Below are 50,892 nucleotides of genomic sequence, written 5' to 3' on the forward strand. Positions count from 1 at the left end.
CGGGGGTGGTGAACCCGGTGACCGCGCCGCAGCGGGTGATCGCGGCGCGTGAGCGCCGGACCGGCGTCCCCTACGCCTGGAGCGAGCCGGCGCGCGACGCGGCGCTGCGGCTGGACGTGGCCGGGCGCGCCGCCGACATGGCGGNCGGTGCTGGTGGTCAGCGGCGGCCAGGACGAGGTGGTGCCGCCGGACCACGGGCGCGGGCTCTGCTCGGCCCTGGCCCCCTACACCGGCCCCGACCGGGTGCGCCATGCGGTCGTGCCGGACCTGGCGCACACCCTGGGCCCCGAGCCCGGCCTCCAGCCCGGACCTCCCACCCCGGGCGGGGTGCTGGCCGACCGGGCCCTGACCGAGTGGTTCCACCGCCACCTGTCCGAGGGGTAGGCGCCGTCCGGGCAGCCGCGCACGGGGGAACCGTCACGGCCGGGGAGCGGCCGCGCCCTGCCAGACGAAGCCGTCCGGGTCGGTGAAGGCCCCGGCCCCGCTGTGGACCGTGATCCGGTGCGACCCGCCGCCGTCGGCGTCCACGCCGAGGTCCTTGGCGAGGGCCCGGCGCCGGTACAGCGCCAGGGTGAACACGCCGCCCTCCGCGTCGAACTCGGCGTAGGTCCGCCCGAAGCTCCTGGCCACCGGGAAGCCCTGCCCGGCGTAGAACCGCTTGCTCGCGGCCACGTCGGCGACGCCCAGCAGCAGCACGATGTCGTCGACCCGCCGGCTGACAGGGCCGGTGTCCTTCTTCGATGAGCTCGCGACCTTCCAGACCGCACCGTCCGGGGCCCGGACCACGCCTCCGTAGCCCCAGAAGGACTTGGCGGCGGGCTTGAGGACCTCGGCCCCCGCATCGACGGCGGTGCCGAGGAGGCTGTCGACGTCCGCGGGCTGGGACGCCCCGATGGACAGGGTGTACCCGCGAAAGCCCGAGGACGGCTCCTCAGAGAGCTGGACACGGACCTGGCCGCCCTCAAGGCCGAAGGCGTCCTTGTAGAAGCGCTCCGCGGCCGCGGGATCGGCCGCTCCCAGGGTGATGTACTCGATGTTCGCCATGGTCACAACGCTAGGTTCGGGCCCGTGACCGGCGCTTCTCGATTCCTGACCGCTTCGCCCTCCCCTCCCTGAGGCGGGGTCCGCAGCCGACCGCGGGGCCGTCTCCCCCGGTGTTCCGCGCCCCTCAGTGGCCGATGCGTTCGGCCAGCTTCCTGGCCGCGATCAGGACCGGGTCCCACACCGGGGAGAAGGGCGGGGCGTAGCCCAGGTCCATCCCGGCGACGTCCTCCACGTCCATCCCGTTCCAGAGCGCCGTGGCCAGCACGTCCACGCGCTTGCCGGAGTTCTCCCGTCCCACGATCTGTCCGCCCAGCAGGCGGCCGCTGCGGCGCTCGGCGAGGAGCTTGACCGTCATCCACGTGGCCCCCGGGTAGTAGCCCGCGCGGGTCGTGGACTCCATGGTCACCTTCTCGAACGCGAACCCCGCCGCCTCGGCCTCGGCCTCGTTCAGGCCCGTGCGGGCCACCTCCAGGTCGCACACCTTCGTGATGGCGGTCCCCAGAACGCCCTCGAAGCGCGCATAGCCGCCGCCGATGTTGATGCCCGCCACACGCCCCTGCTTGTTGGCGTGCGTCCCGAGGGCGATCGCCACCGGCCTCCTGCTGATCCGGTGGAAGCTCTCCACGCAGTCCCCCGCGGCCCACACCCCTTCGTGCGAGGTGCGCATCCTGGCGTCCACGACGATGCCGCCCGTAGGGCCGATCTCCAGTCCGGCCTCCCGGGCGAGGTCGCTGCCGGGACGCACGCCCAGCCCCAGGACGACGATGTCGGCGGGGTAGGTCTTCTCCGGCGTCACGACCGCCGTGACCCGGCCNGAGGGCTTCTCCGGCGTCACGACCGCCGTGACCCGGCCTTCCTCGGCCTCGATGGCGCTCGCCCGCTCCCCGGTGCGCACGTCGATGCCCATCTCCGCCATCGCACCGTGCACCAGTGCGCCCATGTCGGGGTCGAGGGGGGACATCGGCTCGGCGCCCGACGTGATGACCGTCACCTCGAGCCCCCGCATGGCGAACGCCTCGGCCATCTCCAGGCCGATGTACCCGCCTCCTACGACCACCGCGCGCTTGGGCCGCCGCTCCTCCAGGTAGGCCGTGACCGCGATGCCGTCGTCCAGGGTCTGCACCCCGAACACGCCCTCGGTCTCGTCCCCGGGCAGGCCAGGGCGTACGGGGACGGCCCCGGTGGCCACCATCAGGTGGTCGAACGGCTCGGTGTACGCGCGGCCGTCCGGGCCGACCGCCTCGGCCGTGCGCCGGTCCAGGTCCAGCGCGCGCACCTCGGTTCCGGTCCGTACGTCGATCGCCTGGTCCCGCCGGAAAGTCGCGGGGTCCCGGGCCACCAGGTCCTCGGGACCGGCTACGGTTTTCCCGACCAGGTAGGGGATGCCGCATGCGGAATAGGACGTGTGGGCGCCGCGCTCGAAGGCGATGACCTCCAGGCCGTCGGGACCGATCCGGCGGCGTGCCTGCGAGGCCGCGCTCATGCCCGCCGCGTCGCCTCCGACGACGAGGAGTCGTGTCCGTGCGTTCACCCGTCGCTCCATGCCGGCTCCCCCCGTGGTCTCCGCTACGTCAGCCCGCGCCCGTTCCATGGGACCATCCCGAGCGGCGCCGGGCGTCCGAGGCTATCCCCCGAGTCCATCCGACATCATCGAGGAGGGCGACTTACGTGACGGAACCGGCACCGGTGTTCGCCGGCGGGGTCGACCACGAACGGCTCACGTCCCAGCTCCGGTTCTTCCTGGAGACGGACAAGCTCAAGCGCATTCTGCGGCGGAACATGCTGGTCGACGGCTCCCGGAGGGAGAACGACGCCGAGCACTCCTGGCACCTGGCGCTCGCCGCCCGCGTGTTCGCCGAGTACGCGCCCGAGGGGGCCGACATCGACCGCGTCGTGGAGATGCTGGTGCTGCACGACATCGTGGAGATCGACGCCGGCGACACCTTCATCTTCGCCCCCGAGGAGCAGAGCACCCAGGCCGAGCGCGAGCGGGCCGCGGCCGACCGCATCTTCGCGCTGCTGCCCGAGGACCAGGCGCGGCACACCCGCGCCCTGTGGGACGAGTTCGAGGCCCGGCGCACCCCCGACGCCCGGTTCGCCAAGGCGATCGACCGCCTGGCGCCGATGCTGGCGAACTGGCACACCGAGGGCGGGACGTGGGTGCGCTACGGCGTGACGCGCGCTCAGGTGGCCGAGAAGGTCAAGATCATCGCCGAGGGGTCGGAGGCGCTGGGCTCCTACGCCTCGGCGCTGATCGACGACGCCGACCGGCGGGGGTACTTCTCCCGCGGGTGAGGCCCGGCCGGGGGAGGCGGGACCGCCGCCTCCCCCGGTCCGCCCCTACCAGTCGACCAGCAGCTGCACGGCGGCGCTGAGCCCCACCGCCACGATCAGTCCGCGCAGCGCCACCGGCTTGAGGCGCCGCCCCAGGCTGGCCCCGGCGTACCCTCCCAGGACCGACCCCAAGGCGATGAGCGCCACCGCCTCCCAGGCGGGCGAGGCGAAGACCATGTAGAACACCGCGGCGGTGGCGTTGACGGTGAAGGCCAGGCAGTTCTTCAGCGCGTTGAGCCGCTGGACGTCGTCGTCGATGGCCGTACCGAGCAGGCTCATCAGCACGATGCCCTGGGCGGCGGCGAAGTATCCGGCGTAGACGCCGGCGCCGAGCACGCCGAAGGGCAGCAGCCGGCCGCCGTCGGGCCGGGCGGGGCGGCGCGCACGGGCCCAGGCCGAGATCCGCGGCTGCAGGATGATCAGCAGGCAGGCCGCGCCGATGAGCACCGGCACGATCCGCTCGAACACCTCGGACGGAAGGTTGATCAGCAGCACGCCGCCGCCGAGCGCCCCGAGCAGGGACATCACGCCCAGGCGGAGCACCCTGCCGCGCTGGCCGACCAGCTCCCTGCGGTACCCGTAGGCGCCGCTGAGCGAACCGGGGGCCAGCCCGATCGTGTTGGAGACGGTCGCGGTGATCGGGGGGTAGCCGAGCGCGAGGAGCACCGGGAAGGTGAAGAGCGTCCCGGAGCCCACGACCGCGTTGACGGCACCCGCGCCGAACCCCGCCGCCAGGATGGCGAGGGCTTCCCAGACGTCCATCGGTGACCTTCGTTCGGGTGCGGTGCGCGCCCGCACCATCGCATGCGGACTGCATACAATCTACACACTGTGACCGCCGACCCGCCGCCCACCCCCCGCATCCGCCGCCGACGCGGGCGCCCGAAACCCCTCTCACCTGGAGTGACCTCGCTCACTCCCGGGCGACCCACCCCACGGAGGGGGTTGCGGACCGTCACAATGTGCCGACCCGAGGTGACTCATCGGTGATCTGGCTATGACCCACACGGACTATTTCAGAAATGGGCCGAATGGGGCCTGTCGGTTCCCCGCCACGGTCCGTAGTTTCGACCTCAGCGGTGAGGAGGGGCACCGCGCGCCGAAAAGGGCCCGATCCCCGGGAGGGGCCGGTGTGCACACCGGTCCGGGGTTCGCACGCCCTGTCGGCCCGTCCGCCCTTTCCCCGCGTCGCCGGCGCCGCGCCCGCCGGTGTGACCGCACGACACATGTCTGATCTTGGGAGTGGGGCAACATGTGGACCGCTGATCTCAGTCTGCAGGCGAACTGCCGCGATACCGACCCCGACGCCCTGTTCGTCCAGGGCGCCGCCCAGAACCGCGCCAAGCTCATCTGCCGGGGCTGCCCGGTGCGCACCGAATGCCTGGCCGAAGCGCTCGACAACCGGGTCGAGTACGGCGTCTGGGGCGGCATGACCGAACGCGAGCGCCGCGCGCTGCTGCGCCGCCGACCGGACGTCTCGTCCTGGTGGGACCTGCTCGACAGCGCCCGCCGCCGCTACGAGCGCTCCGAGGCGGGCGCGAGGTGACCCGCACCCCCTGACGGGACCTCGGCGGCGGGGGACCGCCTCCCGGGGACCGCGAACACGCACGGAACGAACACGGAACCGACGAGCACGAGGGAGCCGCCGACCCCCCTGGCCGGCGGCGCACCTTGTCTCCCCCCGCGCGGGCCGACGGCCCGCGCCCCAGGGGTCATCCGCCTCTGCGGCCCTCCGCGCCCGGGTCCGCGCCGCCCTCGGGGCGGAGCCGTCCGAACGCGTCCCCGATGCCCTCCATCGCCTTGGAGATCTCCGAGGGAACGATCCACACCTTGTTGGCGTCGCCCTGGGCGATCTCCGGGAGCTTCTGCAGGTAGCTGTAGGCGAGCATGTCCTTGTCGACCTCGCCGGTGCGCAGCGCCTTGAACACCATCTGGATGGCGTCGGCCTCACCGCGCGCCCGCAGGGTCCGCGAATCGGACTCGGCCTTGGCGTTGATCATCTCGGCCTCGGCATCCCCCTTCGCCTTGAGCACCGCGGCCGACTGCTCCCCCTCGGCCCGCAGGATCGCCGACTGCTTCAGGCCCTCCGCGGTGAGGATCTCGGCCCGCTTGTCGCGGTCGGCGCGCATCTGCTTCTCCATCGCCTCCTGCACCGACTCCGGCGGCTCGATGGCCTTCAGCTCCACGCGGCTGACCTCGATCCCCCACTCCTCGGTGGCCTCGTCCAGCACCGAGCGCAGCTCGCGGTTGATCTGGTCCCGGGAGGTCAGGGTCTGCTCCAGGTCCATGCCGCCGATCACGTTGCGCAGCGTCGCCGAGGCCAGCTGCTCGACCGCCTGGATGAAGTTGGCGACCTTGTAGGTGGCGTTGTAGGGGTTGGTCACCTTGACGTAGACGGCGGTGTCCACGTTCACCGACAGGTTGTCGTGGGTGATGGCCGCCTGCGGCGGGAAGCTGACCACCTGGATGCGCATGTCGATGCGCTCGCGGATGTGGTCGACGAACGGGATGACGATGTTGAATCCCGACGTCAGGTCCCGGTGGTGGCGGCCGAACCGCTCGACCACGTAGACCACCGATTGCGGGACGATGCAGACGCTGCGCCATCCGATGACGAGCAGGATCGCCACGAAGACCAGGAGGATGAGGACAATGGCAAGCATCGGGGGCGGCTCCGGCTCTCCTCTGCGGGGCGGTCGGGGGGCTTCGCCGCGATCATAAATCCCGACCTGTGCCGCTGCTTTGCGAAGAAGGACGATCACCAGCGCACAAACACGCCCGACCTGGCCGTATGCGGACAGGACGGGCGCACGGAATTCCTCGGCCGATCCATTGCGGCCGACCGGATGGGGCGATTGACCACGAACCGCATTCGGCACCGCCGTTCCCGGCGGCCCCCGGCCCCTCACACGGCCCGGGCGCTCCACCGGTCCCCGTCGCGCTCCACCTTCAGCGGCAGCCCGAAGGTCTCACCGAGGGTGTCGGCGGTCATGACCTCCTCCAGCGGCCCGGAGTCCACGATGCGCCCCTCGCGCAGCAGCAGCCCGTGGGTGAACCCCGGGGGGATCTCCTCGACGTGGTGCGAGACCACCGCCAGGGCGGGCGCCTCCAGGCTGTCGGCCAGGCGGGTCAGGCGGCGCAGCAGGTCCTCCCGGCCGCCCAGGTCCAGCCCGGCCGCGGGCTCGTCCAGGAGGAGCAGCTCGGGGTCGGCCATCAGCGAGCGGGCGATCAGCACCCGTTTGCGCTCCCCCTCCGACAGGGTGCCGAAGCGGCGGCCCTCCAGCTCCAGCACGCCCCACTGGGACAGCAGCGCGCGGGCCCGCCCGAAGTCGGGGGTCTGGTACTCCTCGCCGAACCGGCCCAGCAGCCCGTAGGCGGCGCTGATCACCAGGTCGAGCACGACGGAGGCGTCCGGGGTCCGGTTGGCCACCGACGAGCCGGCATAGCCCACCATCGAGCGCAGCTCGGCGGCGTCGGCCTCCTCCACCGGCTCGCCCAGCACCCGCACGCGCCCCTCGGTGGCCCGCTGCTCGGCGGCGGCCAGCGCCAGCAGCGTCGTCTTGCCCGCCCCGTTGGGGCCCAGGACGACCCAGCGCTCGTCCTCCTCGACCGTCCAGTCGACACCGGTCAGCAGGTCGGCGCCGTCCCGGCGCACCCCCGCCCCGATCATCCGCAGCACCTGGCCGTCCATTGCTCTCCTCAGTCCTGTGCACCGTGCGCTCGGACCCCGCGCCGCCCCGGTCAGGGTCGGCCGGGGCCGCCTCTCAGGGGAACCCCAGGGTCGGTTCCGGATCCCCCGTCGGCCCCCCACGGACGATACTCGTGGTCATGAACGACGACGCCGCCCCCGCGACCGCTCCCACGCTGCGCGCCTCGGACGCCGACCGCGAGTACACCGCCCGGCTCCTGGGGGAGGCCCTGGGCGACGGCCGCCTGGACCACGACGAGTACACCGAGCGCCTGGACACCGCCTTCGGCGCCAGGACCATGGGCGAGCTCACCGCGCTGACCGCGGACCTGCCCGCGGCCGGCGGCCCGGTGTCCGCGCCGTCCGTGCGGCCCGGGCCGTCCGGGCCCGACCCGTCGGCCTCCGTCGGCTCGGAGAACATCGTGGCGCTGCTGGCCTCGGCCGAGCGCAAGGGCCGCTGGCTGGTGGAGCCCCGCACCAACGCCTCGACCGTGCTCGGCAGCATCGAGCTGGACATGCGCGAGGCGGTGATGGCCGGCCCCCGGGTGGTGCTGCAGTGCGCCGTCCTGCTCGGCAGCGTCGAGCTGGTCGTCCCGCCGGGGGTACGGGTGGAGAACAGGGCCAACACCGTCCTGGGCTCGGTGGAGCTCGACGGGGCCGCCCCCGCGGCGCCCGGCGCGCCGACGGTGGTCGTGACCGGGCTGGTGTTCCTGGGCTCGGTCTCGGTCACGACGCGGGCCGTCGGCGGGCACTCCTGAACGGGGCGGGGACCGGCATGGCATATTCGACGGACGCACCGCAGACGCAGGGGAGGGCCGCGGCCATGGAGCCGGAGAAGATGCGCGCCTCGGACGCCGACCGCGAGCAGGTGGCCGAGCGGCTCCGCGAGGGGCTGGCCGAGGGGCGCCTGGACCAGGCCGAGCACTCCGAGCGGCTGGACGCCCTCTACCGGGCCAAGACCGTGGGCGAGCTGGCCGAGGTCACCCGGGACCTGCCGCTGCCGAGCGCGGAGGGGGGCCGGGCGCCCGACTACTCCTCGCCCGAGGCCCAGCGGCTGCTCTCGCAGAGCCAGGGCCGGGAGAACATCGTGGCGGTGTTCGGCGGGGCCGAGCGCAAGGGCCGCTGGCTGGTGGAGCCCCGCACCAACGTCTCGGCGATGTTCGGCGGGATCGAGCTGGACTTCCGGGAGGCGGTACTGGCCCGCCGCGAGATCACCGTGCAGTGCGCGGTGCTCTTCGGCGGCCTGGAGATCACCGTCCCGCACGGCGTCCGTGTGGTGAACACCACCACGGCGATCTTCGGGGGGACCTCGCTCAACGGCACCGACGCGGTGACCGACCCCAACGCCCCGGTGATCCGCCTCACGGGCACCTGCATGTTCGGCGGGATCGAGGTCAAGGCCAAGAAGCCGAAGCGCAAGAAGAACGCCTAGGACCGCCCGGGACAGAACCCCTGGCAGGGCGACGCCCCGGTGGACGCCGGGTGAACTCGTGATTCAACCTCACCGCCCTGCCATCAACGCCCAAGAGCAGGGCGAGTACCGTTGTTCACGCGATGAACGAGCATTCCACTCTCCTGGTAACGGTGACCGGGCACGACCGCCCCGGTGTGAGCGCACGACTCCTGTCCACCCTCTCCGTTTTCCCGGTGACCCTCGTCGACCTGGAGCAGGTCGTGATCGGGGGCCGGCTCGTCCTGGGCGCCCTCCTCGCCGTCGACGAGGGCGTCGCCCCCGGCGTCAGCGGGGACCGCGTCTTCGACGAGGTCCGCAGCGCCGTCGAGAAGACCTCCATCGATCTGGAGATGGAGGCCGAGTTCACGCCCGGCAACGGCCGGGTGACCGTGTCCGCCGACGACCGCCTGCACATGACCGTCCTGGCCGACCCGCTGCGCCCCGGGGCGCTGGGGGCGATCGCCTCCTGCATCGCCCGCGCGGGGGCCAACATCGAGCGCATCGAGCGCCTGGCGAGCTACCCGGTCACCTCCATCGAGCTGGAGGTCTCGGGGGCCGACCCGGAGACGCTCCGCGGCGACCTGGCGATGGAGGCCGCCACCCAGCAGATCGACGTGGCCCTGCAGCCGTCCGGGCTGCACCGGCGCGCCAAGCACCTGATCGTGATGGACGTCGACTCCACCCTGATCCAGGGCGAGGTCATCGAGCTGCTCGCCGAGCACGCGGGCTGCGCCGAGGAGGTCGCCCGCGTCACCGAGGAGGCGATGCGCGGTGAGCTCGACTTCGAGGAGTCGCTGCGGCGCCGGGTGGCGCTGCTCAAGGGGCTGGACGCCACCGCCCTGGACGCGGTGCGCGAGCGCCTGGTCCTGACCGCCGGGGCCCGCACGCTGGTGCGCACCCTCAAGCGCCTGGGCTATGAGTTCGCCATCGTCAGCGGCGGGTTCACACAGATCACCGACGCCCTGGTGGACCGGCTCGGGCTGGACTACTCGGCCGCCAACACGCTGGAGGTCGTCGACGGCAAGCTCACCGGCGGCCTGGTCGGTCCGGTGATCGACCGGCGGGGCAAGGCCGAGGCGCTGCGCGGGTTCGCCGCCGAGGCCGGGGTGCCGCTGTCGCGGACGGTGGCCATCGGCGACGGCGCCAACGACCTGGACATGCTGCGCACCGCCGGGCTGGGCGTGGCCTTCAACGCCAAGCCGGTGGTGCGCGAGCAGGCCGACACCTCGGTGAGCGTCCCCTACCTGGACACCATCCTGTTCCTGCTGGGCATCTCCCGCGAGGAGGTGGAGGCGGCCGACCGGCAGGGCGGCGCCCCGGAGTCCGCCGACGCCCGGTAGCCGGCCGCCCGCCCACGACGGTGATTCGCCGACGGGGCCGCCCGCACCGCCCCGGACGGGGCGCGACGGGCGGCCCCGTCGGCGTATCTCAGGCCTCCCGGGCGAGGGGCGTGCGGACGTCGGCGCGGTGGGCGGTGAAGACCTCGACGCGGACGCCGTCGGAGATCTCCGTCCGGCCGGTGGTCTCGAACTCGAAGGACGCGTCTCCGCGCCGGTAGCGGTAGCTGCCCTTGGGAGCGGCGACCCGGGTCACGGTGCCGTCGAGATCGCGGATGGGCGCGAACTCCTCGCGTTCGGGGACGACGAGGCGGATGGCCTTCATGGCCGGCTGCAGTGTCGGCATCGTCTCCTCTTTTCTCACCGGGTGCCCGCTTTTCCGAGGGCGAGGTGATTTTTTCCCGGAAACGGAACCGTAAACATTGGAGCAAAGAGGACGTGCCTCCGGTTTGAGCAGCCTCTTTTCCGGGAATCAATTCCTGTTGTGCCCGTGACATCGGGTCAGTTCTCGTAGTCGAGCAGGTCCCCCGGGCGGCATCCCAGCTCACGGCAGAGGGCCGAGAGCGTGGAGAAGCGGACGGCCTTGGCGCGGCCGTTCTTCAGCACCGACAGGTTGACCGGTGTCACCCCCACCCGTTCCGCCAGCTCGGTCACCGTCATGCCGCGCTCCTCCAGCAGCCGGTCGAGGTGGACGGTGATCCGCCCGGGTTCCTCCGGCGGCACCTCAGATCAACCCCTCGGTGTCCTCGCGCAGCTTCACGCCCTGGCGGAACGCCTCGGACAGCGCGGCGATCACGAGCCCGGCCACCAGCGGCGTCAGCGACACCCCGAACCCGAAGACGACCGCCTCGGAGACCGCGGGGGCCTGGGCGGAGAGCCGGTCGACGGCCAGCGCCCGCACCAGCGGCACCGCGACGGTTCCGGCCAGCACCAGTCCGGCCACCATCTGCAGCCGCCGGGGGTTGGCGGGCGCGAAGGCGTCGCCGTCGCGCAGCGTGGCGGCCATGCGGATCACGAGCACCAGCACCGCCAGGGCCAGCGCCCCGGACAGGAGCGTCGGCCCCTCGGTCAGCAGGCGCTGCCCCAGTGACGGGTCGGTGACGACCAGGGCCGCCTCCCGGGTCCCTTCGACCGCGATGCCGTCCCCCGACAGCCCGGCCGGCGCCGACACGGCACGGTCGAGCTCGACCGGGATCCGCACCTCGGACACCCCGATCCCCGCCATACGGGCGATCGGGAGCGCCACCGCCAGTCCGCCCATCAGGACGGCGGCCACCCACAGCACCGCCATCAGTGCACGCCCGTCGTTGCGGTCCCATCGCACACGGACCACCTCCTCCAGTGAGACTCTATCGTTTTTCGATATTATCGATAAACGATAAGCAACCGTCGACCCCGCTCCGACGTCCGAAGCGGTACGTAAGCTCACGAACGGTGCGCGGCCCCGTGCCTGCACCGCCACCCCCCACTTCCACCGCGAAGGAGCGCGTTTGCCGGCGATCCGCCTGCCCGAGCACCTGGAGCCCCTGCTCAGCGACGAGCCGGTGCTGGACGTGTACGAGTACGGGCCATGGCAGGTGCCCGACGACCTCGTCCCCGAGCTCTCCTCCCTGCTCTCCCTGGTCATGTCCGACCAGCGCGGCCTGGAGTTCCCCCCGGACTCGCCGCGCGGCACCCCCGAGGCGCGGCGCCGGCGCCTGGCCGGCGACGTGCTGGACGCGCTGATCTACGTCTCCGGCGCACTGCGGATCAACGCCGGCAGCCACTCCTGCCTGCCGTCGCTGCTGATGCGCGACCACATCCGCGGGGTCACCCCCGACACCGACCCCGTGCGATGGATCTTCGACACCCTGGAGATCCCGCCGTTCTACGGCCTGATGGAGGTCGCCGGGACCCCCGAGTCCCGGGAGGCCGTGCTGGCCCTGCTCCGCGACGTCCTGGACGCGGTCGAGGGCGTCGCCCCCTGGGAGCCCCGCCGCACAGCACTGCTGCGCCTGCTCGACCGCCGCGCCGGCACCCCCGGGCCGCACCGCTTCGACCTGACCGCCCCGCCCCGCGAGGTGCGCCGCGCCTGGGCCGCCGACCTCACCGAGCACGAGTTCCCCGCCGTACCCGAGTTCGCCCCGCCCGAGCGGTTCCTGCCCTGGGCCTGGGAGCACTTCGCCGAGGCGCACGAGTCGCTGCGGTCCATCGCCCACGGGGTCCCCGACCTGGAGGAGATGGTCACCGCCATGGCCCTGGGCCTGGACCTGCCCGGGCTGCCGCCGGTCGCCTCCGCCGTGCTGGACCGCGACGACTACCTCGAGCAGGCCGAACGGTTCGCCCGGCTCAAGGGGGACCACGACGCCGAGGCGTTCAAGCGCGGCGCCCGCACCTGGCTGTGGGAGGCGGCCGCGGCCGGGGCGTTCGACGCCTGCCGCACCTGGCTCGACATGGGCACCCGGTGCGCGGTCGCGCTCGCCTCCGGCGACGACGACCTGCTGGCCAAGCCGGCCTCCGGCACACCGCTGCCCGTCTTCGGGTTCCAGCTCGACGTGCGCCGGTTCTGCGCGCCCCCGCGCCGCATCGCCTCCGTGCCCGCGGTCCCGGGCTCAGAGGGGTCCGGGGACGGAGCGGCCACGGGGCCCGGAGGGGCGCCCGAGCGCCCCCGCGGCGCCCTGGAGGAGCTGGACGCCCTCGTCGGCCTGGAGCAGGTCAAGCGGGAGCTGCGCACGGTGCACGCCGAGGCGGAGGCGGAGCGGATGCGCGAGCACGCGGGCCTGCGGACGGCCGGCCCCGCCCGGCACCTGGTCCTGACCGGCGGCCCCGGGTCCGGCAAGTCCGCCGTCGCGCGGGTCCTGGCCGGCCTCTACGCCGAGACCGGCCGGCTGCGCAGCGGCCGGGTGGTGGAGACCGACCGCGCCGAGCTGCTCGCCGACTACGCCGGCCAGGTCACGGCCCAGGTCGGCCAGGTGGTCAAGGGCGCGCTGGGCGCGGTGCTGCTCATCGACGACGCCTCGGCCCTGACCGAGTCCGACGCCGCCCGCAGCCTGGGCTACGACGCGGTCAACGCCCTGATCCGGCAGATGGACGAGCACCCCCGCGACCTGGTCGTGGTGCTGGCCGACACCGAGGAGCGGATGGGCCGCTTCCTGAGCGCCAACCCCCGGCTGGCGGCCCGCTTCCCGCGCCGCCTGGCCCTGCCCCGCCCCACCGGGGCGCAACTGGCCCGGATCATGGAGGCCATGGCCGGGGAGCAGCGGGCCGAGCTGGGCCCAGGGGCCCGCGCCAAGGCCGAACAGGTGCTGCGGCGCAGCGGCGGCGGCCCCGGCACGGCCGGTGCGCACGCCGCCCGCGCCCTGCTCGACCGCGCACTGGCCCGGCACACGCGGCGCCGGTCCGAACAGGGCGGAGGGGACCCCGGACCGCGGACCGTCCTGTCGGCCGAGGACGTCCCGGACACGGCCGCCGCCGGGCCCGCACCGCACACGCGCACTGCGGGCGGCGGGGACGGCGGCGACCCGGTGGCCGCCCTGGACGGCCTGGTCGGGCTGGAGTCGGTCAAGCGCGAGGTCCGGCTGTACGCGGCCGAGGCCCGGGCCGACCGGCTCCGGGCCGAGGCGGGCGCGGCCGTGCAGGCGCCCGCCCGGCACATGGTCTTCACCGGCAGCCCGGGCACCGCCAAGACGACCGTGGCCCGGATGCTCGGCACGATCTACGCCGACCTGGGCCTGCTGCCCTCCGGCCACCTGGTGGAGGTGGGCCGCGCCGACCTCGTCGGCGAGTACATCGGGCAGACCGCCCCCAAGGTGGAGCAGGCGGTGCGCCGCGCCCTGGGCGGGGTGCTGTTCATCGACGAGGCCTACGCGCTGAGCCAGTCCGACTCGGGCAACGACTTCGGCCCCGAGGCCGTCTCCACCCTGCTCAAGCTCATGGAGGACCACCGGGAGGACCTGGTGGTGGTCGTGGCCGGATACGAGAAGGAGATGGAGCGCTTCCTGGCCTCCAACCCGGGGGTGGCCTCCCGCTTCCCGCGCCATGTCGGCTTCGCCGACTACACCGACGAGGAGCTCACCGAGATCTTCGCGCACATGGCCGCCGAGGCGGGGTTCACCGTGGGCGAGGGCACGGGGGAGCGGGTGCGGCGGCTGCTGTCGAACGCCCCGCGCGACGGGGCGTTCGGCAACGCGCGGCTGGTGCGCAACCTGCTGGAGCGGGCCACCGCGCTGCAGGCCGAGCGGATCACCGACGGGGCCGTGCGGCCGCCCGAGGAGCTGCGCGAGCTGTTGCCCGCCGACATCCCCGCCACCGTCGGGGCGCGCGTGGGCGCCGTCCCGCCGACCGACCCCCTGGTGCGGCTGGACCGCCTGGTGGGCCAGGAGCCCGCCAAGCGGGAGCTGCGCGCGCTGGACGCGCGGGCGCGGGTGGAGCAGGCGCGGCGCCGGGCCGGGATCACCGCCCCGGGCGCCGTCGACCACATGGTCTTCCTCGGCGCCCCGGGCACCGGCCGCACCACCGTGGCCGAGCTGGCCGGGGCGGTGTGCGCCCGGCGCGGCCTGCTCTCCTCGGGCCACGTGGCGCCGGTGGACCGGGAGGGCCTGGTCGGCACGCTGCCCGGGCAGAGCACGGCGCTGGTGCAGAGCGCGGTGCGAGCCGCGGCCGGGGGCGTGCTGCTCATCGAGGACGCGCACACCGTGCTGCCCCGCCCCTCCTCGGGGGCCGCGGCCGAGGAGGCGGCCGAGGCGCTGGTCCGGCTGGTCCGCGAGCACCGCAGCGACCTGCTGGTGATCGCCTCCGGCGACCCGGCCGAGCTGCCCGCCCTGCTGGACGCGCGCCCCGGGCTCGGGGCGCTGTTCACCCGCCGGCTGCGCTTCCCCGACCTGGCCGTGGAGGAGCTGGTGGCGGTCTTCACCGACCGGGCGCACCTGGCCGGGTTCCGGGTGGCGGCGGGGGCCGCCGCGGCCGCACGGGACCTGCTGGCCCGGGCCCGGGCGGCCGAGCGGGGCACGGCCGCCCCGGCCAACGCGCGGCTGGCGCAGGCGGTGTTCGAGCTGACCGCCCGCAACCAGGCGTCCCGCATCGCCGGGGGCGACCTGGGCGACGCCGGCGTGCTGCGCGAACTCACCGCCGAGGACGTGCCCGCACAGCCGCCCGACCGCGCGGCCGAGCGCCGCACGGGCATGTACCTGTGACGCGCGGCCGGGCCTCCGCTCCGGCGGCGGCCCGGCCGCCCCGGCCCGGCCTGATCAGCCGAACAGGTCGCCCATCAGGCCCGAACGGCGGCTGACCAGGGCATCGATCTGCTGCTGCACCATCGCCCGGACGTCGACCCCGCCCTCGTAGGGGAGGTGGAAGCCGCCGATGCGGTCCACCAACTCGGTGAGCAGGCCGCCGCGCTTGTCTGCCTCGATGACCACCTGGACGCCGCGCTCGTCGGCGACGAAGGTCAGCTCCAGCTCCTTCATCCGGTCGGCGTAGGCGGGCCCGGGCCGGAACTCGATCTCCTGGTAGTAGGGCAGCTCCGGCCGCGTCCCCTTGATGTGGCCGCGCTCGATGTCGCTCTTGAAGAACGCGAAGCCCAGCTCCCTGAGCACGTCGAGGACGGCCTGCTGGGGCGGAAGCGGGTGCACGAGCAGCGGGTCGAGGTCGGTCTCGTCCAGCGCGCCGCCGATGTCCACGTGGGTGCGCAGGCCGAGCTCCGAGCCGGGCATCGGGGCGCCCCAGGCGGCGCTGAGCGGGGCCTGCACGCTCAGCGGGTACTCGAACGGGATGCGTCGCCGCTCACCGGGGGCGAGGACGAAGGGACCGGTCACCCCGAAGGCGCCGGCGTCGACCGTCCTCAGGCGCTCGCCCTCGTCGGTCTCCACCTCGGCGCGGGTGCGCAGTTCCAGGTCGATGCGGTTGACGTTGGCCTCGGCCTCGCCTCCCACCAGGTCGATGCGGCCCTGGACCCGCTCACCGGGGCGGACGTCGGGCCGGGCCAGGACCGTGTCGATCGTGGGGCCGCCGATGATGCCGGTCGCGGCCAGGAGGCGTTTGAAGACCATGTCGTCCTTCCGGGTGGGATCGCGCTCGCGCTCATGGGACGCCCGGACGGTGTGCGGAGTTCCCGGTGGCCCGGACGGGCCGCCCCGGAGCGCCCGCGGATCAGGCGATCCACGCGCGCACCCGGTCGGCGGCCCCTCGGCGGGGTGGACGTCGACGGGAGCGCCGACCGGGTGGGACGGGCCGCCTCAGGAGGAGGGCGCGCCCTCGGCGTCCAGGTCGCTCGCGAGCATCTTCGCCAGGTCGGCGACGGCGGCCTCGGCGCCCTCGCCCTCGGCGGCCAGGGTGACGGTGTCGCCGTGGCGGGCGCCCAGGGCCATGACCGCCAGCAGGCTGCGGGCGTCGACCGGCGCGCCGCCGTCCTTGGCGATGGTCACGGGCAGGCCGGTGGCGGCGGCCGCCTGGACGAACAGGCTCGCCGGTCGGGCGTGCAGGCCGACCGGGGATCCGATGGCGACGTCGGTGCTGGGCATGGGGCCTCCTCAGGGGGCGCGGACGGCGGGGGTCGGTGGTGACGGGATCGGGGACGCGGGCTCGGGGACAGAGGCGGGGGACAGACGGCCTGCGGGCGGATCCTCCGGATACGTGCGGGGACGCCGGCAGGGGCCCACAGGATCACGTCCGTCCGGGACCGGTGCCGGAAACGGGTCAGACCGCGGCGGCCTGGGCGGCGGGCTCCTCGGCGGGGCGGCGGCCGATGCTCTTCAGGGCGACGACGGCGCCCGCGGTCACGGCGGTGCCAACGGCCAGCGCGGCCAGGAACAGCAGCGGGTGGCCGATCAGCGGGGTCACCCAGATGCCGCCGTGCGGGGCGCGCAGGGTGGCGCCGAACCCGGCGGTCAGCGCCCCGGTGACGGCCGATCCGGCCATGATGGCGGGGATGACGCGCAGCGGGTCGGCCGCGGCGAAGGGGATGGCGCCCTCGGTGATGAAGGAGGCCCCGAGCACCCAGGCCGCCTTGCCGTTCTCCTGCTCGGCCCGGCTGAAGAGCCGCCGGCGCACCACCGTGGCCAGGGCCAGGCCCAGGGGCGGCACCATCCCGGCCGCCATCACCGCCGCCATGACGGTGAACTCCACGTGGTCCCCCGACGCGCCCGCGCCGACCGCGGTGAGCCCGGCGGTGGCGAAGGTGTAGGCGGTCTTGTTCAGCGGACCGCCCATGTCGAAGGCCATCATGGCGCCGAGCAGCGCCCCCAGCAGCAGGAGGCTGCCGCCGGTCAGCGACCCGAGCCAGTCGGTCAGCGCCCCCATGAGCGCCGCCAGCGGCCGCCCGAGGACCACGAACATCGCCAGGCCGGTGACGAACGAGGCGACCAGGGGGGTCACCACCACCGGCATGATGCTCCGGATCGCCGAGGGGACCTTGAGGCGGGTCAGCCCGAGCGCGACGAACCCGGCCAGGAACCCGGCCACCAGGCCGCCCAGGAAGCCGGCCTCCACGGTGAGCGCCGCCGCTCCGCCCAGGAACCCGGGCACCAGCCCGGGGCGGTCGGCGATGGCGTAGGCGATGAACCCGGCCAGCACCGGGACCAGGAACCCGAAGACCGCCGATCCGGTGAGGAAGAGCAGCGCGCCCCAGGCGTGCGCGGACAGCGGGTCGAAGCCGTCGACGACCTCGGAGGGCTCGGCGTCGGCGATGCCGTAGCCGCCGACCATGAAGGCCAGCGCGATGAGGATGCCGCCGGCCGCGACGAACGGGATCATGTACGACACACCGGTCATCAGCCACTGGCGGACGCGGGTGCCGGCCCCGGCGCCGGAGGTGACCTTGGTGGCCGGGGCAGGTCCCGCCCCGGCCGCCTCGGCCGCCCCGGCGGGCCCGGGGGAGGCCGGCGCCTCGCGGGCGGCGGCCGCCGCCCGTTCCAGCACCGCGTCGGCGTCGCTGATCGGCGCCTTGACCCCCACGTCGACGAAGGGCTTGCCGGCGAACCGGTCCCGGTCGCGGACCTCCAGGTCGGCGGCGAAGACGACCGCGTCCGCGGCGGCGACCTCCTCGGCCGACAGCGGGGGCGAGCCCGCGGCCCCCTGGGTCTCGACCCGGATCTCGTGCCCGGCGCGGGCGGCGGCCTGCTCCAGCGCCTCGGCCGCCATGTAGGTGTGCGCGATGCCTGTGGGGCACGACGTGACGGCGACGAACCTCATGGCGCCGACACCTCCCTGTTCACGATCTCGGCCACCGCGGCGGCGTCCGGGGCCTCCAGCAGCGAGGAGCGGAACCCCTCGTGCATGAGGCGGCGGGCCAGCGAGGCCAGGACGGTCATGTGCGCCTCTCCCCCGCCCTCCGGGGCGGCGATGAGGAAGAGCAGGGTGGCGTCCCCGTCGGGGCCGCCCCAGTCCACACCGCCCGGGACGGTCCCCACGGCCAGCGACGGGGCGCCGACGTGGGCGGAGCGGGCGTGCGGCAGGCCGACGCGTCCGGGCATGCCGGTGGGCATCTGCTCCTCGCGCGCGGCGACGTCGGCCAGGAAGCCCTCCAGGTCGGTGACGCGGCCGGCGGCGTACAGCGCGGCGGCGAGCTCGCGCACCGCCGCGTGCCGGTCGGCGGGGCGCATCCCGGTGCGGACGGTCTCCTCGGTGGTGAGCGGGGGAGCGGCGCCGGGCGGACCGGGCGCGGCGGTATCGGGCGCGGACGGCTCGGGGGCGCGGGCACGCCTGCGGAACAGCGCCATGGCTCACAGCTCCTTGATGAGCAGTTCGGGTGCGGGGTCGGCGACGACGCGCACCTGCTCGGGGTGCAGGTCGCCGGGTCCGGGGACGGTGCTTCCGGGCAGCGCCGCCGCGGCGCGGCCCCAGGCGACGGCGGCGGCCAGCCGCTCCTGCGGNCCAGGTAGCCGGCCAGGGCGCAGTCGCCGGCGCCCACGCTGCTGCGCGGGGCGAGCGCGGGCCCGCCGGCCCAGGCGCTGGCCCCGCGGTCGACCAGCAGGGCGCCGTGCCGCCCGAGGGTGAGCAGCACCGCGCCGTTGCCGGGGGCCAGCGCGCGGCGGGCGGCGGCCACCGCGTCGCCGACGGTGGCGAGCTCCTCGCCGGCCAGCTCGGCCAGCTCGGCGTCGTTGGGCGTGACCAGGTCCAGGCCGCCGCCCTCGACGGCGGCGCGCAGCGCCGGGCCCGAGGTGTCCACCGCGACGCGCACCCCGGCCCTGGCCGCGGCGCGGGCCAGCCGGGCGTACAGGTCGGCCGGGGCGCCCTCCGGCAGGCTCCCGGCGGCCACCAGCCAGCGGGGGCCCGCGGCCAGCAGGGCGTCGGCGGCCTCCACCAGGGCGCGGGTCTCGGCGCCGGTGAGCGGGGCGCCCGGCATGTTGATCTTGGTGGTGGTGCCGGCGGCGTCGGTCAGCGTGACGTTGCTGCGGGTGGGGGCGGCCACCTCGACGCGCTCGCAGGGCACGCCCTGCTCGGCCAGGAGCGCGGCGAGCTCGGCCCCGGGCGCGCCGCCCAGCGGGAGCAGGGCGGTGGTGGCCGCGCCGTTGCGGTGCAGGGCGCGGGAGACGTTCACGCCCTTGCCGCCGGGGTCGGTGGACCAGGCGCGGGCGCGCAGCACCTCGCCGGGCAGCAGCGCCCGGACCTCCAGCGTCCGGTCGACGCTGGGGTTGGCGGTGACGGTGGTGATCACGCCAGCACCACCCGCGGCCCGGCGGCGCCCAGCTCCTCGGCCAGGCGGGCGTCCAGCCCGGCGTCGGTGACCAGGCAGTCGACCTCGGAGAGGTCGGCGAAGCGGGCGAACCGGTCGTCGCCCACCTTGGTGCGGTCGGCCAGCAGCACCACGCGGCGCGCGGCGCGCACCATCCGCCGCTTGGCCTCGGCCTCGGAGGTGTCCGGGGTGGTCAGGCCGCGCTCGGCGGAGACGCCGTTGGTGGCGAGGAAGGCGGCGTCGACGTAGACCTCCTCCAGCACCCGCAGCGCCCAGCCGCCCACGGCCGCCTGGGTGCGGGGGCGCACCCGGCCGCCGATGAGCAGCGGGGTGATGCCGGGCCGGGAGGAGACCAGCGCGGCGATCGGCAGGGAGTTGGTGACCACGGTCAGCTCGCGCCCCGGGGGCAGGCGCTCGGCCAGGCGCCGGGTGGTGGACCCGGCGTCCAGCAGCACGGTGCCCTCCTCGGGCAGCTCGGCCAGGGCGGCCTCGGCGATGCGGTCCTTCTCGGCGGCCATCAGGGCGTCGCGCTGGGGGAGGGCGGGCTCGAAGCCGATGCGCTCGATGGGGATGGCGCCGCCGTGCACCCGGCGGACGGCGCCGGCCCGCTCCAGCGCGGTCAGGTCGCGGCGCACCGTCTCGTGGGTGACGTCGAACTCCTCGGCGAGCGCGGCCACCTCCACCCGCCCGTCCTCGCGGGCGCGTTCGAGGATCGCCCGGCGCCGCTCTTCCCCGTACATGTGGTTTCTCCTGTGTTTCCGTGTGGTTATGTGTGAGTTTAAGCATGCATCCCACACGAACACAAGAGTGACTTCACGGGCCGCCGCCGTTTCTCCCCAGGTGGGCGGCGCCCGAGGGGGACGAGGCAGGGCGCGGTCGGACGGAACCGGACGCCGACCCCGCACACCCGGACATCGGTCGTCGCTCGGACGACGACCGGAACGGGCCGCCGGACAGGCCTTACAGGCGCTTGGCGAACCAGTGGTCGGCGTAGGGCCCCTGGCTGAAGGGGGCGACCTCCGTGTAGCCGTTCGCCGCGTACAGCCTCCGGGCCTCCGCGAGGTCGCTGCGGGTGTCCAGGCGCACCAGGCCGGCCCCGTGCCCGGCCGCCGCGCGCTCCGCCGCCGCCAGGAGCGCGGCCCCGCCCCCTTCGCCCCGCGCCTGCGGGTGCACGAAGAGGCGCTTGACCTCGGCCACCCCGCCGTCGAACCAGCGCAGGGCGACGCACCCCACCGCGGCCGGCGCCCCGCCGCCCCTGCGGGCCAGGAGGAACAGGCCCGTGGGCGGGGCCAGGGCGTCGCTCGGTTCCTCCTTCATGGCGGCGTCGATGTCCGCCTCGGACGCCGGACGCCCGGAATAGCGGGCGACGATGTCGCGGTAGTACTCGCGCAGCACCGCCTCCGCCTCCGGGCCGTCGACGTCGGCAGGGCCGATCACCCAGTTCATCCGCATCCCGCTCTCCCTTCCGCAGATGGCGAGGCCTAGAATCCGTAGACGTTTCGTGTCCCACGTCACTTTGCACCCTCCACGCTGGAAGACGGCCATGCCTCCGCTCCTCGCCCGGCCCGACCGCACGCAGTCGACCGCCACCCTCGTCGCGGCCAGGAGCGTGTCCGAGCGCCTCAAACACGGGCTCAACGGGCCCGGGAGCAGGGGCGCCGCCCGGCGGCTCCGCCGGCTGCTGGGCGCGCGCGGCCTGGCGCTGTCCGACCTGTCCGGCCGGACGGTCTGGTCCGGGCGGCCCGCCGAGCACGCCGACACCGCTCCCCTGCTGGACGCCGTCCTGCGCGAGGGCGCGCCCCGCGGCAGCGCTCCCCTGCAGGCCGCACCACTGCACGCCAACGACGAGCTGGCTGGGGCGCTGATGGTGCACGGCGACGTCGGCCCCCGGGCGGTCCGGGAGGCGGCGCTGCTCGTCGCCCGCGCGCTGGAGAGCGGCCGGCTGGAGGCCTCCGCCGAACGCGCCGCCCAGGCCGAGTTCCGCGCACTGCGCGCCGAGATCTCCCCGCACTTCGTCTACAACGCGCTCACCGTGATCGCCTCGCTCGTGCGCTCCGACCCCGACCGCGCCCAGGACCTCATGCTCGACTTCGCCGACTACACCCGCTACAGCCTCGCCCGGCACGGCGACTACACCACCGTCTCCGAAGAGTTCCACGCCATCGAGACCTACCTGGCCCTCCAGCGCGCGCTGCTGGGCGACCGGTTGCGCGTCCAGGTCCGGGTGGCCCCCGAGGTACTCGGCGTCGCCGTCCCCTACCTGGTGCTCCAGCCCCTGGTGGAGAACGCGGTACGGCACGGCGTCGAACCCGGTACGGGCACCGGCCTGGTGCAGGTCTCCGGGGAGGCCGAGGGCAACGACTGCGTCATCGGCGTGGAGGACGACGGCCCCGGCATGCCGCCCGAGCGCGCGCGGGAGGTGCTCTCCGAAGAGGGCGAGGACGGCGACGCCGTGGGCCTGGCCAACGTCGACCGCCGCCTGCGCCACGTCTACGGCCCCTGGTACGGGCTGGTGGTGGAGACCGCCGAAGGCGCCGGCACCCGGGTCGTGGTGCGGGTCCCCCGCTTCCAGCCGGGGGTGCTGCCGTGACCCCGCGCCCGCATCCCCCGCACCGTCCGCACCGGCCCGCCGCCCGGCTGCGGGTCCTGGCCGTCGACGACGTGCGTCCCGCGCTGGAGGAGTTCGCCCGGCTGCTGGAGGCCTCGCCCGACGTGGCCGAGACCGCCACCGCCGACGACGCCCTCGGCGCGCTGAAGAAGATCCAGGCCGAGCGGTTCGACGCGGTCTTCCTGGACATCTCCATGCCCGGCCTGGACGGCCTGGAGATGGGCTCGCTGCTGGCCCGGCTGAGCGAGCCCCCGGCGATCGTGTTCGTCACCGCCCACGAGCGCCACGCGCTCACCGCCTACGGCATCGGCGCCGTCGACTACCTGCTCAAGCCGGTGCGCGCCGAACGGCTGGCCGACGCCCTGGACAAGGTCGCGCGCGCCGTGCGGGGCGCCCCCGTGCCCGGCGAGGACGCCGGCCCCGAGCCCGACCCGCTGCCGGTGCTGCCGGTGGAGACCGCCGGCCGCACCCGGTACGTGCGCCGCGGCGAGGTGCTCTACGCCGAGGCCAAGGGCGACTACGTGCGGCTGCACACCCGCACCGCCGACCACCTGGTGCGGATGCCGCTGTCCCGGCTGGAGGAGTACTGGGGCGGCTACGGGTTCGCCCGGGTGCACCGCGGCTTCCTGGTGGCCCTGGACGCCGTTCTCGAACTGCGCAGCGACTCGGCGGGCGGCCTGCTCGCCCACACCGACGTGGGCGACGTCCCGGTGAGCCGTCGGCACGCGCGCGAGCTGCGCGAGCGGCTGCTGCAGGCGGCGCGCAGCGGCGAGCTGGGCGGGCGCGGCTGATGGACCGCCCCCGCCGCACCGCCGTCACCAGCCCGCAGACCCGCCTGGCGCACGCCCGCGGCCGGGCCCGCGGGCGCTGGCGGGTGGCCCGGCTGGACCCGGGCGACGCCGAGCGCGCCGCGGAGCTGCTGCGCCGCCAGCGCCGCCAGGCCGCGTGCGCGCTGGTGCTCACCGCGCTGGTGCTGGCCGGGCTCCCGGTGCTGCTGTGGGCCCGGCCCGACCTGGACGGGGTCCGCGTGCTGGGCGTGCCCGCCTCCTGGCTGGTGATCGGCGCGCTGCCCTACCCGGCGATGGCCGCGGTGGGCTTCTGGCAGCTGCGGCGCGCCGAGCGGATCGAGCGCGGACGCTGATGGTCGCCTTCGCCGCCCTGGCCCCGCTGCTGCTGGCCACCCTGGTGATCGGGCTGCGCGGGGTGGCCGCCATGCGCACCACCTCCGACTTCCTGGTGGCCTCGCGGCGCGTGTCGCCGCTGCTCAACTCGGCGGCGGTGTCGGGGGAGTACCTGTCGGCCGCCTCCTTCCTGGGGGTGGCCGGGCTGATGCTCAAGGACGGCGCCGGCGCGCTGTGGTACCCGGTCGGGTTCGCCGCCGGGTACCTGGCGATGCTGGTCCTGGTGGCCGCCCCGATGCGCCGCTCGGGTGCGCTGACCGTGCCCGACTTCGCCGAGGCCCGGCTGGGCTCGCCCGGGCTGCGGCGGCTGGGCGCGGTGGTGGTGCTGGTGGTGGCCGGGCTCTACCTGGTGCCGCAGCTGCGCACGGCCGGGCTGGTGCTCAGCGCGGTCAGCCCCACCCCCTACTGGGTGGGGGTGGTGACCGCCGGCGCGGTGGTGGCCACCGCGCTGGCGCTGGGCGGCATGCGCGCCGCCACCTACGTGCAGGCCTTCCAGTTCTGCCTGAAGCTGGTGCTGTTCATCGTCCCGGCGGTGTGGCTGCTGGCGCTGGCCGGGCCCGAGGTGCGCGGCCAGGCGGTGGAGCCGGCCGAGTTCACCCACTTCGAGCGGGACACCGCGGTCTCCTTCCAGACCGACGCGGTGCTGCGGGTGGACGAACCCGTGGGGATCACCGAGCGGGACGGCACCCGGTGGACGGCGGCGGTCGGCGAGCACCGCGTGGGCGCGGGGCGCACGCTGGTGTTCGACGAGGGCGACCGGGTCCCGTCGGTGCTCGGCAGCGCCCCGCCCGGCGGCCCCGACTGGCACCGGCCGCTCCTGGGCGCGGCCGACGACGGCCCGCCGCTGCTGGCCACGCTGTCGGTGCTGACCGCGACCGTGCTGGGCACCATGGGGCTGCCGCACGTCATCATGCGCTTCCACACCAGCCCGGACGGCCGCTCGGCCCGCCGCACCGCCGCCATCACGGTGGCGCTGCTGGGGGTGTTCTACCTGTTCCCGGGGGTCTACGGGGCGCTGTCCCGGGTGCTGGTGCCGCAGCTGTACCTGTCCGGGGCCACCGACACCGCGGTGGTGGCGCTGCCCGCCCAGCTGGACCAGGGCTGGCAGGGGACGGTCCTGACGGCGCTGCTGACCGCGGGGGCGTTCGCCGCGTTCCTGGCCACCTCGATGGGGCTGCTGCTGGTGATCGCCGGTGCGGTCGCGCACGACCTGCTGCCGGGCGGGCTGCGGCGGCTGCGGGCGGCGGTGCTGGCGGCCGCCGCGGTGGCGGTGCTGCCCGCCCTGGCCTCCGCCGGGATCGACGCGGGGATCCTGGTCACCTGGGGGTTCACCGTGGCGGCCTCGACCTTCTGCCCGCTGCTGGTGCTGGGCATCTGGTGGCCGCGGCTGACCCCGGCGGGCGCGCTGGCGGGGGTGGCGGCCGGGCTGGCCGCCTCCTCGGGGGCGATCGCCGCGGCCCTGTTCGGGCCGGACCTGCCGGGGTGGGCGGGGGTGCTCATCGCCCAGCCGGCGCCGTGGACCGTCCCGCTGGCGTTCGCCGTGATGGCGGGGGTGTCGCTGGGNGCTGCACCTGGACGACGACCACCGCGGGCCGTCGCTGCGCTGAGACGGGCGGGGCCGGAACCGGCCCCGCCGCTCATCGCGCGGGAGCGACCGCTCACCGACCGCTCGGCGCACACCCGCGCGGTTCCTCCCCGGGCAGGTTACGTGCGGATGTCCCGCTCCCTACTGTGGCGTGGAGCACATTCACCCGTTCCCCCTGGAGGTGTGGCGTGACCGGAACCGGCATCGAGCGCGACGTCGGCGGCGCCCCGGACGACCGATGGCGCGAAGTCCAGTCGGGGCCCGAGTTCACCGAGCTCCGGCGGCGGCTCAAGGTCTTCGTGTTCCCCCTGACCGCGTTCTTCATCGCCTGGTACCTGCTGTACGTGCTGCTGGCCGTGTTCGCCCCCGGGTTCATGAGCACCCCGGTGGCCGGCAACGTCAACGTCGGCATCGTCTTCGGCCTGCTGCAGTTCGTGACGACGTTCGTCATCACCGGCCTGTACGCGAGCTACGCCAACCGGCGGCTGGACCCCGTCGCCGGGCGGCTGCGCGAGCGCCTCGAGAGCGAGACCGCGCGCCAGGAGCAGGACCGGGAGGAGGACCGATGAGCGAGATCAACCCGGTGCTCAACATGAGCATCTTCGGGCTGTTCGTGGCGGTGACCCTGTTCATCGTGTTCCGCGCCAGCCGCAACACCCGCACCGCGGCGGACTACTACGCCGCCGGGCGCTCCTTCACCGGGCCGCAGAACGGGTTCGCGATCGCCGGCGACTACCTGTCGGCCGCCTCGTTCCTGGGCATCTGCGGCGCCATCGCGATCAACGGCTACGACGGCTTCCTGTACTCCATCGGGTTCCTGGTGGCCTGGCTGGTCGCGCTGCTGCTCGTGGCCGAGCTGCTGCGCAACACCGGCAAGTTCACCATGGGCGACGTGCTGGCCTTCCGGATGCGCCAGCGCCCGGTGCGGGCCGCCGCCGCGCTGGCCACCCTGGCGGTGTCCTTCTTCTACCTGCTGGCCCAGATGGCCGGCGGCGGCAGCCTGGTCAACCTGCTCATGGGCATCGAGGGCGAGGCCGGCCAGGCGATCGTGATCGCCGTGGTGGGCGTGGTGATGATCCTCTACGTCCTCATCGGCGGCATGAAGGGCACCACCTGGGTGCAGATCATCAAGGCGGGCCTGCTCATCGCCGGCGCGCTGGCGATGACCGTGTGGGTGCTGGCGCTGTACGGCTTCAACCTGTCCGAGCTGCTCGGCCGGGCGGCCGCGCGGCCGGACGGCGCGGGCCAGGACCTGCTAGCCCCCGGCGCCAAGTACGGCGAGAACCTGCTGACCCAGCTGGACTTCATCTCCCTGGCACTGGCCCTGGTGCTGGGCACGGCGGGCCTGCCGCACGTGCTGATGCGGTTCTACACCGTGCCCACCGCCAAGGAGGCCCGCCGCTCGGTGGTCTGGGCGATCTCCCTGATCGGCCTGTTCTACCTGTTCACCCTGGTGCTGGGGTACGGCGCCGGCGCCCTGGTGGGGCCCGAGGAGATCAGCTCGGCTCCGGGCGGGGCGAACGCGGCGGCGCCGCTGCTGGCGCTGGCCCTGGGCGGCCCGCTGCTGCTCGGGTTCATCGCCGCGGTGGCCTTCGCGACCATCCTGGCGGTGGTGGCCGGCCTGACGATCACCGCATCGGCGTCCTTCGCCCACGACGTCTACGTCAACGTGCTGCGCAAGGGCAAGGAGTCCGCGGTCAACGAGGTCAAGGTGGCCCGGGTGACGGCGCTGGTGATCGGCGCCTGCGCGATCGCCGGCGGCATCCTGGCCAAGGACCAGAACGTGGCGTTCCTGGTCGCGCTGGCCTTCGCGGTGGCCGCCTCGGCCAACCTGCCGACCATCCTGTACACGCTGTTCTGGCGGCGGTTCAACACCACGGGCGCGCTGTGGAGCATGTACGGCGGGCTGGGCGCCGCGATCGTGCTGATCGTCTTCTCCCCGGCGGTGTCCGGCAGCGAGACGGCGATGGTCCCCGGCGCGGACTTCGCGCTGTTCCCGCTGAGCAACCCGGGGCTGGTCTCCATCCCGCTGTCCTTCCTGCTCGGCTGGCTGGGCACGATGCTGTCCAAGGACCCGGCCGACCCGGAGAAGCAGGCGGAGATGGAGGTCCGCTCGCTCACCGGTGCGGGGGCCGAGAAGGCCGTGGCGCACTGACGCCCGCGGGGGAGGGCGGCGCGGCGCGGCCCTCCCCCGCCCCGCGGGGAACGGTTCCGGGGGGCCCGGCGCGGCTTCGGGGGCCCAGGAAGGGCCCACGAAGCTTGACAATCCGCCCCTGACTCGCGAATGCTGCCGGACCACCCGCTCCCCCTTCCCCCTGGAGAACGCCGTGGACGAATTCCTCCTCGTGCTGACCGGCGGCGCCGTGAGCCTCGCCAGCAGCGCGACCGTCACCTGGCTGCAGACCCGCCACGCCGACCGGGGCGAGGCCCGGGCCACCGCGCGCGAGTCCATCCGCCGCCTGACCGGCCTGTTCATCGCCGAGCGGGACGCCGCCCTGCTGGGCGAGGGCCCCACCACCGGGCTCGCCGAGGCCGAAACGCTGGCCGTGGCCATCGCCGACCGCCGCACCCGCGAGCGGATCCGCAACGCGGTGCGGCTGCTGCGCGAACTCCACCTGACCGAGCTGCAGGAGCTCAGCGGCCAGCGCGCCGAGCAGGGCCGCCGGATGCTCTGCGACCACGCGCTGGAGGTGCTGGGCTCCTACTTCCGGGGCGAGAAGGTCCCGGCCGCCCCACAGGGCATGCAGAAGATGCTGGACGTGGAGGACGAGGCGCTGAACATCCGCTCCGGGGCCGTGCCGCGGGCCGCCGCGCCGGCGTCCGATTCCGGCGCCTCCTCCCCGTCCGGTTCCGGGGCGTCCGAAACGGCGCCGTCCGGGCCGTCGGCACCGGAGGGGGCGGAGTCGCCGGACGCGTCCGCCGAATCGTCCCCGTCCGGCTCCTCCTCCGGCCCTTCCACGTCAGGGGCGTCCTCGTCCGGCTCGTCCGCGCGCAAGCCGGGCCGCCGCCCGCGTACCAAGGCCCGCACCAAGGACCCCGAGGAGAGCGACTTCTGGAACGAGTGAGGCGGCACCGGCGTCTGATCCGCTGACCGAACACGGACGGACCCCTTACCCGCCCCCGCCCTGCTCCGCATGGTGGCCGGGGCTCCGACCTGAAACGATGGGCGTACCCCGCCCGGCCATCGCGGAGAACCCGACCACCGATGCTGCGCATCCACTTCACCGACGCGGACCTGGCCCGGACACGGGTCGCGCCCGGCGCCGACCCCATGTGGGAGCTCGTGCTCAGCCTGCACCGGCTGCAGAACCGCCGCGGCCGCAACCTCGTCGACCGCTGGTACGGCGAGGCCCGCGAACGGCTCGCCGCCTCCGGGCTCACCCCCGCCCTCAAGAACCGGCTCATCCCCATCGCCCCGCAGTCGATGTACTTCCCCGACTTCCTCACCCCCGACGAGGGGCAGTTCGGGTTCGAACCCGCCCTGGAGGCGATCGAGAGGCTGCCCCGCCGGGAGCTGGAGGCGCAGCTGGGCATCGTGGCCGCCATGGGCGACGGGCTGGGCTCGTGGGCGCGCGCGCTGGCCGACGGGGACCGGCGGGGGCGNGAGTACCGGCGCGTCGCCCTGGAGCCGTTCTGGGACGACCTGCACGCCGACGTCGACGCCGACCGGGTGCGGCGCTCGCGGGACCTGCTCGAAGGCGGCGTGCACGGGCTGCTGGCCGGCTTCGAGCCGCTGATGCGCTGGGAGCAGCCGGTGCTGCACGTGGTCTACCCCGGCGACCACGACATCGACCTGCCCCTGCGCGGACGCGGGCTGCGCCTGATCCCGTCCTACTTCTGCTGGAAGTTCCCGGTGGCGCTGGCCGACCCGGAGCTGCCGCCGGTGCTCGTCTACCCGATGCACAACGGCGTGTACCGCACCCGCAGGCAGAACGTGCTCTCCTCGGGCGGGGAGCGGGCGCTGGGCAACCTGCTCGGCGCCACCCGGGCGGCGGCGCTGACGGTCGTCGCCGACGGGGCCACCACCAACGAGCTGGCGGCGCGGCTGCACATCTCGCCCGCCGCGGCCAGCCACCACACCCGGGTGCTCCGCGAGGCGGGCCTGATCGTCAGCACCCGGGACCGCAACCATGTCCTGCACACCCTGACCGCGGCCGGCGCCGAGCTGCTGGGAGCCGGGCGGCGCACGTGAGGTGCCGCGGGAGCCGCCGCGGTCGAACGTCCGCAGCGGGCTCCACGGCGTGGGTCCGTCGGATGGACCGGCCGGGGGCACCCCCATCCCTGCCCCCGGCCGGGTCCGGCGAACACGTGCGCCGTCCCGTGTGCCCGTCCTGCACGCGGTGCGGCGCGGCGGGTTCGGCGCGGTCACGCCCCACCTATGGTGCCGAGCGGGCTCACCTCGGCGCCACACCCTTCAACCAGACTCTAAAAGTGCAGGTCACAGTGTTTCCAAGGACGACAAAAGCGCCCTTCGGCACACATTCACAGCCCGGAACGCGGATAGGTATACCTGCGGGGCCGCACGCCCCGCCGGTCCATCCGGTGCGATGAAGGGGGAACGCCGTGACCATCACCGGCATCATCAGCGCGATCGTCGTGGGACTGATCATCGGGGCCCTGGGCCGCCTGGTCATCCCCGGTAAGCAGCACCTGTCCATCTGGCTCACCCTGCTCCTGGGCATCATCGCCGCGTTCGTGGGGGGCTGGATCGCCTCGCTGTTCTCCACCCTCTGGATCTTCGTCCTGATCGTGCAGATCGTCGTGGCGGCCGCACTGGTCTACCTCGCGGACGGACTGTACGCGCGGCGGGGCTGATCCGCGGCCCGCGCGGGGCGCGCGGCGGACCGTTCCGAGGTCGCGAACGGGTCCGCACGCGCCCCGCGGAATTTCCCCCGGGTTTCCGGGCAACGATTCCGAATACGGGCATCCCCCACGCGCAATTGAGGGCGCCCGTCTCGTAAAATCAGCTCACCCGCGGAGGACGATCCCCACCACCGCGCCGTGGTCCGCCCGTGTCCTGTCGGCCCTTCTCTCCCCCGCATGGTGGCCGGAACCGCACGGACCTCCGTCCATCGCTCCCGTCGAGAAGATCCCCACCGATGCCCGATGACGCCACCCGCCCCGCTCCGGGCGACCCCGGCGATCCGCCCGCGGGGGCCGCAGCCGAGCCGCCGCCCGGCACTCCGCCCAGGAGCGGCCGCCGCCGCGGGCTCGCCCGCGCGGTCGGCTGGACCGCCGCCGCCCTGGCCGTGGTCCTGGCCGCCGGAGCCGCCACCGCCTACGGCTACTACCACTCGCTCCGCTCCGACATGGTCCAGCACGACCTGAACGCCGCCCTCGACGAGGAGGAGCGCCCGGAGAAGATCGGGGACGATGCCAACATCCTGTTCATCGGGTCCGACGACCGGGAGGACGGGAACGCCGCCTACGGCGGCAAGGACTTCGTCGGCGAGCGCTCCGACTCGCTGATGCTCGCGCACATCTCGCCCGGCGGGCGGGTCACCGTGGTCAACTTCCCGCGCGACTCCCTGGTGCAGCTGCCCCAGTGCGACGCCTACGGCGACGCCGAGGGGACGCAGGGCTACTACGGCATGATCAACGCGGCGCTGTTCCACGGCGGGCCGCCGTGCGCGGTCAAGACCATCGAATCCCTGACCGACGTGCGCATCGACCACTTCGTGCACCTGAACTTCGTCGGGTTCCGGGACATGGTCGACGCCATCGGCGGCGTGCCGATGTGCATCCCCGAACCGATGCAGGACGAGCGCGCCCAGCTCGACCTGGACGCCGGGCGGCAGCGGCTGGACGGCGAGGAGTCGCTGGCGTTCGTGCGCGCCCGCTACGAGATCGGCGACGGCGGCGACATCGGGCGCATCGACCGCCAGCAGATGTTCCTCGGGGCGCTGGCCGCCGAGGTGACCGGGGGCGGTGTGCTGACCGACCCCGGGCGGCTGGACGGGCTGCTGCGCTCGATCTCCGAGCACACCGCCACCGACCGGGACCTGTCCCTGGACAAGATGGTCTCGATCGCCTCCACACTGAGCGAGTCCGAACTCGACGAGATCGGCTTCTACACCGTGCCCTGGGCCCAGGCGCCCGGCGACCCCAACCGGGTGGTCTGGCGCACGGACGAGGCCGCCGAGCTGTTCGCCGCCATCAAGGAGGACCGCGACCCCGACCAGGAGCCGGAGGACGGCCCGTCGTCCTCCCCGTCCGTCCCCGGCGCCGAGCCGTCCCCCTCCCCGGGGGCCGAGCCCTCGTCCGCCGACGGCGGCGGCCACATCGCCCCGGTCGCTCTCGGCCCCGACGGCGCCTCGGAGGACGGGGACGAGGGGGTGGACGGCATCGAGGGCCGCGACGCCACCGCGAACCCGTGCGAGGACGGGCTCGGCGAGGGCACCGGCGACGACGGCCGGTGAGGCCCGCGGGCGGCCGGATCCGGTCGCCCGCGCCCCCGGCGCCGCGCGGGACGCCCGGCTTTGGTGGAATGTCCCCCGGTACTCTCCCGCACTTTTCCGAACCGAATCCCCCGAAGCGGGATCGAACGGGGCACGGAGTGCGCACTCCCCACGCGCCGCATCCGCCCCGTACCGCACCGACGACATGGAGGACCCCCAGTGACTCCCCGCCCCGCCCTGCTGTCGACCCGCCGCCTGCCGGCGCTGGGCGTCGCGGCCGCCGTGTTCGCCGCGACCGCCTGCACCGGCGGTGACGAGGGCGACCTGACCGGCGCCGCCGAGGCGGCGGAAGTCGCCATCGCCCCCGAGGACGGGACCGGGACCGTCGCCCCGGACGCCCCGGTCACCGTCGACGCCGAGAACGGCGAGATCACCGACGTCGTGGTGGAGCAGGCCGCCCCGGAGGGCGAGGGCGAGCCCGACACCTCGATGACCGGGTCGCTCGATGAGGACAAGGCCTCCTGGACCAGCGACTGGACGCTGACGCCCGGGACGGACGTGACCGTGACGGCGGTGGCCGAGAACGCCGACGGCGAGGAGACCGAGGCGGTCAGCCGCTTCTCGGTGGAGCCCGCGGTCGAGGGGAAGCGGCTGGAGGTCAAGACCGACACCCGCGCGCGGAACCTGCTGGACGGGCAGACGGTGGGCGTGGGCATGCCGATCGTCATCGACTTCGACATGCCGGTGGAGAACAAGGACCGGGTCGAGGCCGCGATGGACGTGGTCTCGGAGAAGCCGGCCCAGGGCGCCTGGAACTGGTTCGGCGACAAGCGCGCGGTGTTCCGCACCGAGGAGTACTGGGAGCCCGACCAGAAGGTCACCGTCGACCTGAACCTGGCGGGGGTGCAGGCCTCCGACGGGGTGTACGGCATCGAGAACAGCAGCATCGAGTTCGAGGTGGGCCGCGAGCAGCTCGTCGAGATCGACAACGACGCGCACCACATGACCGTGGAGCGCGACGGGGAGAAGCTCAAGGAGTTCCCGGTCAGCCTGGGGCAGAACACCCAGCACAGCTACATCACCCGCAGCGGCGTGCACCTGGTGATGGAGAAGCACACGAACTACCGGATGAGCAACGACACACTCGGCGTCTCCCCGGAGGACCCGAACTACTACGAGGAGGTCGTGGACTACGCGGTCCGCATCTCCGACTCCGGCGAGTTCCTGCACAGCGCTCCCTGGAACGGGATGCTGGGCGAGGCCAACACCAGCCACGGCTGCGTGAACATGGCGGTCTCCGACTCCAAGTGGATCTACGACGAGAGCCTTCCGGGCGACCCCATCGACGTCGTCAACAGCGGCCGCGAGATGGAGGTCGACAACGGCTGGGGCTTCTGGGTCCGGGGCTGGGACGAGTGGGTCGAGGGCAGCGCGCTGGGCGAGCCCACCTCCACCGAGTCCTCCGGCACCCCCGGCTCCCCGCACGCCGCCCCGGAGGAGTCCGGGAAGAAGGACGGGGACCAGGCCGCCGAAGAGGGCGAGGCCTGACCCTGCCCGCCCGAGCCTGATCGGAGCCGGGCACGAAGGCCGAAGAGCGGGAAGGCGGGCCCGACCGGAATCGACCGGTCGGGCCCGCCTTCTCGGTCGGGGCACGGGAACGGGTCCGGGCGAAGGGCCGGGGCCGCCCGCCGGCCGGGCGGTGGGCCCCGTTGTCCAGGTAGGCGGGCCGGAGCGTGACCGCTGGACTACGGCGATCCTTCTCAGGCCGGTGGAAGCACGGGACCCCGGAGCCGGGCCCCACTGCGCGCCGTCGCCCCGGGACGGCCCCGGAAACAGCGGTGCCGCCCGCGGTCCCAGCGGACACCGCGGGCGGCACCTGGGGCCCTGGACGGGCGACCTGGCCACCGGCGTCTCCGTCCGGGGGGTCCCCACAACCCCGCCGGACGCCCCGCTCGCCGGGGCCGGTCGCGCGCCGCCCAGGGCCGTCGTGCGTCCCGCGGTGGACGGAGACTCGCGGGACGCACGGCCTCGGGGAGCTAGCCCAGGGGCACCTCCGGCAGAGCGTCGGTGCCGGGCAGCTCGGGGCCGACGGCCAGGCCGTCGGTGACGTCGGCGTTCAGGCTGTCGGTGGCCAGGGCGTCCGAGGGCAGCCCGTCGGAGGGCACGGCCCCGGTGGGCAGGCCCGTCTCGGGCAGCGACGCGGGGGCGGGCAGCTCCTCGGCGGCCAGGCCCTCGGTGGGCAGGCCGCCCGCGAGGGTGTCGCCGACGGCGCCCTCGTCCACCGAGACCGGGGGCTCCTCGGACATCGCGTCCAGCTCCCCGGCGGTGTTCGGCAGCACCTCGCGCACCGGCCCCTCGGCCGTCCCGGCCAGACCGCCGGCGACGCCCTGCTCGGCGCTCATGGTGCGCACGTCGTCCTGTTCGGCCACCACGACCATGTCGGTGACGGTGTCCGCGGTGTCGCGCACCGCGCCCCCGGCCCCGGGCGCCGGGTTGCCCCGGGGGACGCTGTTCGCCGTGCCGTGCACCAGGCCGTTGACGCCCTTGGCGGGGTGCCCGGCGCCGCCGGCCAGCGGCGCGCTCTGCCGCTGCGGGCCGGCCGCGCCCTGGCCCAGGGCCTGGTCCACGGCGCCGTCGAGCGCGGTCATCCCCTGGTCCACCGCGCCGCCCGCGCCGGAGGCGTCGTGCCCGGCCAGGGCCAGGTTGCGGGTGTCGGGGGCGGGCGCGGTGCGCGCCATGTCGGGCACCTCGCCCGCGGCCAGCGGGGCGGTGACCGGGGCCAGCGCGGCCGAGGCCACCAGCGGGGCGGCGTCGGTCAGCGGGGAGAGCGCCTGCGGGGCGGGCGCGGCGGCCGCGGCGCCCGCGCCGAGAGCGGCGAAGCCGGCGGCGCCCGCCGCCACCAGAACGGCCTTCGCGGAGTTCCGAGCGAACTCGAACATTGGGAGATCCTTCCCGGATCGTGTGGTCATCGCATGTGCAGTGGGGATCGCCGCTTCGCGCCCGGCCTCCGGCGCGGTGCGGCCACTTCTGGACGGTGGGGTGTGCGGGCTCCCCGTCCGTGGGCTCCCGCGCCTGGTGGGCGGGGATCCTTCGGGGCGGGGCCGTCCGGCGGGTCTGGCGGACCGCCGGCCGGCGTGAACCCTCCCGGCGGGAGGAGCTCACGTCGGCCCCCAGGGCTCACGGGCACTGGGACGTGAAGGGCGGTGCGGTGCCGAGGAAGGCGCCGGGACGCCGTGTGCGGAGCGTCCGCGCACGCGGCGCGGGCGGCTCGGGCGACACGGCCCGGTGGACGGCGGCGCTAGTCCGGGGAGACGCCCGGCTCGTCGGCGGGGTCCTGGGGCACCGCCGCCGCGGGGGCGCCGGGGGTGCCGGGGAGGCCGACCGAGGGACGCGGCGCGACGGCCGCGGGAAGGTAGCCCGCGACGGCGGGCGGGGCGCCGCCGGACGCCGAGGCGCCGACGGCCAGCGGGGAGGCCTGGTGGGCGGCGGGCGCGCCGCGCTCGGCCCCGGTGTCATCGGCGGCGGGGACGGCGTCCTCCGCGGCCGCGGCGCCCGCGTCCCCCGGTGCGGGGACGGCGGCGCCGGGTGCGTGGTGGCGGGCGGGCCCGGTCCGCGGCCGGTCGGCGGAGGCCTGGGCCCCGCCGTCGCCGCCGGTGTCGGCGCGCCCGTCGTCGGCGGGCTCGTCGGTGTCCGTGCCGGACCGCTCGCCGGCGGTGCCGTTCGCGTCGCCCCGGGCCAGGCCGAAGGCCTTGCCAGGAACGCCCGGCACGTCGGAGGCGCCGAAGGCGGCGCCGGGTCCGCCGTGCCCCATGAAGCCGTCCAGGAGCCGGTCGGCGCCGCGGCCCGCGCCCCGGCCCTTGCCGGAGGCGGCAGCGGCCGCGCCCTCGGCGCCGTCGGCGCGCTCGTCCCCGGAGCCGAGTCCCGCGACGCCGCCGACCGCCGAGACGGCCGACCGGGCGGTGCCGGTGACCGGCCCGCGCTGCTCGCCGCCGGAGCGGTCGGAGCGCTCAGAGCGGCCAGAGCGGTCGGACTGGCGGGACGTCTCGTCCGAGGCCGGCTTCGACGACTCTCGCGGGGATTCCTTCGGGGCCGCCTTCGGGGCCGCCTTTCCGGCAGAGTCGCCGGAGCCGGAAGCCCCCTGGGGAGAACGGCCCTGCGGAGCGGCATCCTGCTGAACGGGATTCTGCGGAGTGGACCCCTGCGAAGCGGTCTCGGGCCGCACCTCGGGCTTCGGCTCGGGTGCGGGCGCGGGCTCCTGCCGCGCCGTTTCCCCGCCCCCCGGAACCGCGGGGGCGGACGCACCGGCGCCGCCTCCGGCGACGGGACCCACCGGACCGCCCTTGCCGGGCCCCTCGTCGGCCGAGGCCGCGGCGGAGCCCGCCAGCCAGGCGGCCGCCGCGAAACCGGCGACGATCAGACCCCTGCGCGCGGTTCCCGCGGCGCCCGAGCGCACGGCGACCAGCGCGCGCTTCGCGCGTCCCGGCCTTTCCGTGCGGCGCATCGCGGGTCCTCGTTTCGCGGAGGGAAGGACGACGGTCGAACGGACCCAGGGCCGCAGGGGCGCCCGGATCTGGAGCGACCGTAGCATGACCCCCTATACGGACAACCGAGAACTCCGATTTTCTCCCTCCCGTTCGACCACGGGAAGGGTCCTCGATCCCTCCCGCGGGGACGCTCCGTCACGGAATACCGGTAATTTTCACGGTGGGAAGCGAGCCGCAACGCCAGCGTGACGGTCGGAGGTAGGACCCGTGACCGAACTCCCCGAAGCAACACCGCGCCCTCGGACCAGCCTGGACGAGCTCCTCGCCGAGCTCAACGCCCGGCTGCAGACCGAGCTGAGCAGCCGCGACCGCGTGCACTCGCTGCTTGAGGCCGTGCTGTCCATCGGCCGCGAGCTCGACCTGGGCACCGTGCTGCGACGGCTCACCCAGGCCGCGGCCGACCTGGTGGACGCCCGGTACGCCGGTCTGGGGGTCATCGGGGAGGACGGCCGGTTCAGCGAGTTCATCCCGGTGGGGCTGACCGAGGAGCAGGCCTCCCGGGTGAGCCGGTTCCCGCACGGCGAGGGGCTGCTGGCCGAGCCCACCCGCGAGCGGCGCGCGCTCCGCCTCGGCGACCTGTCCCGCCACCCCGGGCGGCACGGCTTCCCCGACGGCCACCCGCCGATGCGGTCCTTCCTGGGCGTCCCGATCCAGGTGCGCGACGAGGTGTTCGGCAACCTGTACCTCACCGAGAAGCGCGGCGCCGGCCAGTTCGACGAGGACGACGAGGCCGTGGTGACCGCGCTGGCCACCGCCGCCGGCGTGGCGATCGAGAACGCCCGGCTGTACGAGGAGACCCGGCGCAGGGAGCGGTGGCTGTCGGCCTCCACCGACATCACCACCCGGCTGCTGTCCGGCGAGGACCCGCACGACGTGCTGGGCCTGCTGGCCCGCAACTCCCGGGAGATGGCCGGGGCCGACATCGCCGTGGTGCTGCTGCCCGACCCCCGCGGCCGCGAGCTCATCGCCCAGATCGCCGACGGCCCGGTGGCCGGGCAGATCCTGGGCACGCCGCTGACGGTGTCCCAGACCGCGTGCGGCGCGGTGTACCGGCACGGCGAGGCGGTCACCATCCCGGACCTGCGGCACGCCGACTGCCCCATGCTCACCCACCGCGGCTTCGGCCCGGGGCTGCTGGTACCGCTGGGCACCCCGGACCGCACCCGCGGCGTGCTGCTGCTCGCCAAGAAGGGGGTGAGCTCCCCCTTCGGCGCCACGACCCGGCACATGATCGACGCCTTCGCCGGGCAGGCGGCGGTCGCCCTGGAGCTGGCCGAGGCCCGGCGGGACGCCGAGCGGCTGGTCGTGCTGGAGGACCGCGACCGCATCGCCAAGGACCTGCACGACGTGGTCATCCAGCGGATGTTCGCCTCGGCGATGACCCTGATGAGCACGCTGCGGCTGGTGGAGGCCCCGCAGGCGCGGGACCGGATCCAGCACACCATCGACGACCTGGACGAGACCATCCGGGAGATCCGCTCCACGGTGTTCGCCCTGCAGACCCCGCCGGCCTGCAACGACACCTCGCTGCGCGGGCGGATCCTGGACGCGGCCGAGGGGGCGGCCCGGTCACTGGGCTGCCAGCCGGGCGTGCGGCTGGAGGGGCCGATCGACGCCTCGGTGCCCGAGAAGGTCGGCGAGCAGCTGCTGGCGGTGCTGGGCGAGGCCCTGTCCAACGTGGCGCGGCACGCGCACGCCACCGAGGTGCACGTGTCGGTGGACGTGGACACCCACGTCACGCTGCACGTGAGCGACAACGGCAAGGGCATCGAGCCGTGCGGGCGGCGCAGCGGACTGCGCAACCTGGAGGAGCGCGCAACGAGCCTGGGCGGCACGTTCAGCGCCGAGCCCAGCCTGGCCGGCGGCACCCTGCTGCGGTGGAGCGTGCCCCTGCCCGACGAGGAGGGCCAGGCCCCCGCCCCTCAGGACGAAGAGGGAGAGGTCAGGCAGAACACGTTCCCCTCGGGGTCGGCCATGCGCTGAAAGGCTCCCTGCGCGTCGGTGACGACCGGGCCCTCGACGGCGGCCCCCTTCTCCCGCGCCGCGCGCGCGACCGCGGCGATGTCCTCGACCCGCACGTCCAGGTGGAACCGGAACCGCCCTTCGGCGGGGTCCGGATCGGGCTGGAAGGAGATGCGCGGCCGCCCCGCTGCGGCGGGCAGGAAGGACCACCCGTCGGCGCGGTCGACCTGCTCGGCCCCGAGGAGCCAGGCCCAGAAGCGGGCGAGGTCCGCCGGCGCGGCGGAATTGACGACGATCTGGTCCAGGGCGGCAGTTGGCATGGCGGGAGGCTACCGGCCCCGGGGCTCCTCGCGGGACCGGGGCCGGCCCGCGCCTACTCGAAGCTCGACCGCCCGCGGGTGCGGAGCTCGGCGACCAGGACGGCCGCCTGGGTGCGGCGCTTCAGGTCGAGCTTGGACAGCAGGCTCGACACGTAGTTCTTGACGGTCTTCTCCGCCAGGTAGAGCCGCTCGCCGATCTGCCGGTTGGTCAGCCCCTCGCCGATCAGGTCGAGGATCTGGCGCTCCTGGGGGCTCAGCTCGGCCAGCGGGTCGGGGCGCGGCGGGTTGCTGCGCAGGCGCTCCATCACCCGCCCGGTGCTGCCCGGGTCCAGCAGCGACCCGCCGCCGGCCACCGTGCGCACCGCCCCCACCAGGTCGGCGCCGTGGATCTGCTTGAGCACGTACCCGGCGGCGCCCGCCATCACGGCCTCGAACAGCGCCTCGTCGTCGGCGAAGGAGGTGAGCATCAGGCAGGCGATCTCGGGGCGGTCCGAGCGGATCTCCCGGCACACGCCCACGCCCGAGCCCCCGGGCAGGCGCACGTCCAGCACGGCCACGTCCGGCGAGGCGGCGGGGATGCGGGCCAGGGCCTGCTCGGCGGTGCCGGCCTCGCCGACCACCTTCATGTCCTCCTCACCGTCCAGGAGTGCCGCCACACCCCTGCGAACCACCTCGTGGTCGTCGACGAGGAACACCTTGATCGGTTTCGTCGCGGCACCCGGCGCCATAGGCTCCCCTCCCCGGAGCGTCCGGGAGCCCCGGACGCGCGTCGCTGCGGATTCGACGCAAACGACGGTATTACCCCCTCCGAGACGCGCGTCCGCCGAAGGGCATCAATGGGCAAGGCCCAAGGTCCCGAACCTCTCAAGTCTTACGGACCGGGGCAGCCCGGACGCACCGGATCCGGACACGTCGGCCCCCGCACGGCCCCCTGAGGGGAGGCCGCGCGGGGGCCGGGACTCCGGGTGCGCCGGGTGCGCCCTGTGCGCTCAGACCACCAGCGAGGGCCAGGGGCGCGCCTCCTCGAAGGCGCGGGACGCCGCGAGGACGCGGCCGTCGGCGTGCCGGGGGCCGACGATCTGCAGCCCCACCGGCAGGCCGTCGCCGGTCAGCCCGCACGGCACGCTCGCCGCCGGCTGGGAGGTCATGTTGAACGGGTAGCTGAACCCCGCCCAGGAGGTCCAGCGCGGGTCCTGCGAGCCCGGGGGCACCTCCAGGCCCGCCTCGAAGGCGGCGATCGGCATCGCGGGCGTCAGCAGCAGGTCGTAGCGCTGGTGGAAGAGCCCCATCGCCTCGCCCAGCGCCATCCGCACCGCGGTGGCGCGCAGGTAGTCCACCGCGCTGTACCGCCGCCCCTGCTCGACGATCTCCAACAGCCCGGGGTCGACGCGCGCGGCGTCCTCCTCGGACGTGCCCTCCATGGCCTTGGCCGCGCCGCTGTACCAGAGGACCTCGAACTCCTCGCGGCAGTCGGCGATCGGCGGGTCCTCCCGCTCCACATGCGCCCCGAGCTCCTCGAAGGCCTCCGCCGCCCGCTCGCACAGCCGGGCCACCTCGGGGTCGACGCCGATCCCCCACAGGGCGGGGCTGTAGGCCACGCGCAGGCCGCGCACGTCCGCGGCGGCCACCGCCTCGGCGAACGACTCGGCCGGGGGCGGCATGGCGCCCCAGTCCCGCGCGTCGGGCCGGCTGATCACGTCCATCATCAGGGCGGCGTCGGTGACGGTGCGGGTGATCGGCCCGGTGTGCGCGAGGCTGCCGAAGGCGCTGGCCGGGTAGTGCGGCACCCGCCCCCAGGTGGGCTTGAGCGCGTAGACGCCGGTGAAGGAGGCCGGGATGCGCACCGACCCGCCGCCGTCGGTGCCGGTCGCCAGCGGCCCCATGCCGGCGGCGACCGCGGCCGCCGCGCCGCCGCTCGACCCGCCGGGGGTGCGCGACAGGTCCCACGGGTTGCGGGTGACGCCGGTCAGCGGGGAGTCCGTCACGCCCTTCCAGGCGATCTCGGGGGTGGTGGTCTTGCCGGTGAACACCGCCCCGGACTCGCGCAGCCGGGCCACCGCGGGCGAGTCCTCGGTGAAGGGGCCGTGCGCGCCGGCCGTGTGCGAGCCGCGCCGGGTGGGGTGGCCGCGCATCAGGTGCACGTCCTTGACCGCGACCGGCACACCGTCCAGCGGGCCGGCCGGCTCCCCGCGCGCCCACCGCTCGGCCGAGGCCCGGGCCTGCTCGCGCGCCTCGTCGGCGTGGACCGCGCAGAAGGCGTTCAGCGCCGGGTCCTCGCGGTCGATGCGCGCCAGCACCGACTCCACCGCCTCCACCGGGGTGGGGCCGCCGCGGGCGTACCCCTCCAGCAGGTCGGCGGCGGTCAGGTCCGCGGGCGCGCCCCGGTCCACCGCCTCCCCCTCGTGCCTGGTCGTCATGGCTGTCCCTTCCGTCTCTACCCGCGTCTCTACCCGTGCGGGACGTACCCCCGCGCCTTGTCCACGACGTTGCGCAGCTCCTCGCCGCGCAGACGGCGGTCGAGGTTGTCCAGGAAGACCCGGACCAGGTCGTCCTTCCAGCCCACGACGTCGCCGGACATGTGCGGCAGCACGATCGCCTGGGGCAGGTCCCACAGCGGCGAGGAGTCCGGCAGCGGCTCGGTGGCGAACACGTCCAGGGCGGCGCCGGCGATGGTCCCCTCGCGCAGGGCGCGCACCAGGTCCTCCTCGACGACGATGGGGCCGCGCGCGACGTTGATCAGCCGGGCGGTGGGCTTCATCCGGGCCAGCAGGCCGGCGTCGAACAGGCCCCGGGTGGCGTCGGTGAGCGGCGCGGCGACCACGGCGTAGTCCGTGCGGCCCAGCTCCTCGGCGATGCCGCCCGGGGCGGCGGGGTCGGCACCGACCACGGTGCCGAAGTCGGGGTCGCCGGTGCGGGGGGTGCGCCCGGCGCCGGTGACCTCCAGGCCCGCGGCGCGCAGCAGGCGGGCGATGGCGCGGCCGATCGGCCCGGTGCCCACCACCAGCGCGGTGCGGCCCTCGATCCGCTCGCTCTCGCGCCACCTCCAGGTGTGCGCGTGCTGCAGGTCGCGGCTGCCGTGCAGGTCCTTGGCGAAGGACAGGACCAGGCCGAGCACGGTCTCGGCGATGGGCCCCTCGAAGACGCCGCGCGAGTTGGTCACCACCGCCTCGCTCGCGACCAGCCCGGGGAACATCAGGTTGTCCACCCCGGTGGTGGCGGCGTGCACCCACTCCAGTGCGTCGGCCTTGTCCCAGGCGTCGGTCAGCGCCTCGGTGAACAGGTCCCACACCAGCAGCACCCGGGCTCCGGGCAGTGCCTCGGGCAGCTGCTCGGCGGTGGCGTAGCGGACCTCGGCCAGGCCGGGGTGGTGGTCGATGCGCTCGCGGCCGGGGGGCGTCTCCCCGCCGTGCAGGACGACGAGGGCGGGCGCGGAGGGGTCGGCTGTGGACACGGGGGCGGCTCCGGAATCAACGGTCGGGTCGTCTCGCTGCTCCCCTACCCGGCCGCTCCGGTGGGCGATCACGGGTGCCGCGCAGCGTTTGAAACGCTAGGGACCGCCCCTAGGATTGTCAACAATCGACGGGCCGGTCCCCGAAGCGGCGCCCGGATGACCCGCCGCCCCCGCCGTCATTGATGTCCCGGGCGCCACGATCGTATGATTGTCGACAATCGGCGGATGATGGACCACCTGTCCCGGAGCCGCGGCCGCACTGAGCACGGCGGCCCCGGTCCCGCGCCGCACCCACCGCGACGAAAGGGCCGATGCCTCGATGCCCCGGTACATGTCCATCACTCTGGAGAAGCGCGGCGTGGAGTGCGTCGCCGAGCTCTACGACAAGGACGCCCCCCGCACCTGCCAGGCCGTGTGGAACGCCCTCCCCCAGGGCGGCGACGCCTACCACGCCAAGTACGCCCGCAACGAGGTGTACACGATGGTCCCGCGCTTCGCCGAGGAGGAGCCCGGCCAGGAGAACCCGACCGTCACCCCCATCCCCGGCGACGTCGTCTACTTCTCCTTCAACGGCGGCATGCTCGACCGCCGCTTCAAGGAGGAGAAGGGCATCGACGACCTCCCGGGCGTGATCGACCTGGCGATCTTCTACGGGCGCAACAACCTGCTGCTCAACGGGGACGTCGGCTGGGTCCCCGGGAACGTGTTCGCGGGCATCGTCGAGGGCCTGGACCGGATGGCCGAGGCCTGCAACGACGTGTGGCGGTCGGGCGGCGCCGGGGAGCGGCTCGTCTACCGCCGGCTGGAGCGCTGAGCGGCCCCCTGGGACCGGCGAGGGGACTGCGGCCGGATCCGAGATGCGGAGAGAAGAGAGAAGGAGGTGAGTGACCAATGCGGACCGATCACAGCACCGGCGGCCCGGACTGCGGAGGCGGGCGCGGAGGGCCGCCCGATGCGGCGCGCGGCCCCGAGGCCGAGAGGAACGCGTCGCTGTCGCTGCTGGGCGAGCGGGGCTTCCTGCCCGACCGCAGGACGGCGGAGGGGCTGGTGGAGATCTCGGCGGTGGCAGAGACCCCGTCCCAGTCGGGGGTGGGCGTGATCGCCCCCTACGACTTCGCGCTCGACCGCGAGCTGTGGCGCTGGGCCCCGGACGACGTCTCCCTGTACGTCACCCGGCTGCCGTTCGTGCCCGTGCCGGTGACCGTCGACCAGGCCTCGGCGCTCAGCGACGGCGAGGGCGCGGCGCGCGCCACCCGCGACCTGCTGGCGCCCGAGCCCCTGGTCGTGGGGTACGCGTGCGCCTCGGGCAGCTTCGTGCACGGGGCCCAGGGGCAGCGGCGGCTGCGCCAGGCCATCCTGGACGCCGGCGCGCCCGCGGCGGTCACCACCTCCGGTGCGACCGTCGAGGCGCTGGAGGCCGTCGGGGCCCGCCGGATCGCCGTGGTCACCCCGTACGTGGACAGCGTCACCGAGCGCCTGGTGGCCTTCCTCGGCGAGCACGGCGCCGACGCGGTCTCGGCGGTGGGGCTGGGGCTGCTCGACCACATCTGGAAGGTCTCCTACGCCGAGGTGGTCGAGGCCGTGCGCAGCGCGGACCGGCCCGAGGCCGAGGCGGTCTACATCAGCTGCACCAACGTTCTGACCTACGACATCATCGCGCCGCTGGAGCGCATGCTGGGCAAGCCGGTGCTGGCGGCCAACCAGGTGACCATGTGGGCCGCGCTGAAGGCGGTCGGCCGGCACCCGGTCGGCGCCGGACAGCACCTGGTGGAGGCGACGGCACCGCGCGAGCGCCCGGCGGCCGGCGGCGGACGGGGCACGCCCAGCACGGAGAGGCGGTCGGCACGGACATGACCATCGCGGGATTCCTCTACCCCGGCCACAGCGCCGAGGACGACTACCCGGTGTTCGCCGGGATGCTCGGGCCCGGGACCGAGCTGCGCGTGGTGCACACCCTCATGCGCGAGGACGCCCACCGGGTGGACGCGCTTCTGGACGTCGGCTCGGGGGAGGTGCTGGCCGAGGGCGCGCGCGAGCTGCGCGCCCTGGGCGCCGACTCGGCGGTGTGGGCCTGTACCAGCGGAAGCTTCGTCTTCGGCTGGGAGGGTGCCGCCGAGCAGGCCGAGGCGGTGGGCCGGGAGGCAGGCTGCCCCTCCTCCAGCACCTCGTTCGCGTTCGTCGACGCGGTGCGCGCGCTGGGGCACTCCCGGGTCGCCGTCGCGGCGACCTACCCCGACGACGTCGCCGAGCGGTTCGCCGCCTTCCTGGGGCAGGCCGGGATCGCGGTGGAGGCCTGGGCGGGGCGGGGCATCGTCACCGCGGCCGAGGTGGGCACCCTGCCGCCGGCCGAGGTGCTGGAGTTCGCCGCCGCCGGCGACCACCCGGACGCCGAGGCGGTGCTGGTGCCCGACACCGCACTGCACACCGCCGGTGTGCTGGACGCCCTGGAGGAGCGGCTCGGCAAGACGGTGCTGACCGCCAACCAGGTGAGCGTGTGGCAGGGACTGCGCCTGGCCGGCGACACCGCCCCGCGCGAGGGCCTGGGCCGGCTGTTCCGGGTCGGAGCGGCCGAAGCGGCCGCACAGCGGACATAAGGTGCAGCGGACGTAAGGTGCGACGCACGGAACGTGCGCACAGGTGCGGCCGCCCGCCGGGCGGCCGCACCCCCGAGCGAGGTGAACACATGCCATGACCTCCCCAGGACAACTCCATCCCGTGCCGAGGAGATCGACCTCCGAGCTGATCGCCGACCAGCTGCGCGAGGCGATCATGTACGGCTCCCTGTCCCCCGGCGACCAGCTGGGCGAGACCGACCTGGCCAACCGCCTGGGCGTCAGCCGCGGGCCGCTGCGCGAGGCCATGCAGCGGCTGGTCCAGGAGGGGCTGCTGCGCAGCGAGCGGCACCGGGGCCTGTTCGTACGCGAGCTGGCCCCCGAGGACGTGCGCGACGTCTACGTGGCCCGGCTCGCGGTCGAGCGGACCTCGTGCGAGCTGATCATGCGGGGCAACCGGGGCGAGGCGCTGGCCCGCCTCACCGCGGCGCTGGCCGCGCTGGAGGAGGCGGCCGCCACCGGCGACCGGGCCGCGATGAGCGACGCCGACCAGGCCTTCCACCAGGCGCTGGTCAGCTGCTCGGGCAACTCCCGGCTGGAGCGCATGGCCCAGACGCTGCTGGTGGAGACGCGGATGTGCCTGACGGTGATGCAGCGCACCTACCCCGAGCCGGACGAGCTCGTCGAGGAGCACCGCAAGCTGCTGGACGCCATCGCCGACGGCGACGAGGAGCTGCTGCTGGAGCTGATCTCGGCGCACATGCTCGACACCGTCGAGCGGGTGAACGGCGGCTCCTGACCCCTCGGCGCACCGGTCTCAGCGCACCGGCGCGGAGGGGGGAGGCGCCGGGGGCGCCGGGGGCGCCGGGGCGGACGGCGGGCGCGCCGCCCGGCGCGCCCGCCGTCCGGTGCTCTCCCCGCCCACCTTGAACAGGATCAGCTCGAAGGCGGCCGCGAGCAGGCAGATCCGCAGCAGGTCCTGGAGCAGGCGGCTCACCACGCCCACGGGCTCCAGCCAGGGGAACCACAGGTGCCAGTCGGCGGGGCCCAGGAACAGGTACACGCCGCGTTCGAGCCATTCGGTGCCCAGCAGGACGAGCACGTAGTACAGCGAGAAGGACAGGTAGAAGACCGGGCTGACGCTCAGGATGAACTTGAAGGCGTTGATGAAGGGGATGTACTTGTCCCCGGCGTCCTTGCGCAGCCACCCGCGCACCGCGGCGATCGGCCCCTTGGCCGAGGTCAGCGCCCGCTCCAGGCGCGCGGTCCTGCCGTTGCCGCGGAACAGGCCGCTGTAGCGGTCCATCTGGGCGCCGAAGACGACCGCCGTGATGGTCAGCCAGACCAGGGGCTGGAGGAACCCGTCCTTGAAGATCGCCCAGGTGCTGCCCATCGTCCGGTAGGCCTGCAGCAGCAGGTCCTGCAGGTCGACCCCGAGCTGCGCGCCGACCCAGGCCACCGCCCCGTCGATCTGGTTCTGCACGGCCGCCCAGGCGGCGCGGGCCTTGGCCCACTTCCAGAAGTCGGTGAAGGCCGCCACCACCGTGAAGGTGCCCAGGAACATCCAGGTGGCCTCGAACAGGGCGGTGGCCAGCCCCAGCACCTTGCCGTCGTTCTTGTCGTAGAAGTGCTCGCACAGCGCCCTGAGCCCGAACGCGGCGAGCGCGATGAGCACCATCGGGCCGAGCTTGTCGATGGCGCCCATGTCCAGCAGGACGTCCAGGCCCTCCTGGTTCACCGAGGCGATGGTGAGCTTGCGGTACTCCTCGACGTAGAGGTCCCAGGCGCTGTAGAAGATCAGGAACGGCAGGATCGCCATCGCGATGGCGTCCACGATGGTGCGCTCGGCCAGGACCGCGTTGCCGCGCTCGGCGGTCCTGCGCAGCACCCCCGCGCGCACCCGCCGGTACTCGGCGTCCACCGTGGGAAGCGCCGGGCGCAGCAGGTGGAACATGACGATGTAGGTCGCCAGCTGCACCAGCAGCAGCAGGCCCAGTGCGAGGTAGCCCAGCATGGGCTCGATGGCCGCGGCCGCGGCCATCCCGCGCAGCAGCAGCCGGTAGGCGATGTCGCCGACCAGCCAGACGCACAGCAGCGGAGCCCAGTACCGCCTCACGAGGTCGAGGGTGTACAGGGGCAGTCGCGCGGCGAAAGCGGCCGGTCTTCTCATGGCCGGAGAATCCTATCCGGGCCGGGTGACGCGGCACCTCACCGCGGGGCCCATGGCCGGAGTCGGCCGCGCGGCCCGCCCCGCGTGCGGTAGGAACAGGGGGGACGGCGTTGACGGCGACGGGAGGCGCGGATGAGCGCAGGGGCCAAGGGCGACGGCGACGGCTGGGTCGAGATGCCGGACGGCACCCGCCGGTGGGGGCGGTACGGCGCGGCGGGGCTGCTGCTGCACGCGCCCGACCCGCGCGGCGGGCGGTGCGTACTGCTGCAGCACCGCGCGGCCTGGACCCACCAGGGCGGCACCTGGGGCCTGCCCGGCGGCGCCCTGGACAGCGGGGAGAGCGCCGTCGACGCGGCGCTGCGCGAGTTCGGCGAGGAGGTCGCCGGGGAGCTGGACGCGATCGAGGTGACCGGGGTGCACCGGGCCGGGTCGTCCCTCTGGCACTACGACACGGTGCTGGCCGCCGCGCCGCGCGCGGGGGAGTACGCCCCCGGCAACGCCGAGAGCGAGGCGGTGCGCTGGGTCCGGCTGGAGGAGGTGCCCGGGCTGCCGCTGCTGCCGGCCTTCGGCCAGACCTGGCCGCGGCTGTGCGCGGCGCTGCCCGCCCGGCTGGACCTGGTGGTGCGGGCGGGGCCCGTGCTGGAGCGGGCCGGGGCGGCGGCCACCCCCGAACGCACGGCCGCCCTGCGGGACGCGCTGGCCGGGCTGGCCCGCGACGGCCTGCCGGCCGCGGAGCTGCCCCGCGGGCTCGGGCTGCCCGCGCTGGACCGGTGGTTCCCCCGAGTGCGGCTGGAGACCGCGGTTCCGGTGGACCCGGCGCCCGGGGTGCGGATCGCCGCGGAGGGCGAGCACGGCGCGGACGGCGGCGCCGGGAGCGCGGTGCTCACGGTCGCCGGCGCCAGGGGCCCCGGAACGGCGCCCCCGGAGTGGCTGCTGGAGCGCACCGGCGCGCCCGCGCCCGGGTCAGGCCAGCAGGTGGCCCTCTGAGACCGTGACCGCCGAGCCGCCGATGAGCACCCGCCCGGGCGCTCCCGCCGGAAGCTCGACCTCGACCCGCCCGCCGCGCGCGGAGCACTGCAGGGCCGAGAAGGCGGTGCCGCCGAGCCTTTCGGCCCAGTAGGGCGCGAGCACGGTGTGCGCGCTCCCGGTCACCGGGTCCTCTTCCACGCCGATGTCGGTCGCGAAGAAGCGGGAGACGAAGGCGTAGGGGCGGCCCTCGTCGGCGCGCGCCGTGGCGATCACGCCCCGTTCGGCGTGGCCGCTCATCCGGGCGGGCACCGGGTCGAGCCCGCGCACGGTCCGCTCGTCGGCCAGCTCCACGATGAGGTCGCCGGTGCCGGCGGTGCCCGCGCGCTCGATGCGGGCGCCCAGGGCGTCGGCCAGGCCGGGCGGGGCAGGGGCCTCCTGCGGCGGGTTGGCGGGGAAGTCCATCCACAGCCGCCCGTCCCGCCGCTCGACGGTGAGCACCCCGCTCCACCGGGTGGAGAAGCGCAGCGGCCCCTGCGCCCCGTCCTGGAACAGGGCGTGCGCGGCGGCGAGGGTGGCGTGGCCGCACAGCGCCACCTCCACCGACGGGGTGAACCAGCGCAGGCCGAAGTCGGCCCCGAGCCCGCCGTCAGGGGTGAGGAAGGCCGTCTCGGACAGGTTGAACTCGGCGGCCGCCTGCTGGGCCCAGCCCTCGTCCAGGGGCCCGTCGACCGCGATCACGGCGGCCGGGTTCCCGGAGAAGGGCTGATCGGTGAAGGCGTCCACGACACGGAACCGGGTCATGGGCGGAACGTTACCCCCGGCCGGGAGGGGCGCGGGCACTCGGGCGGGCCCCCGTTCGTTCCCCACCTTGAGGCCGGCTGCGGTCCGGCGCCACGGTCACGTGCGGACACGGCGGCTCAGGGGTAAGTCAGGGACGGGCCCTGATGGCCGGTGGGCCGTTCCCGGGCATGCTGGACGACAGAGGTACTGGTACGGCGGTCCACCGCCGAGCGAGGAGCAGTCATGACGCTGGAGCGCGGCAACGCATTCACTCCCGTCGCCTCGGCGACGATGATCTGGCCCTGGGGGTGGGCCCTAGGAGCCGGGGCCACCACCGGCGCCATCTCCCTCCTGCTCAACCTGGGGTCGGGGGCGGTCGGCTCGGGCCTGACCACCGGGATCTTCTTCTTCGCCCTGGTCGGCGGGGCCGTGGCCCTGATCAGCGGCAAGGGCGACCGGCGGGCGCGACGCTGGGCCGGGCAGTACCCGTGGAAGTTCGCGGGGGTGCCGGCCCTCGCGGGCGGCGCGGGTATCGCGCTGGTCACCCTGTTCACCGGCGGGTTCTTCCCGGCGATCTTCGCGGGTCTGGGCACCGTCGCCCTGCTGTGGGTCGTCCTCGGGCTGATCGGCACCGTGGCCGGCGGCGGCAACCGGTAACCGGGCCGTGCCGGGGCCGGGGCGCGGGTGCGCCCCGGCCCCGGCACGCGTGGGCGCCTCGTTCGCGCAGGCCCCGTTCGCGCGGAGCGTTCCCCACAGGCTGTGGACGGGCGCCCCCGCGCCCGCCCGGCGCCGGTAACCTCGGTAGAGGCCGCTGAGAGGAGCCTCTTGACCACCGACAAGCCCGAGGACGCCCGCCAGAAGATGGTCGAGCGGGTCCGCAACCTGTTGCGCCAGGCCGAGGACCCGTCGGTGACCGACGCCGAGAGCCAGGCCTTCACCGCCAAGGCCGCCGAGCTGATGACCCGGCACGCCATCGCCGAGGCCGAGGCCCGCGCCCAGCGCGGTGAGGACGCCGAGTCGGTCTCCCGGCTCGACTTCCCCGTCTCCGGAGCGGGGGGCCACGGCAAGGCCCGCGTCAAGGCGCTGGCCGGGATCGCCGCGGCCTTCGGCTGCCAGTCGGCCGTGCGCGGCAACACCTCCGCCAACACCGAGCGCACCCTGATCATCGTCGGAACCGTCTCGGCGCTGGACTCGCTGCGGGTCCTGCTGCCCTCCATCACCCTGCAGATGGAGGCCTCGGCCCGGTTCACCGCCCGCAACCACATCGCCGACCTGCGCGAGCTGCGCAACCTGGACCGGTCGACACTGGCCACCGAGCGGACCCGGTTCTACCGCTCGTTCGTCCGCGCCTACGGCTACGCGGTGGCCGAGCGCATCCGCGAGTTCCGCGCCCGGCTGGCCGAGGAGTCGGCGCCCGGCGGGGGCGCGGGCTCCTCCTCCGGTTCCGAGGGCGACGGGGCGACCGGCGCGGAGCTGGTGCTGCGCAGCGACGTCGACCGGGTCAAGGAGGACTTCCAGCAGCGCTTCCCCGAGCTCAAGCCGACCCGCCCGGAGCGCACCCACCACAAGGCCGGGGCGCGCGCCGGGTACCTGCGGGGGCGCAGCGCCCAGCTGGGGATGGAGACCGCGGTCGGAGGCGGCGGGACCTCGTCCCTGCCCGAGAGCGACTGAGGCGTTCGCCGAAGTTGTCCACAGGTTGTCCGGTTTCTGTGGACAAGGCCGTGTGCACCGGTGAATAGGGGCCGGAAGCGGCACCCCTAACCACACAACGCTGTGGATAAACCTCGCTTCGCGTCCGTTTCAGGCCGATCCGGGACGGCCTCGCCCGCCTCCGCCCCGACGCGATTCCGGGCGCGTCGAAGGTGATTCAGGTCACCGCCTTGGGAAGGTGGTCGGTACACGAACGGACCCAAGGAGAGTCATCCTCGATGAACACGGCCACGCTCCTCAAACCGTTCCGCGGCCACAAGACGGCGCTGCTCACCACCTACCGGTCCGACGGCGTGACCGGCGTGGACACCCCGGTCAGCATCGCCGTCGACGGCGGACGGATCATCTTCCGCACCTGGGAGGACTCCGGCAAGGCCAAGCGGCTCCGCGGCAACCCCGTCGCGGACCTGCGCCCCAGCTCCTTCCGCGGCGAACCCCGCGGCAAGCCGATCCGCGGACGCGTCCGCCTGCTCGACGAGGCCGAGGCGCGGCACGCGGCGCTGATCCTGGGCCGCCGCCACCCGATGCTCCAGCGCTGGGCGGTCCCCGCGACCCACCGCCTGATGCGCTACCGCACCCTCCACTACGAACTCGTCCCCTTCGACCGCGAGGAGATCACGAGCAACGAGGGGTGCCCCGACTAAGGCGCCGCGGGGGCCGGGGCGCGGGCCGTTCCGCGTCCCCGCGGTCCGCCCTTGATTTGGTCAGTCGTCCAGGACTATCATCCAAATCGGACGTACGGATGGACCTGCATTCCTGGAGCGTGTGATGAGTCATTCCCTATTGGCGACCCTGACCGGGGCCTTCCTGATCTGGGAGGCACTCCTGCTGATCCCCATGGTCCCGGGGAAACTGATCGACACGCGGGACTTCTCGCCGCTCCCCCGCTGGCAGTACAACGGGTTCAACGCCTACCTCACCCTCCTCGGGCTCGCCAGCTTCGTGGTCGCCGGGTTCTCCCTGGCGGACCAGCCCTGGGTGTTCGCGGCGGCGCTGGTGCTGAGCCTGGGCTACATCGCGGTCTTCGCGGCCGACCTCGGCGCGGTCTTCCCCGTTGTGGCCGACCCGCCGCCGGTGCAGTTGCTCGTCCTCGAAGCCGTCGCACTGGCGTCGGCCGGCGTGGGCGCCGTGATCGCGATCCGGGGGGTGCTGCTGGG

The 50,892-nt window shown here is 74.6% G+C and carries 49 protein-coding genes and 2 pseudogenes (1 of these 51 running past the window's edge); 28 read left to right on the forward strand and 23 right to left on the reverse strand.

Annotated features, from left to right (window positions below; genetic code table 11):
- Window positions 1-384 (forward strand): annotated as a pseudogene (locus D450_RS30435) (alpha/beta hydrolase family protein) (it extends 475 nt beyond the left edge of the window).
- A 33-nt stretch (window positions 385-417) separates the two neighbouring features.
- Here the strand turns inward: D450_RS30435 and D450_RS0116625 are convergent.
- Both D450_RS0116625 and D450_RS0116630 read right to left on the reverse strand, forming a co-directional pair.
- Window positions 418-1,050 (reverse strand): VOC family protein, encoded by a 633-nt coding sequence (locus tag D450_RS0116625; protein WP_017539788.1) that lies wholly within the window; start codon window positions 1,048-1,050, stop codon window positions 418-420.
- 118 nt (window positions 1,051-1,168) lie between these two features.
- Window positions 1,169-2,635 carry an FAD-dependent oxidoreductase gene (locus D450_RS0116630; protein ID WP_449289469.1) on the reverse strand — a complete coding sequence of 489 codons (1,467 nt, stop codon included), beginning with the start codon at window positions 2,633-2,635 and terminating at the stop codon, window positions 1,169-1,171.
- A 77-nt stretch (window positions 2,636-2,712) separates the two neighbouring features.
- Between D450_RS0116630 and D450_RS0116635 the strand changes: the two genes are divergently transcribed.
- The gene (locus tag D450_RS0116635) at window positions 2,713-3,339 is read left to right on the forward strand and encodes an HD domain-containing protein (RefSeq protein WP_026124152.1); all 627 of its coding nucleotides are present in this window, start codon (window positions 2,713-2,715) and stop codon (window positions 3,337-3,339) included.
- A 45-nt stretch (window positions 3,340-3,384) separates the two neighbouring features.
- Here the strand turns inward: D450_RS0116635 and D450_RS0116640 are convergent, their stop codons facing one another.
- The gene (locus D450_RS0116640) at window positions 3,385-4,140 is read right to left on the reverse strand and encodes a sulfite exporter TauE/SafE family protein (protein ID WP_017539791.1); all 756 of its coding nucleotides are present in this window, start codon (window positions 4,138-4,140) and stop codon (window positions 3,385-3,387) included.
- A gap of 490 nt (window positions 4,141-4,630) precedes the next feature.
- Here D450_RS0116640 and D450_RS0116645 point away from each other — a divergent pair, with 490 nt between their 5' ends.
- Window positions 4,631-4,924 (forward strand): WhiB family transcriptional regulator, encoded by a 294-nt coding sequence (locus D450_RS0116645; RefSeq protein WP_017539792.1) that lies wholly within the window; start codon window positions 4,631-4,633, stop codon window positions 4,922-4,924.
- A 166-nt stretch (window positions 4,925-5,090) separates the two neighbouring features.
- Here the strand turns inward: D450_RS0116645 and D450_RS0116650 are convergent, their stop codons facing one another.
- Together D450_RS0116650 and D450_RS0116655 are read right to left on the reverse strand one after the other, a co-directional pair.
- Window positions 5,091-6,041 (reverse strand): SPFH domain-containing protein, encoded by a 951-nt coding sequence (locus tag D450_RS0116650; protein WP_017539793.1) that lies wholly within the window; start codon window positions 6,039-6,041, stop codon window positions 5,091-5,093.
- Window positions 6,042-6,283: 242 nt separating this feature from the next.
- Entirely contained in the window at window positions 6,284-7,069 is a 786-nt protein-coding gene (locus D450_RS0116655) for an ABC transporter ATP-binding protein (protein ID WP_017539794.1), read from the reverse strand.
- A 137-nt stretch (window positions 7,070-7,206) separates the two neighbouring features.
- Between D450_RS0116655 and D450_RS0116660 the strand changes: the two genes are divergently transcribed.
- From D450_RS0116660 to serB, 3 genes are all read left to right on the forward strand, one after another.
- Window positions 7,207-7,824, forward strand: a complete 618-nt coding sequence (locus tag D450_RS0116660; RefSeq protein ID WP_017539795.1) for a DUF1707 SHOCT-like domain-containing protein — start codon at window positions 7,207-7,209, stop codon at window positions 7,822-7,824.
- Between the two features lie 65 nt (window positions 7,825-7,889).
- Window positions 7,890-8,498 carry a DUF1707 SHOCT-like domain-containing protein gene (locus D450_RS0116665; protein WP_017539796.1) on the forward strand — a complete coding sequence of 203 codons (609 nt, stop codon included), beginning with the start codon at window positions 7,890-7,892 and terminating at the stop codon, window positions 8,496-8,498.
- A 122-nt stretch (window positions 8,499-8,620) separates the two neighbouring features.
- Window positions 8,621-9,859 (forward strand): phosphoserine phosphatase SerB, encoded by a 1,239-nt coding sequence (gene serB, locus D450_RS0116670; protein ID WP_039820599.1) that lies wholly within the window; start codon window positions 8,621-8,623, stop codon window positions 9,857-9,859.
- An 88-nt stretch (window positions 9,860-9,947) separates the two neighbouring features.
- Here the strand turns inward: serB and D450_RS0116675 are convergent, their stop codons facing one another.
- The 3 genes from D450_RS0116675 to D450_RS0116685 all read right to left on the reverse strand — a co-directional run bounded on the left by D450_RS0116675 (window position 9,948) and on the right by D450_RS0116685 (window position 11,180).
- A complete protein-coding gene (locus tag D450_RS0116675; RefSeq protein ID WP_017539798.1) occupies window positions 9,948-10,202 on the reverse strand; it encodes a hypothetical protein in 255 nt (84 codons plus the stop codon).
- 155 nt (window positions 10,203-10,357) lie between these two features.
- Window positions 10,358-10,579 carry a helix-turn-helix domain-containing protein gene (locus D450_RS0116680; RefSeq protein ID WP_017539799.1) on the reverse strand — a complete coding sequence of 74 codons (222 nt, stop codon included), beginning with the start codon at window positions 10,577-10,579 and terminating at the stop codon, window positions 10,358-10,360.
- 1 nt (window position 10,580) lies between these two features.
- Window positions 10,581-11,180, reverse strand: a complete 600-nt coding sequence (locus D450_RS0116685) for a DUF2975 domain-containing protein (protein ID WP_017539800.1) — start codon at window positions 11,178-11,180, stop codon at window positions 10,581-10,583.
- A gap of 166 nt (window positions 11,181-11,346) precedes the next feature.
- On the opposite strand from D450_RS0116685, the gene D450_RS0116690 reads away from it, so the two are divergent.
- Entirely contained in the window at window positions 11,347-15,027 is a 3,681-nt protein-coding gene (locus D450_RS0116690; protein WP_017539801.1) for an AAA family ATPase, read from the forward strand.
- 54 nt (window positions 15,028-15,081) lie between these two features.
- Here D450_RS0116690 and D450_RS0116695 read toward each other — a convergent pair whose 3' ends face one another.
- From D450_RS0116695 to D450_RS0116725, 7 genes and pseudogenes are all read right to left on the reverse strand, one after another.
- The gene (locus D450_RS0116695) at window positions 15,082-15,882 is read right to left on the reverse strand and encodes a sporulation protein (RefSeq protein WP_017539802.1); all 801 of its coding nucleotides are present in this window, start codon (window positions 15,880-15,882) and stop codon (window positions 15,082-15,084) included.
- Window positions 15,883-16,068: 186 nt separating this feature from the next.
- Window positions 16,069-16,353 carry an HPr family phosphocarrier protein gene (locus D450_RS0116700; RefSeq protein WP_017539803.1) on the reverse strand — a complete coding sequence of 95 codons (285 nt, stop codon included), beginning with the start codon at window positions 16,351-16,353 and terminating at the stop codon, window positions 16,069-16,071.
- Window positions 16,354-16,528: 175 nt separating this feature from the next.
- Entirely contained in the window at window positions 16,529-18,022 is a 1,494-nt protein-coding gene (locus D450_RS0116705; RefSeq protein WP_017539804.1) for a PTS fructose transporter subunit IIC, read from the reverse strand.
- A complete protein-coding gene (locus tag D450_RS0116710) occupies window positions 18,019-18,549 on the reverse strand; it encodes a PTS sugar transporter subunit IIA (protein ID WP_017539805.1) in 531 nt (176 codons plus the stop codon). The genes D450_RS0116705 and D450_RS0116710 overlap by 4 nt, the downstream gene beginning before the upstream one ends.
- Window positions 18,550-18,761: 212 nt before the next feature.
- A pseudogene (locus tag D450_RS32570) lies at window positions 18,762-19,487 on the reverse strand (1-phosphofructokinase family hexose kinase); the annotation flags it as partial.
- On the reverse strand, window positions 19,484-20,245 hold the full coding sequence (locus tag D450_RS0116720; RefSeq protein ID WP_017539806.1) for a DeoR/GlpR family DNA-binding transcription regulator: 762 nt from the start codon (window positions 20,243-20,245) through the stop codon (window positions 19,484-19,486). The gene D450_RS0116720 and the pseudogene D450_RS32570, both read right to left, overlap by 4 nt.
- A 220-nt stretch (window positions 20,246-20,465) precedes the next feature.
- Window positions 20,466-20,957, reverse strand: coding sequence for a GNAT family N-acetyltransferase (locus D450_RS0116725; protein ID WP_017539807.1), 492 nt, complete (start codon window positions 20,955-20,957; stop codon window positions 20,466-20,468).
- Between the two features lie 91 nt (window positions 20,958-21,048).
- On the opposite strand from D450_RS0116725, the gene D450_RS0116730 reads away from it, so the two are divergent.
- The 11 genes from D450_RS0116730 (at window position 21,049) to D450_RS0116780 (ending at window position 32,825) form a co-directional block, all read left to right on the forward strand.
- On the forward strand, window positions 21,049-22,095 hold the full coding sequence (locus D450_RS0116730) for a sensor histidine kinase (protein ID WP_017539808.1): 1,047 nt from the start codon (window positions 21,049-21,051) through the stop codon (window positions 22,093-22,095).
- Window positions 22,092-22,904, forward strand: coding sequence for a LytR/AlgR family response regulator transcription factor (locus D450_RS0116735; RefSeq protein WP_017539809.1), 813 nt, complete (start codon window positions 22,092-22,094; stop codon window positions 22,902-22,904). Before D450_RS0116730 ends, D450_RS0116735 begins: the two co-directional genes overlap by 4 nt.
- Entirely contained in the window at window positions 22,904-23,254 is a 351-nt protein-coding gene (locus D450_RS0116740) for a hypothetical protein (RefSeq protein WP_017539810.1), read from the forward strand. Before D450_RS0116735 ends, D450_RS0116740 begins: the two co-directional genes overlap by 1 nt.
- Window positions 23,254-25,071: a sodium/solute symporter gene (locus D450_RS0116745; RefSeq protein WP_017539811.1), complete on the forward strand. Its 1,818-nt coding sequence runs from the start codon at window positions 23,254-23,256 to the stop codon at window positions 25,069-25,071. The genes D450_RS0116740 and D450_RS0116745 overlap by 1 nt, the downstream gene beginning before the upstream one ends.
- The gene (locus D450_RS0116750; RefSeq protein WP_017539812.1) at window positions 25,068-25,448 is read left to right on the forward strand and encodes a DUF485 domain-containing protein; all 381 of its coding nucleotides are present in this window, start codon (window positions 25,068-25,070) and stop codon (window positions 25,446-25,448) included. Before D450_RS0116745 ends, D450_RS0116750 begins: the two co-directional genes overlap by 4 nt.
- Window positions 25,445-27,034, forward strand: a complete 1,590-nt coding sequence (locus D450_RS0116755) for a solute symporter family protein (RefSeq protein WP_017539813.1) — start codon at window positions 25,445-25,447, stop codon at window positions 27,032-27,034. Before D450_RS0116750 ends, D450_RS0116755 begins: the two co-directional genes overlap by 4 nt.
- Before the next feature lie 172 nt (window positions 27,035-27,206).
- A complete protein-coding gene (locus tag D450_RS30440) occupies window positions 27,207-27,944 on the forward strand; it encodes a hypothetical protein (RefSeq protein WP_039820600.1) in 738 nt (245 codons plus the stop codon).
- Window positions 27,945-28,777: 833 nt separating this feature from the next.
- A complete protein-coding gene (locus D450_RS35750; protein ID WP_449289470.1) occupies window positions 28,778-29,071 on the forward strand; it encodes an ArsR/SmtB family transcription factor in 294 nt (97 codons plus the stop codon).
- Between the two features lie 371 nt (window positions 29,072-29,442).
- Complete coding sequence (locus D450_RS0116770) at window positions 29,443-29,694, forward strand: GlsB/YeaQ/YmgE family stress response membrane protein (protein WP_017539815.1); 252 nt, start codon at window positions 29,443-29,445, stop codon at window positions 29,692-29,694.
- Window positions 29,695-29,978: 284 nt separating this feature from the next.
- Window positions 29,979-31,298, forward strand: a complete 1,320-nt coding sequence (locus D450_RS0116775; protein ID WP_017539816.1) for an LCP family protein — start codon at window positions 29,979-29,981, stop codon at window positions 31,296-31,298.
- Between the two features lie 198 nt (window positions 31,299-31,496).
- A complete protein-coding gene (locus D450_RS0116780) occupies window positions 31,497-32,825 on the forward strand; it encodes a L,D-transpeptidase (RefSeq protein ID WP_017539817.1) in 1,329 nt (442 codons plus the stop codon).
- 488 nt (window positions 32,826-33,313) lie between these two features.
- On the opposite strand, the gene D450_RS0116785 is transcribed toward D450_RS0116780, so the two are convergent.
- A complete protein-coding gene (locus D450_RS0116785) occupies window positions 33,314-34,216 on the reverse strand; it encodes a hypothetical protein (RefSeq protein ID WP_017539818.1) in 903 nt (300 codons plus the stop codon).
- Between the two features lie 359 nt (window positions 34,217-34,575).
- A complete protein-coding gene (locus tag D450_RS0116790) occupies window positions 34,576-35,778 on the reverse strand; it encodes a hypothetical protein (RefSeq protein WP_017539819.1) in 1,203 nt (400 codons plus the stop codon).
- Between the two features lie 250 nt (window positions 35,779-36,028).
- Between D450_RS0116790 and D450_RS0116795 the strand changes: the two genes are divergently transcribed.
- Window positions 36,029-37,804 carry a sensor histidine kinase gene (locus tag D450_RS0116795; RefSeq protein ID WP_017539820.1) on the forward strand — a complete coding sequence of 592 codons (1,776 nt, stop codon included), beginning with the start codon at window positions 36,029-36,031 and terminating at the stop codon, window positions 37,802-37,804.
- Here the strand turns inward: D450_RS0116795 and D450_RS0116800 are convergent.
- The 4 genes from D450_RS0116800 to D450_RS0116815 all read right to left on the reverse strand — a co-directional run bounded on the left by D450_RS0116800 (window position 37,744) and on the right by D450_RS0116815 (window position 41,554).
- The gene (locus D450_RS0116800) at window positions 37,744-38,103 is read right to left on the reverse strand and encodes a VOC family protein (RefSeq protein WP_017539821.1); all 360 of its coding nucleotides are present in this window, start codon (window positions 38,101-38,103) and stop codon (window positions 37,744-37,746) included. The genes D450_RS0116795 and D450_RS0116800 overlap by 61 nt on opposite strands.
- A gap of 53 nt (window positions 38,104-38,156) precedes the next feature.
- Complete coding sequence (locus D450_RS0116805; RefSeq protein WP_017539822.1) at window positions 38,157-38,831, reverse strand: response regulator; 675 nt, start codon at window positions 38,829-38,831, stop codon at window positions 38,157-38,159.
- Between the two features lie 261 nt (window positions 38,832-39,092).
- On the reverse strand, window positions 39,093-40,520 hold the full coding sequence (locus D450_RS0116810) for an amidase (RefSeq protein WP_017539823.1): 1,428 nt from the start codon (window positions 40,518-40,520) through the stop codon (window positions 39,093-39,095).
- Window positions 40,521-40,549: 29 nt separating this feature from the next.
- A complete protein-coding gene (locus D450_RS0116815) occupies window positions 40,550-41,554 on the reverse strand; it encodes a D-2-hydroxyacid dehydrogenase (RefSeq protein ID WP_017539824.1) in 1,005 nt (334 codons plus the stop codon).
- Window positions 41,555-41,885: 331 nt separating this feature from the next.
- Here D450_RS0116815 and D450_RS0116820 point away from each other — a divergent pair, with 331 nt between their 5' ends.
- From D450_RS0116820 to D450_RS0116835, 4 genes are all read left to right on the forward strand, one after another.
- Window positions 41,886-42,368 (forward strand): DUF3830 family protein, encoded by a 483-nt coding sequence (locus D450_RS0116820; protein WP_204366442.1) that lies wholly within the window; start codon window positions 41,886-41,888, stop codon window positions 42,366-42,368.
- A gap of 77 nt (window positions 42,369-42,445) precedes the next feature.
- Window positions 42,446-43,408, forward strand: coding sequence for a maleate cis-trans isomerase family protein (locus tag D450_RS0116825; protein ID WP_017539826.1), 963 nt, complete (start codon window positions 42,446-42,448; stop codon window positions 43,406-43,408).
- A complete protein-coding gene (locus D450_RS0116830) occupies window positions 43,405-44,148 on the forward strand; it encodes a maleate cis-trans isomerase family protein (protein ID WP_017539827.1) in 744 nt (247 codons plus the stop codon). The genes D450_RS0116825 and D450_RS0116830 overlap by 4 nt, the downstream gene beginning before the upstream one ends.
- Before the next feature lie 94 nt (window positions 44,149-44,242).
- Window positions 44,243-44,905, forward strand: coding sequence for a GntR family transcriptional regulator (locus D450_RS0116835; RefSeq protein WP_026124157.1), 663 nt, complete (start codon window positions 44,243-44,245; stop codon window positions 44,903-44,905).
- An 18-nt stretch (window positions 44,906-44,923) separates the two neighbouring features.
- Here the strand turns inward: D450_RS0116835 and D450_RS0116840 are convergent, their stop codons facing one another.
- Entirely contained in the window at window positions 44,924-46,276 is a 1,353-nt protein-coding gene (locus D450_RS0116840) for a hypothetical protein (protein ID WP_017539829.1), read from the reverse strand.
- 132 nt (window positions 46,277-46,408) lie between these two features.
- Between D450_RS0116840 and D450_RS0116845 the strand changes: the two genes are divergently transcribed.
- Window positions 46,409-47,263 carry an NUDIX domain-containing protein gene (locus tag D450_RS0116845; RefSeq protein ID WP_017539830.1) on the forward strand — a complete coding sequence of 285 codons (855 nt, stop codon included), beginning with the start codon at window positions 46,409-46,411 and terminating at the stop codon, window positions 47,261-47,263.
- Here D450_RS0116845 and D450_RS0116850 read toward each other — a convergent pair.
- Window positions 47,240-48,046, reverse strand: coding sequence for a PhzF family phenazine biosynthesis protein (locus D450_RS0116850; RefSeq protein WP_017539831.1), 807 nt, complete (start codon window positions 48,044-48,046; stop codon window positions 47,240-47,242). The two genes, D450_RS0116845 and D450_RS0116850, sit on opposite strands and share 24 nt — an antisense overlap.
- 222 nt (window positions 48,047-48,268) lie before the next feature.
- Between D450_RS0116850 and D450_RS0116855 the strand changes: the two genes are divergently transcribed.
- The 4 genes from D450_RS0116855 to D450_RS30445 all read left to right on the forward strand — a co-directional run.
- Window positions 48,269-48,682: a hypothetical protein gene (locus D450_RS0116855; protein ID WP_017539832.1), complete on the forward strand. Its 414-nt coding sequence runs from the start codon at window positions 48,269-48,271 to the stop codon at window positions 48,680-48,682.
- Between the two features lie 204 nt (window positions 48,683-48,886).
- The gene (locus tag D450_RS0116860) at window positions 48,887-49,696 is read left to right on the forward strand and encodes a DUF2786 domain-containing protein (protein WP_051060484.1); all 810 of its coding nucleotides are present in this window, start codon (window positions 48,887-48,889) and stop codon (window positions 49,694-49,696) included.
- A gap of 257 nt (window positions 49,697-49,953) precedes the next feature.
- The gene (locus D450_RS0116865) at window positions 49,954-50,379 is read left to right on the forward strand and encodes a PPOX class F420-dependent oxidoreductase (protein WP_017539834.1); all 426 of its coding nucleotides are present in this window, start codon (window positions 49,954-49,956) and stop codon (window positions 50,377-50,379) included.
- A 124-nt stretch (window positions 50,380-50,503) separates the two neighbouring features.
- The coding region (locus D450_RS30445; RefSeq protein WP_152520857.1) for a hypothetical protein at window positions 50,504-50,892 on the forward strand (389 nt) is incomplete at its 3' end.

It is taken from the genome of Nocardiopsis halophila DSM 44494 (assembly GCF_000341245.1).
Lineage (GTDB): Bacteria > Actinomycetota > Actinomycetes > Streptosporangiales > Streptosporangiaceae > Nocardiopsis_A > Nocardiopsis_A halophila.

Excerpts from the sequence above, each read along its gene's own strand:
- D450_RS0116820 (WP_204366442.1), top strand. The coding sequence starts at position 41,886 with ATGTCCATCACTCTGGAGAAGCGCGGCGTGGAGTGCGTCGCCGAGCTC.
- D450_RS0116835 (WP_026124157.1), top strand. The coding sequence starts at position 44,243 with ATGACCTCCCCAGGACAACTCCATCCCGTGCCGAGGAGATCGACCTCC.
- D450_RS0116675 (WP_017539798.1), bottom strand. The coding sequence starts at position 10,202 with ATGCCGACACTGCAGCCGGCCATGAAGGCCATCCGCCTCGTCGTCCCC.
- D450_RS0116805 (WP_017539822.1), bottom strand. The coding sequence starts at position 38,831 with ATGGCGCCGGGTGCCGCGACGAAACCGATCAAGGTGTTCCTCGTCGAC.
- D450_RS0116800 (WP_017539821.1), bottom strand. The coding sequence starts at position 38,103 with ATGCCAACTGCCGCCCTGGACCAGATCGTCGTCAATTCCGCCGCGCCG.
- D450_RS0116650 (WP_017539793.1), bottom strand. The coding sequence starts at position 6,041 with ATGCTTGCCATTGTCCTCATCCTCCTGGTCTTCGTGGCGATCCTGCTC.
- D450_RS0116830 (WP_017539827.1), top strand. The coding sequence starts at position 43,405 with ATGACCATCGCGGGATTCCTCTACCCCGGCCACAGCGCCGAGGACGAC.
- D450_RS0116640 (WP_017539791.1), bottom strand. The coding sequence starts at position 4,140 with ATGGACGTCTGGGAAGCCCTCGCCATCCTGGCGGCGGGGTTCGGCGCG.
- D450_RS0116845 (WP_017539830.1), top strand. The coding sequence starts at position 46,409 with ATGAGCGCAGGGGCCAAGGGCGACGGCGACGGCTGGGTCGAGATGCCG.
- D450_RS0116825 (WP_017539826.1), top strand. The coding sequence starts at position 42,446 with ATGCGGACCGATCACAGCACCGGCGGCCCGGACTGCGGAGGCGGGCGC.
- D450_RS0116865 (WP_017539834.1), top strand. The coding sequence starts at position 49,954 with ATGAACACGGCCACGCTCCTCAAACCGTTCCGCGGCCACAAGACGGCG.
- D450_RS0116725 (WP_017539807.1), bottom strand. The coding sequence starts at position 20,957 with ATGCGGATGAACTGGGTGATCGGCCCTGCCGACGTCGACGGCCCGGAG.
- serB (WP_039820599.1), top strand. The coding sequence starts at position 8,621 with ATGAACGAGCATTCCACTCTCCTGGTAACGGTGACCGGGCACGACCGC.
- D450_RS0116655 (WP_017539794.1), bottom strand. The coding sequence starts at position 7,069 with ATGGACGGCCAGGTGCTGCGGATGATCGGGGCGGGGGTGCGCCGGGAC.
- D450_RS0116665 (WP_017539796.1), top strand. The coding sequence starts at position 7,890 with ATGGAGCCGGAGAAGATGCGCGCCTCGGACGCCGACCGCGAGCAGGTG.
- D450_RS0116810 (WP_017539823.1), bottom strand. The coding sequence starts at position 40,520 with ATGACGACCAGGCACGAGGGGGAGGCGGTGGACCGGGGCGCGCCCGCG.
- D450_RS0116850 (WP_017539831.1), bottom strand. The coding sequence starts at position 48,046 with ATGACCCGGTTCCGTGTCGTGGACGCCTTCACCGATCAGCCCTTCTCC.
- D450_RS0116720 (WP_017539806.1), bottom strand. The coding sequence starts at position 20,245 with ATGTACGGGGAAGAGCGGCGCCGGGCGATCCTCGAACGCGCCCGCGAG.
- D450_RS0116755 (WP_017539813.1), top strand. The coding sequence starts at position 25,445 with ATGAGCGAGATCAACCCGGTGCTCAACATGAGCATCTTCGGGCTGTTC.
- D450_RS0116860 (WP_051060484.1), top strand. The coding sequence starts at position 48,887 with ATGGTCGAGCGGGTCCGCAACCTGTTGCGCCAGGCCGAGGACCCGTCG.
- D450_RS0116730 (WP_017539808.1), top strand. The coding sequence starts at position 21,049 with ATGCCTCCGCTCCTCGCCCGGCCCGACCGCACGCAGTCGACCGCCACC.
- D450_RS0116645 (WP_017539792.1), top strand. The coding sequence starts at position 4,631 with ATGTGGACCGCTGATCTCAGTCTGCAGGCGAACTGCCGCGATACCGAC.
- D450_RS0116785 (WP_017539818.1), bottom strand. The coding sequence starts at position 34,216 with ATGTTCGAGTTCGCTCGGAACTCCGCGAAGGCCGTTCTGGTGGCGGCG.
- D450_RS0116695 (WP_017539802.1), bottom strand. The coding sequence starts at position 15,882 with ATGGTCTTCAAACGCCTCCTGGCCGCGACCGGCATCATCGGCGGCCCC.
- D450_RS0116710 (WP_017539805.1), bottom strand. The coding sequence starts at position 18,549 with ATGGCGCTGTTCCGCAGGCGTGCCCGCGCCCCCGAGCCGTCCGCGCCC.
- D450_RS0116700 (WP_017539803.1), bottom strand. The coding sequence starts at position 16,353 with ATGCCCAGCACCGACGTCGCCATCGGATCCCCGGTCGGCCTGCACGCC.
- D450_RS35750 (WP_449289470.1), top strand. The coding sequence starts at position 28,778 with ATGCACAACGGCGTGTACCGCACCCGCAGGCAGAACGTGCTCTCCTCG.
- D450_RS0116740 (WP_017539810.1), top strand. The coding sequence starts at position 22,904 with ATGGACCGCCCCCGCCGCACCGCCGTCACCAGCCCGCAGACCCGCCTG.
- D450_RS0116840 (WP_017539829.1), bottom strand. The coding sequence starts at position 46,276 with ATGAGAAGACCGGCCGCTTTCGCCGCGCGACTGCCCCTGTACACCCTC.
- D450_RS0116855 (WP_017539832.1), top strand. The coding sequence starts at position 48,269 with ATGACGCTGGAGCGCGGCAACGCATTCACTCCCGTCGCCTCGGCGACG.
- D450_RS0116790 (WP_017539819.1), bottom strand. The coding sequence starts at position 35,778 with ATGCGCCGCACGGAAAGGCCGGGACGCGCGAAGCGCGCGCTGGTCGCC.
- D450_RS0116705 (WP_017539804.1), bottom strand. The coding sequence starts at position 18,022 with ATGAGGTTCGTCGCCGTCACGTCGTGCCCCACAGGCATCGCGCACACC.
- D450_RS0116660 (WP_017539795.1), top strand. The coding sequence starts at position 7,207 with ATGAACGACGACGCCGCCCCCGCGACCGCTCCCACGCTGCGCGCCTCG.
- D450_RS0116775 (WP_017539816.1), top strand. The coding sequence starts at position 29,979 with ATGCCCGATGACGCCACCCGCCCCGCTCCGGGCGACCCCGGCGATCCG.